This is a genomic window from Micromonospora sp. NPDC049201 (genome assembly GCF_055586805.1).
In genome coordinates, this window is the sequence record NZ_JBVJHM010000018.1 from 57,672 (window position 1) to 105,255 (window position 47,584).

Here is a 47,584-nt window from a genome sequence, read left to right on the forward strand (position 1 = left end):
CCCGGCGCTCGGCGGCCACCCAGTGACTCACCCGCCGCTCCGCGTAGAACGAGACGAACGGCACGGTGCCGGCCAGCATCACCAGCAGCATCCGCTTCAGCGGCCAGTCGGCCCGGCGGGACAGGTCGAACGTCAGCGCCAGATAGAGCATGTAGAGCCAGCCGTGCGCGACACCCACCACGGCCACCACGCTCGGGTTGTCGAAGCCGTACTTCAGCGGCATGCCGATCAGGACCAGCACCACCAGCGCCACGCCCACGATCCAGGCGATCACGCGGTACCGGGTAAGGGCTCCGCCCACCGTCGTCCGTCCTTCCGCACCGGCCTCAGCCGGGATAGTCGCCGGGCCGGGCGCCCGGATTGGCGTTCAACCAGGAAAGGTAGCGGTTGTACGCGGCCAGCTCGCCGTCGTCCGCGCCCTCGGTCGGCGTCGACGGCACCCGGGCGACGCGCACCGGCCGGCGTACCGCCGGGGTCGGCGCGACCGGCTCGCCGCCGGCGGTCGCCGGCGGCGCGTCCTCCGCCGACGGACCGGGCGCGGCCCGTAACGCCTGCCGCACCTCGCGCCACCAGACGAAGACCACGAAGCCGGCGAAGACCGGCCACTCGATCGCGTAACCGAAGCTCAGCGCGTTGCCCCCGGCGGCGCGGGTGACCTGCCACCAGCCCAGCCCGAGGAAACCCACCACCAGCACGACCATGGCCACGTGGCGAGCGATCCACGCCGGTGTCCGGAGCCGCTGCATGCCATCGAGGGTACCGGGGCCGGCGGTCGTCTCCGACGCGGCGTCGTAGGTGGCGTGGGTTTGGTGGCACAGCGGTTGGGCATCCGTCTAGTCGCCAGCCCGAACGAGACGAGGGGGCGACGATGACCGAATCGGTACGCCGGGACACCAGCCCGGAGCAGCGCGTCACCGAGTGGGACGGTGACCACGCCCGCGCCGGGGCCACCGACGGCGACCTGCCCGGCGTGGACCCCGCCGAGCTGAGCGACGAGGACCTGATCCGGGAGGTGCGGAGCCTGCACCGGACCCGGCTGGACACGCTGCGGCACGCCACCGACTCCGCGCTCGCCAACCACCTGCGCCGCACCGCCGAGCTGGAGACCGAGTACCTGGCCCGGCACCCCGGCCGGGAGATCGACCCGCACCGGCTGCGGGACGCCTGATGGCCAGTCACGCCGAGCGCGGCATGTCCGCGCCGCCCGAGGTGGTGTTCAACACCGCCACCGACCCGGACCGGTCCGCCGCCTGGCTGCCCGAGGAGCTGCGCGGCGCCGGCGCCTGCCGGGTGGAGGTGCTCGACGCCGACGACATGCGGGCGCGGTGGAGCAGCGCCGACTGGTCCGCGGAGATCGACGTGGAACCGGCCGACGCCGGCGGCGCCCGCGTCCGGCTGGACCTGGCCGGCCCGGACCACGGCCTGGCCGACGAGATCCTGGCCAACCTCGACCGCGAGGTCGGCGACAACCTGACCGCCGGCTGAGCCCGGCCGTCATGACGACGAGGGAGACCGGGTTGACCGGGAGTGGCCTGAAGCAGAAGGTGGCGCGTCTGCGCCAGGCGTACGCGCCGCACGAGCACCGGCCGCTGGAGGGCTACCTGAAGGCGATGGGCACCTACGCCGGCGTGACCGGCGCGCTGGTCGGGCTGGTCCGGGCCACCGGCCGACCGGTGCCGGAGCGGCCCTCGCCCGCTGACGTGGTGCTGCTCTCGATCGCCACGCACAAGCTGAGCCGGCTGCTGTCCAAGGACGCCATCACCAGTCCGCTGCGGGCGCCGTTCACCCGCTACGACCACCCGATCGGCAGCGGCGAGGTGATGGAGCAGGTCCGGGACGAGGGCAGCCCCACCCGGCACGCGCTCGGCGAGTTGGTGAGCTGCCCGTTCTGCCTGGCGGTGTGGGTGGCCACCGGGCTCACCGGCGGCCTGGTGCTGGCCCCCCGGCTGACCCGGCTGGTGGCCACCGCGCTGACCGCGGTCGCCGCGTCCGACTTCCTCCAGATGGGGTACGCGGTGGCCCAGCGGGCCGCCGAGGGCGGACCCCACGGGGAGTGACCACGACGACGGACGGGGCCGGCGCGTACGCGCCGGCCCCGTCCGTCGTACCGCGTCGATCAGGTAGGGGTGGTGCCGTGGTCCTCGCCGGCCCAGCCGCGCGACGTCTCCGGCTCCCGCTCGTCCTCCCCGGTGACGATGTCCCGGTCCACCGCGGTGCGGTCGTGCTCGTTGGCGAAGTCCGGCTCCGGCAGCGTGTCCACGCCCTCCGGGGGCTGGCCGAGCGCCGCCAGGTGTTCGTGCTCGGGTTCGCGGTCGGTCATGTCGGGTCCTCTCGTCGGCGGGGGCTCAGGCGACCGTGCCGCCCAGCAGGTCCGCCACCTCGTCCACCGCGTACTCGCCCTGGGGGAGCGCGGCGATCCGGGTGAGCAGCTCCGCCGGAAGCTCGGCGGCCACCGCGCGGCGGTAGATGTCGGTCTGACTGATCCGCTCCTGGCCGTGGTAGAGGTCGTCGAGCAGGTCGTCGAGCGGCCTGGTGTCCGGCTGCTCGGTCACGGGCGCGTCATCGGTCACGCCGACCACCTACCCGGCCCCGAACCGGTCAAACGCCGCCCAACGGAGCTCAGGCGGGGGTGGGCAGCGCGGCGCGGCGGGCGCGGACCGCCTGGGCCAGGTGGTCGAGCACCTCGTCGGTGGTGTCCCAGCCGATGCAGGCGTCGGTGATCGACCGGCCGTACTCCAGCTCCCGGGTCGGGTCCAGGTCCTGCCGGCCTTCGTGCAGGAAGCTCTCCAACATGATCCCCACGATGCCGCGCTGCCCGGCGGCGAGCTGCCCGGCCACGTCTGCGGCGACCAGCGGCTGGTTGCGGTGGTCCTTGCCGCTGTTCGCGTGACTGGCGTCGATCACCACGCGTTCGGGCAGCCCGGCGGCGCGCAGCAGGTCCAGCGCCCCGGCCACCGACTCCGCGTCGTAGTTGGGCCGGCCACCACCGCCGCGCAGCACCAGGTGCCCGTCGGCGTTGCCCCGGGTGTGCATGATCGCCGGGATGCCGGAGACGTCGATGCCGGGGAAGACGTGCGGCACGCCGGCCGCCCGGATCGCGTCGACAGCCGTGCCGATGCTGCCGTCGGGGCGGTTCTTCATGCCGATCGGCATGGACAGGCCGGAGGCGAGCTGCCGGTGCACCTGGCTCTCCACGGTCCGGGCGCCGATCGCGCCCCAGGCCACCGTGTCGGCGATGTACTGCGGGGTGATCGGGTCGAGAAACTCGCAGCCCACCGGCAGGCCCAACCGCAGCACGTCGAGCAGGAGCGCCCGCGCGGTCCGCAGACCGGTGTTCACGTCGCCCGAACCGTCCAGCGCCGGGTCGTTGATCAGGCCCTTCCAGCCCACGGTCGAGCGCGGCTTCTCGAAGTAGACCCGCATCACCACGAGCAGGTCGTCGGCGACCCGGTCGGCCGCCTCGCGCAGTCGTCCGGCGTACTCCAGCGCGGCGGCCGGGTCGTGCACCGAGCACGGGCCGACCACCACCAGCAGCCGGTCGTCGGCGCGGTCCAGCACCCGGGCGACCGTGCGCCGGCCGGCTATCACGGCGTCGGCGAGCGGCGCGTCGAGCGGCAGGTGATGGTGGAGCAGGGCCGGGGTGGTCAACGGCACGACGCGGTCGATCCGCTGGTCGATGACCCGGCGGGCGTCCGGAGACGTGGTCACGGTGGGAATCCTTCCGCCGACCGCGCCCCGGGGCCGGCGCCCAGGGTGTCGAGCCGGCTGCTCGCATGCGAAAGGGCAGGGAATCATCCCTGCCCGGCCGGCTCGAAGAGGAGGTGACGTCAGCTCACGGTCGAGTCACCGGCTCCTCCAGCCGGCTGCCTAAACCATCGATACGACCGCGTCACGTCAGCCAGCGTACCCGACGCGCCCGGGAATGCCCGTGCCGTTCCGCCAAGCGGGACGCGGGGTATGGGAGAACCCATGAGCCACCATCAGAGCGACCAGGACCGGATCGAATCCCGCGCGCACCTGCTGCCCGAGGAGGCGGCGGCGGGCAGCGACGACGCGCAGGCCCAGGCCGACGCGATCCTCGCCGAGTCGGATCTCCGGGAGGAGGACCAGAACGCCGCCCCGGACACGGTGCTGGAGCACCGCACGTCCGCCGAGACCGTCACCCCCGTCGAGCCTCCCGACTGAGCGGCGCGCCCCGGCCGCGGCGGGACCCCCGGTAACTGGCGTCCCGCAACCGGGCCAGCGGGCCGGCCAGCCGCAGCCCCGGCGGCACGTTGCCGATCGGGTCGAAGGCCGGCACGGCGTCCTCCGGGTCGCCGTGCCGGCCACCCAGGCGCACCTCGCCGAACGGCCGCCACGGACCCACCGCCGAGGCCACCGCGAGCACCAGCCGGGGCTCGTCGCCGGCCACCGCCGCGGCGGCCTCGGCCAGCGAGCGACCCAGATCGGGTGAGTCCGGGTCGGCCAGCACGGCCAGGAACAGCCGCCGGGCCCCGGCCCGGAACGACATGATCGAGGTGTACGTCCCGGTGAGGCGTCGCCGGGGCAGCGGCAGGTTGCGCAGCACCGGCGCGGCGCCGCTGGAACTGACCAGCAGATCGATCGGCGGTTCCGGGTCCCGGTGCAGCCGGACCGCCACGCCCAGCACGTCCGGCCAGCCGGGCGGCGTCGGCGTGCCCTTGGAGAGCCGGACCGTGGCCGGCCACCGGCCGGGCAGGTCCAGCAGCGGCACCCCGGTCGGCGGTCCCGGCGTACCCCAGATCATCGCCTCGGCGGCGAACACGCGACCGGCGGGGTGCAGCAGCCGGGCGTGCCGGAGCCGGGCCAGCGCGGCGGCGGCCCGCTCGACGGCGGACGGTGCGGGGGTCATGCCGAGCTGATACCCCGTCGCGCGGCGACGACGCGGGCGCGGCTCCCCTTTCCGCCTACCGGATCGGATAGCGTCGTGCCATGCCCGACAGCGGTTTCCCCTGGCCGATCGAGACGACCCGACTGGACAACGGCCTGCGTGTGGTGGTGAGCGAGGACCGCACCGCGCCGGCCGTGGCGGTCAACCTCTGGTACGACGTGGGGTCCCGACACGAACCGGCCGGCCAGACCGGCTTCGCCCACCTCTTCGAGCACCTGATGTTCGAGGGTTCGGTCAACGTCGCGAAGACCGAGCACATGAAGCTGATCCAGGGCGCCGGCGGCTCACTCAACGCGACCACCAACCCGGACCGGACCAACTACTTCGAGACCGTTCCGGCCGAACACCTGGAGCTGGCGCTCTGGCTGGAGGCCGACCGGATGGGCGGCCTGGTGCCGGCGCTCACCCAGGAGACGCTCGACAACCAGCGCGACGTGGTGAAGAACGAACGCCGGCAGCGCTACGAGAACGTCCCCTACGGCGACGCCTGGCTGCGGCTGCTGCCGCTGCTCTACCCGCCCGGCCACCCCTACCACCACGCCACGATCGGGTCGATGGCCGACCTGAACGCCGCCGACCTGGCCACCTTCCAGGCGTTCCACACCACCTACTACGCGCCGAACAACGCGGTGCTCACCGTGGTCGGCGACGCCCCCGCCGCGGAGGTGTTCGCGCTGGCCGACAAGTACTTCGGTGGCCTCGCGCCGCGCCCGGACATCCCGGCCGCCCCGGACGGCCGCACCGTGCCGGCCACCGGCCGGCCGGCGGTGGAGACGGTCACCGCCGACGTGCCCGCCCCCCGCGTCTACCTCGCGCACCGCACCCACCCGTTCGGCGCCACCGGGTACGACGTGACCACGGTCCTCGCCACCGTGCTGGGCAGCGGCCGGGGCAGCCGGCTCTACCAGCGGCTCGCCGACGGGGAACGGATCGCCCAGCCGGACCTGATCGGGGCGTACGGGGTCGACCTGGCGCACGCGCCGGCCCCGCTGATCGCCACCGCCACCGCCCGCCCCGGCGTGACCGCCGAGCGGCTGCGCGACGGGCTGGCCGAGGTCCTCGACGAGCTGGCCACCGTGCCGGTGACCGCCGCCGAGCTGGACCGGGCCAAGGCGCTGCTGAGCACCTCGTGGTGGCGGCAGATGTCCACCGTGGACGGCCGTGCCGACACACTCGGCCGCTACGCCACCCAGTTCGGCGACCCGGCCCGGGCCGCCGACCGGCTGCCCGGCTGGCTCGCCGTCACCGCCGAGCAGATCGCCGAGCAGGCCGCCGAGCTGCTCGGCGCCGCCGACCGGGCGATCCTGACCTATCTGCCCGAGGAGACCTCATGACGCTGATCGCCACCCGTCCCGGCCCGGGCGCCGCCCGCGCCTACCGGTTCCCCCAGGTGGTCCGGCGGACGGTGGCCGGTGGTCAGGTGGTCGCCGCGCACCTGCCCGGGCAGAACCTCGCCGTCGCGTTGCTGCTGCTCGACGGCGGCGCCGGCCGGGAGCCGGTCGGCAAGGAGGGCCTCGGCGCGGTGCTGGCCAAGGCGCTGGAGGAGGGCACCGCACACCGGGACGCCACCGCGTACGCGCTGGCCGTCGAGGCGCTCGGCACCGAGCTGGTGGCCGGGCTCGACTGGGACTCGTTCCAGGTCAGCGTGCAGGTCCCGGTGGAGCGGCTGAGCGCCGCGGTGGAGCTGATGGCCGAGGCGGTCCGCACGCCGCGGCTCGATCCGGCCGACGTGCTGCGGGTCCGCGACGACGAGGCGACCGCGCTGCGGATGGACTGGGCCAACCCGGGCCCGCGCGCCGACGCGGTGCTGCGCGCCGACCTGTTCGGCGAGGCACACCGGTGGGGCCGCCCGCTCTACGGCGACCCGGGCAGCGTGGCCGCGCTGGAGGCGGACGACGTCACGGTCTTCCACTCGGAGTGGTTCATCCGCCCCGGCACGCTGATCGTCGCCGGCGACCTGGAACGGATCGACCTGGACGCGCTCGGCGCGGCGGCGTTCGTCGGCACCGGTGGCGGCCCGGTCGACCGGGGCGGCCCGATCGACGTGCCGCTCGCCGACCGGCGGCGGATCATTCTGGTCGACCGGCCCGGCTCGGTGCAGTCGACGCTGCGGCTGGGCCACCCGTCCCCGCACCGCGGCCACCCCGACCACGTGCCGATGACGCTCGCCGGCACCGTGCTCGGCGGCGCGTTCACCTCCCGCCTCAACCACCTGATCCGTGAGGTGCGCGGCTACACGTACGGGATCCGGGGCGACTTCGCCTCGTCGCGGCGGTTCGGCCGGTTCGCGGTCAGCTCCGGCGTGCAGACCGCGGCGACCGCGCCGGCGCTCGTCGAGTCCGTGGGGGAGGTCTCGCGTACCCGGGAGACCGGAGTGACCGAGGAGGAGCTGGAGGTGGCCCGCTCCTGGCGGGCCGGGCAGCTCTCGGTCGAGTTGCAGAGCCCGCGGGCGATCGCGTCGGCGCTCACCACGCTGGTGGTGCACGACCTGCCGGACGACTACCACGCCACGCTGCGCGAGGCGCTGCTCGCGGCCACCGTCGAGGAGGTCTCCGCGGCCGCCGCGACGCACCTGCACCCGGAGGCGCTGACGCTGGTGGTCGAGGGCGACGCGGCGGTGATCCGGGACGAGCTGGTGGCCGCCGACCTCGGCGAGGTGGTCGACCACGCGTGACCGGTGGGGGCGGCGGGGTGTGTGATTCCCGTCGCCCCGGCCCGCGCGCTGGGAAACGCTTCCCGCCCGCCCGGCCCGGCTGGGTAGCCTCGCGGGCATGAGGATCGGCATTGTGGGTGCCACCGGCCAGGTCGGTGGCGTGATGCGGCAGGTGCTGGCGGAACGCGAGTTCCCGGCGGAGCAGGTGCGGTTGTTCGCCTCGGCGCGGTCGGCCGGGCGCGCGTTGCCCTGGCGCGACGGCGAGGTCACGGTCGAGGACGCGGCCACCGCGGACTACCGCGGCCTGGACATCGTCCTCTTCTCGGCCGGCAAGAGCACCGCGAAGGAGCTGGCGCCCCGGGTCGCCGAGGCCGGTGCCGTGGTGATCGACAACTCGTCGGCGTACCGGATGGATCCGGCGGTGCCGCTGGTGGTCGCCGAGGTCAACCCGCACGCTCTCGCCGACCGGCCCAAGGGCATCGTGGCCAACCCGAACTGCACCACGATGGCCGCCATGCCGGTGCTGCGCCCGCTGCACGCCGAGGCCGGGCTGGTCAGCCTGGTCGTCGCCACCTACCAGGCGGTCTCCGGCGCCGGCCTGGCCGGTGTGGCCGAGCTGGACGACCAGGTCCGCAAGGTGGCCGAGGGCGCGAGCGCGCTCGCCTTCGACGGCACCGCCGTCGAGTTCCCCGCGCCGCGCTCGTTCGCCGCGCCGATCGCGTTCAACGTGCTCCCGCTGGCCGGTTCGATCGTCGACGACGGCTCGTTCGAGACCGACGAGGAGCAGAAGCTGCGCAACGAGAGCCGCAAGATCCTGGAGATCCCCGGGCTGAAGGTCTCCGGCACCTGCGTACGGGTGCCCGTGTTCACCGGTCACTCGTTGCAGATCAACGCCCGGTTCGCCCGGCCGATCGACCCGGCCCGCGCCCGCGAGCTGCTCGACGGCGCGCCCGGGGTGGCGCTGCGTGACGTGCCCACCCCGCTGGCGGCGGCCGGCCAGGACCCGACGTTCGTCGGGCGGATCCGGGTGGACGAGACGGTCGAGCACGGGCTGGCGCTGTTCTGCTCGAACGACAACCTGCGCAAGGGCGCGGCGCTCAACGCCGTACAGCTCGCCGAGCTGGTCGCCGCCGAGCGCTGACCCGCCCGGGACCGCACCGCGGGAGGCGTCCGTGCCGGCACGGACGCCTCCGCAGCGGGTATGCGGGGCCGGTTGCCGGCGACCCGCGCCGGCGGGCGGGGGCACCGATGGCGGCCGGACGCGACACCGGGGACGTCGAGGAGGTCGAGGCCGGGCTGCGCTCGGACCCGGCCCGGGTGATCGGATTCAGCGACGCGGTCTTCGCCATCGTCATCACGCTGCTGGTGCTCGACCTGAGCGTGCCCGAGGTGACGCCGGGCAGGATGCCGTCCGCCCTGCTCGAACAGTGGCCGGTCTACCTGGCCTTCGGCACGTCCTTCCTCTACGTGGCGGTCAACTGGCTGAACCACAAGGGCACGTTCCTCCGGGTCCGGTGCGCCGACCGTGGGCTGGACTGGGCCAACCTCGGGGTGCTGTTCGGCGTGACCCTGCTGCCGTTCGTGACCGCGCTGGTCTCCCGCGCGGTGGAGAAGGGCGACGTGTCCGACGAGCGGGTCGCGATCGGCGCCTACGCGCTGCTCGGCGTCCTCCTCTCGGCCACCTGGTTGTGGTTGTACCACTACCTGCACCGGCGCCCGGAGCTGCGCCAGGCCGGTGTGCCACGCCGGTTCTTCGCCGCCGAGCGGCTCCGCGCGCTGTTCGGCGTGGCCGCGTACGCGATCGCCGGCCTGGTGGGGTGGTGGGTGAGCGTGCCGGTGGCGCTTGTGGTGTTCCTGCTGCTGCCGCTCTTCTACGGGCTGTCCAGCAACGGCTCCTACGAGATCCGCCGGCGGATCCGGCGCCGGGGGTGAACCGCCCGAGTTACCCCGCCTGCGACGGCGGGTAGACCGCGGTGCCGACACCGAGAGGGGAGCACCATGACAACGGTCGGAGAGTTCATGACGACCCGGTTGGTGACGATGGACGGCAACGACACGCTCACCGCGGCGGCGCAGGAGATGCGCGACAGCGCCATCGGCGACGTGGTGGTGACCGACGGCGACAACGTGGTCGGCATCGTCACGGACCGGGACATCACGGTCCGGGGCGTGGCCGAGGACCGTAACCCCGCCACCACCCGGCTCAACGAGATCACCAGCAAGGACGTGGTGACGGTGAGCCAGTACGACGACGCGGTGGCCGCCGCCGACCTGATGCGCACGTACGCGGTCCGCCGGCTCCCGGTCATCGAGGACGGGAAGCTGGTCGGCCTGGTGTCGATGGGTGACCTGGCGGTGGAGCGGGAACCCCAGTCGGTGCTCGCCGACATCAGCGCCGACGACCCCAACAACTGACCTGCCGACGCGGTGACGCCGTCCCCGGTTCGGGGGCGGCGTTCCGCATCTCCGGTCCGGTCGCCTCACCCGATTCGGGCGAGGTTGACCCGGGGGCGCGGCGGGGACCCGTCCATTCGACGAGCAGACCGCCGAGCGCGGGAGGAGTCACCTTCGATGGTGGACACGACCACGAGATTCTTCGAGGACCTGGACCGGCGTGGGTTCGAGCCGCTGCTGGTCAAGACGTCCGGGACGCTCCGGTTCGACCTGCACGAAGGCGCGCGGACCACGCACTGGCTGCTGGAGATCGACCGGGGCAACCTGCGGGTCCGGCAGGAGGACGGCGAGGCGGACACCGTGGTCGGGACCGAGCCCCGGCTCTTCGGGGCGCTCGTCGACGGTGAGGAGAACGCCATCGCGGCGTTGCTGCGCGGCGACATGACGGTCGTCGGCGACCTCCGGCTCGTGTTGCAGATCGAGCGCGTCTTTCCGGGCCCGCCGGACTCCCGCGGGCCGCACCACGCATTCGCCAGGAGGGCCGCCTGATGGCCGGGAACAACACCGTCCGGATCCTGGACGGCAACACATTCGTGGTCTCCGAGGACACCGGGGACATCGAGGCCACGCCGACGGAACCGACCGGGCTGTTCTCCCTCGACACGCGGTACCTGTCGAAGTGGGTGCTCACGGTCGACGGTGAGCGGCTCAACGCGCTCTCCTACGACGACCTCCAGTACTACGAGGCGCGGTTCTTCCTGGTGCCCGGCCAGGCGACGCACTACGTCGACGCGAAGCTGTCGGTCATCCGGGAGCGGGTCGTCGGCGGCAGCTTCCGGGAGACGGTGAGCGTGCTGAACCACGACGAGAACGCGGTCGACCTGGAGATCCGGATCGACGCCGGCGCCGACTTCGCCGACCTCTTCCAGGTCAAGGACGAGATCCTCAACAAGAAGGGCGAACTGTACGCCGAGGCGGAGCCGGACCGGCTGCGGCTGGGTTACCGGCGGGGGAACTTCAAGCGGGAGACGGTCGTCTCCGCGAACCAGCCGGCCCGGTACGACAACCGGGGCGTTTCCTGGAGCATCCACCTGGAACCCAACGAGCAGTGGGACGTCCTCATCGACGTGCGGACGTTCGCCATCGGCCCGGGTGGCCGGGACCTGCGGATCGGGCTGGGGGCGCACGGCACCGAGCGGCTCGCGCTCCAGCACGACCTGGAAGAGTGGATCGACCGGGCCCCGAAGGTCAACAGCGAGCACGACCGGGTCGCCGCGACCTACCGGCGCAGCCTGGTCGATCTCGCCGCGCTGCGCTTCTCCCCGCTGTCGCTCGGCGGGCAGACGCTGCCCGCCGCCGGCCTGCCCTGGTTCATGACCATGTTCGGCCGGGACAGCATCCTCACCTGTCTCCAGGTGCTGCCGTTCGCACCCGAGATGTCGAAGACCACGCTGCGCATCCTGGCCGCGCTCCAGGGCACCCGGTTCGACGACTTCCGGGACGAGGACCCGGGCCGGATCCTGCACGAGATGCGGTACGGCGAGACCGCCGCGTTCGAGGAGCAGCCGCACTCGCCCTACTACGGCTCGGTGGACTCGACCCCGCTGTTCGTGGTGCTGCTCGACGAGTACGAGCGGTGGAGCGGGGACGTGGCGCTGGTGAAGGAGTTGGAACGGGAGTGCCGCGCCGCGCTGAAGTGGATCGACGACTACGCCGACCTGGTCGGCAACGGCTACATCTGGTACGAGCGGCGCAACACCGACACCGGCCTGGAGAACCAGTGCTGGAAGGACTCCTGGGACTCCGTCTCGTACGCCGACGGCACGCTGCCGCCGTTCCCGCGGGCGAGCTGCGAGGTGCAGGGGTACGCGTACGACGCGAAGATGCGCGCCGCCCGCCTGGCCCGGGAGTTCTGGGGCGACCCCGCGTACGCCGATCAGTTGGAACGCGAGGCGGCGGAGCTGAAGGCGCGGTTCAACCGCGACTGGTGGGTCGCCGACGGCGGCTTCTACGCGCTCGCGCTGGACCAGAAGGGGCGGCAGTGCGACGTGCTCAGCTCCAACATCGGCCACCTGCTGTGGAGCGGCATCGTCGACGACGAGCGGGCGCCGCAGGTCGCCGCGCACCTGGTCGGGCCGCGGCTCTGGTCCGGCTGGGGGGTGCGGACGCTGGCCGAGGGCGAGGTCCGCTACAACCCGATCGGCTACCACAACGGCACGATCTGGCCGTTCGACAACTCGTTCGTCGCCTGGGGCCTCCGTCGGTACGGCTTCGCCGAGGAGGCGGCCACGGTGGCCAACGGCATCCTGGACGCGGCCACCTACTTCGACGGCCGGCTGCCGGAGGCATTCGGCGGCTACCAGCGGGAGCTGACCAAGTTCCCGGTGGAGTACCCGACCGCGTGCAGCCCGCAGGCCTGGTCGACCGGAGCGCCGCTGCTGCTGATCCGGACCATGCTGGGGCTGGAGCCGCACGAGGGACACCTGGCGGTGGACCCGCGGCTGCCGGTGGGCATGGGGCGGATCGAGGTGCTGGACATCCCGGGCCGCTGGGGCCGGGTGGACGCGTTCGCCCGGGGCAGGCTGGACCTGCACAACCTGGCCGGTTGACGCCGGGCCGGCTCAGTGGCTGGTTGACGCCGGGCCGGCTCAGTGGCCGGCGGGTGGCCCGTCGGCGTGCGCCTCGTTCGGCGGCAGCAGGCAGAACTCGTTGCCCTCCGGGTCGGCCAGCACGGTCCACCGGGGCAGCTCGCGGACCACCGTCGCGCCGGCCTCCAGCACGGCGGCGCGTTCCTCGGCGTCGCCGACCAGGTCGAGGTGGATCCGGCCGGGCGCGGGCAGCTCACCGGCCGGGCTGATCCACAGGTCCGGCCGCCGCCCGTGCGGGTCACGCAGCAGCACCGCCTCGGCCGGCCCGAGCGTCCGGTCGGCGAGCTTCGCCCGGTCCGCCTCCGCCACGGGCAGCCCGCTGACCGCGCTCCAGAACGGGGCGAGCAGGTACGGATCGCGGCAGTGGATGACGATCGCGGCGAGATCGGGCATACCACCGAACCTAGTCGGCCCGGGCCGCCGGCAGGACGTTGTCCAGGAACGCGGCGGTGACCGCGCGCAGGTCGGGGCGGGCCAGGTCGAGCGCGTGACCACCATGGGTGAGCCAGAGGTGAGTCGGGTGGCCGGCGGCGAGCAGCCGGCCGGCCAGCTCGACCGCCTGCGCGGCCGGCACCGGCACGTCGTCCCGGCCCTGCACCAGCAGCACCGGCACGCCGGCACCGAGATGACTGGCGACGGTGGCGTCGGCGGTGGCCGGATCGCCGGCGGCCGGCGGATGCCCGAGCAGGTCGGCCCACGGGTCGTCGCCCGGGGGCCGGCGGCGCCGCTGCTCGTCGTCGAGCGGGTCGACAGGCGCCCAGTACGCCAGTGCGGCCGTCACGTCGCCCGGTCGGTCCACCCCGCGCAGGGCCAGGTGCAGGGCGAGCATCCCGCCGGCCGAGTCGCCGCCGACCAGCAGCGGCCGGCCGCCCGCGGCGGCCCGGGCCGCCCGCGCGGCGGCGCGTACGTCGTCGAGCTGGGCCGGCCAGCGGGCCTCGTGCGAGAAGCGGTAGTCGGCGGCGACCACCCGGAGGCCGAGAGACGCCAGCGCGGCGCCGTCCTCCGAGGAGCGGGCCCGCCAGCCGCCGCCGTGGATCCAGAGCAGCACGCCGCGTTCGGTCATCTCCCCATCGTGGTCGTGGCCGGACCGCTCCGCGACCCGGCTCTGCCCAGGGCAGAGTGGCGCTACGGTCGGGTAACCTACGCGCGGTAAAGTTGGCGGATGCCGGAACTCGTGTACCCGCCCGTGATCACCGCCGCCAAGACGATGTTCCGCGCTCTCGACCTGCGCCTGGACGTGATCGGCAGCCACCACGTGCCGCGTACCGGCGGGGCGGTGCTCGCGTCCAACCACGTGAGCTACCTCGACTTCATCTTCTGCGGCTACGGCGCGCACGAGTCCCGCCGGCTGGTCCGCTTCATGGCCAAGGAGAGCGTCTTCCGGCACCGGGTCTCCGGCCCGCTGATGCGCGGCATGAAGCACATCCCGGTCAACCGCGCCGCCGGCGCCGGGTCGTACGCCAGCGCGGTCGGCGCGCTGCGCCGGGGCGAGGTGGTCGGGGTCTTCCCGGAGGCGACGATCAGCCGGTCCTTCACCGTCAAGGACCTCAAGAACGGCGCGGCCCGGATGGCGCAGGAGGCCGACGTGCCGCTGCTGCCGGTCGCGCTCTGGGGCACCCAGCGGCTCTGGACCAAGGGGCGTCCGCGCACCCTGACCCGCCGGCACACCCCGATCACCATCCTGGTCGGGGAGCCGATGGACCCGGCCGCCTACCCGGACGCCACCGCCCTCACCGCGGACCTGCGCACCCGGCTGTCGGCGCTCGTCGACCGCGCCCAGCGGGACTACCCGGACCAGCCGGCCGGCCCGGACGACGCCTGGTGGCAGCCGGCCCACCTGGGCGGCGGCGCGCCCACCCCGGAGCAGGCCGTCGAGCTGGACCGCTCCGACCGTCGCTCCCGCAGCGCTTCCTGACCGTGCCGCGCGGGTCGGGCCATGCCTTGCCGCGCGGGCGGGGAGAGCAAGCCCGGCAGCCTACGAACTTGATGGCGAGAATGGGTCACGGCCCGCGGAGTGCGGTGGGGCGAAAGCACGGCGGGCCGGACGGCGAGGGTCAGCAGGCGGAGCCGGGTCGGTCGCGGGCCAGGAAGTCGAACCGCGGCCAGGGCGACTCCTCCGCCACCGGCTGACGGTAGTAGTCGTCGCGGGACAGGAACTCCACCGGCAGCGAACCGGGCAGGGTCACCACCCCCACCGTCGGGCCGGGGGAGGCGGCGACCCGGGTGGCGAGCGCGTCCCGCTCCGGCGGGGACAGGTCGACCAGATCGGAGTGGGCCAGCCGGAACCCGGCCACCGCGCGGCGTACCTGTCGGGCCAGCGCGGTGACCAGGGCGACCGGGCCGGTGAGTGCCAGCGCCGGCTGCCGGATGGTGCGCAGCGCGTCGCAGACCACCCGCAGCTCCGCCGTGTCGTCGTCGATCTCGACCAGCTCCAGCCGGGACGGCCACTGCCAGCGGATCTGACCGCTGACCAGGCGGGACAGCCGGACCGCGCGCCGGTGCCGGGCGCCGGTCGGGCTGTCCCGCCCGGGGACCAGGGACAGCTCGGAGCCGGTGCACAGGTACGCCAGCCGCCGGTCGGTCACGGTGACCGACGCCGCGTCGGGCAGCGCCCAGCAGCGGACGTCCTCGGTGGGGCCGAGCAGGTGACCGGTGACCGGCAGCCGGTGCTGGGCGAGCAGCCGCTCACCGGGGTCGAGCACCAGCGCGTAGCGCCGGTCGAGCAGGGGACGGCTGGGGTCGTCGTCGGCGTCGAAGCGGTGTGGTCCGATGAAGAAGGGTGCGGCGTCCTCCGGCACGGTACGACCTCCCGGGACGGTTGGCGGTACCGGTGAGCCTGACCGATCACCGGGGCGGCTGTCATGACACCCGTTAGGGGGTCGGCCGGTCGGCCGACGCCTGTGACCGGTAGATGCCAATCTCTTCCGGTCGGACGAGGCCGTCCTCGATCGCGCGGGCGAGCAGCGCCGCCTTGGTGGCCGCCGGACGCCCGGCCCGGGTGTACTTGATCCGGGCCCGGTCCACGTACTGCTTCACGGTGTGCTCGCTGATCTGCATCCGACGCGCCACCGACGCCTTCGACATCGACTGGAACCACAGCAGCAGCGCCTCACGTTCCTTGTCCGACAGGGACGGCCGGTCCGGCCGGGCGTCGCCGACCATCGCGCCGGCCAGTGCCGGCGGCACGTACGGGCGGTCGCTCGCCGCCGCCAGCACGGTGGCCACGCAGTGTTCCCGGCCCTCGTGCTTGGCGAGGAACGCGACCGCGCCCGCGTCCAGCGCGGCCAGCATGGTCTGCGGGTCGGTGTGCTCGGAGTAGACCACCACCCGCCGCCCGGCGGCGCTCAGCTCGGCCAGCTTGTCGAGCACCATCCGCCCGTGCAGCCGCAGGTCGAGCAGCACCACCTCGGCCTCCGGCGCGGCCCGCAGCACCGTGTCGGGATCGTCGCCGGTCGCCAGCACCCGCAACCGCGGCTCGGAGGAGAGCCAGGCGCGCACTCCGTCGATCACCACGGGATGGTCGTCGACGATCGCCACCCCGACCGGCTGCCCGGCGTTCACGCCTGCCGCCAGCGGGTCTGCGTCCATCTGATCTCCCCGTCCCGCTCGTGCAGGTACGCCACCGGCCCGTCCCCCTCGGGCGGCGGCAGCGGATCGTCCGGGCCGTCGTGATCCGGTGTCACCAGGCTGACCACCACCTCGTCCGGGCCGGCGACCACCGTCAGCCGGGCCCCGCCGCGGGCGCCGGCGAGCGCCGCCGTGAGCGGGTCGGCCAGGGCCCGCCGCACGTCGACCGGCAGTTCGGGCGGCGTGCCGACCGCCACCAGCTCGATCGGCAGACCGTTCCGCTCGGCCAGGTCGGCGGCGGCCCGCAACTCGTGCAGTAGCGGGTCGGGCACGTCGTCGGACTCGGCGATCAGCCGGCGCAGCCGGGCCGCGGCCAGCACCGCGCGGCGGCGTACCGCCGGGTCGGCCGGGTCGGCGTCGCCGGTCGCCAGCGCCGCCAGCACCTCCTCGGCGGTGCCGCTGACCAGGGCGAGCCGGGCCTGCCGTTCGCTCCGGGCCCGCTCGGCGGCCTCCCGTTCGGCGGCCACGGCCAGCGTCGCCGCGGCGGCGCCGGCCCGGTCCCGGGCCAGCGCGGTGAGCGCCGCCGCGCCGGCGAAGACCGCCACCGGCAACGTGGAGGTGCCGTAGACGTACATCGCGTACCGGCTCAGGTCGGCCGGCGCGGTCGTGCCGTGCAGCACCACCGCCACCAGCGCGATCGTCGCGTGCGCGGCGAGCAGCGCCAGCAGCCAGCGCACCGGCCGTTGCCAGAGCACCAGCAGGAAGAACCAGGCCAGCCCGCCCCACACCCAGTTGGCGGTGGTGAACAGGAACCGCTCACCGGCCGCCGCGAAGACCGCCGCGTCGACCGCCAGCAGCACCGCGGCCAGCCGCCGGGCCGGGGGCAACCCGCCACCCAGCAGGCGTACGCCGGTGGCGACGCCGACCAGCGCGGTCACCAGCCAGCCGGCCGCCACCACCGCCGGGGCGGCCATGCCGGGCCCCGCCGCCAGCACCGCCGGCAGGCTGACCGCCAGGTGCCAGGCCAACGCGATGGCGACCGCCACGAGCCGGGCGCCCCGGTCCGACGCGTCCGCCACGGCGTGCGCCTGGGGCGCCGCCCCGGCCGTTCCGGCGCGTGCCACCGGACGGAACCGGGGCGCCGCGCCCACCGCCGGGCCGGTGCGCACCGCGGTGCCGCCGGTCAGCGTCGTCCCCGACTCAGTCGCCATCGGACCACTCCAGCCGGACCCGGGTGCCGGCGCCAGGGGCGGAAGTCACCACCGCCCGGCCGTCCACGGTGGTCATCCGCCCGTGGATCGACTCACGCAGCCCGTACCGGTGGGCCGGGACCGTGGTCGGGTCGAAGCCGGGACCGTCGTCGGCCACCTCGACCGCCACGGTGCCGCCGGCGCGGACCAGGCGCAGCGTGGTGGCCGCGCCCGGCGCGTGTCGGGCCACGTTGGCCAACGCGGCGGCGGCGCTGTCGGCGAGCGCCGCGGCGACCTCCGCCGGCACCCGGCACGGCGGCAGCGTCGCGGTCACCGCCAGCTCCGGCAGCCCGGCCAGCACCGTGCGCAGCCGCTCGTCGAGGTCCACCTCGCCGGCCGCCGTCGCGGTCCGCGCCCCGGCCAGGGCGCTGAGCGTACGCAGATCCGCCGCGCACCGCTCGCGCAGCGCCACGGAACTACCTCCGACCGCGCCCAGCCCGACCATGGTCAGCGTGCCGAGCACGGTGTCGTGCAGGTCCCGGTTGTGCCGCCGTTCCGCCTCGCGGGCGGCGCGCGCCACCACCGCCTCGCGGGACAGCCGCTGGTAGTCGGCGAACGCGGCGTCGGCCCGGCCGAGCCAGCCGCGCATCACCGCGGTCATCACCGCCGCGCAGCCGGTCTGCACCAGCAGCGTGCCGGTGTGCGCGCGGGCCTCGACCGGGTTCCCGGCCAGCATGGCGCCGGTCGCGTAGGCGGCGGTGACGAGCAGGCCGGCCGGCACCGACCAGCGGGCCGGCGCGGTGGCCTGCGCGTTGATCACGGTGGTGCTGGCCAGCACCGCCACCCAGCTCGCCTCGCCGGGCAGCACCTCCGGCGCGACCAGCCACGGCGCGGCCAGCGCGGTGGCGGTGGTCAGCGCCACGTCGCCGGCCACCAACGCGCCGCCGACGCCGTGCCGGAACGCGCGGACCGCGTACCAGCCGGACCACGCGGTGAGCGCGACGACGGCCGGGACCAGCAGCGCCACCCGCACCGGCGCCGTCCGCACCGACAGGGCGACCACCGCGCCGACCAGCCCGCAGGTGAGCCGGAGCAGCGCCGGCAGCGTGGTGAAGATCAGCGTGAACGCGCCGCCGGCCGGACGGTCCAACGGGGACCGTGGCAGGGTCGTGGCGGCAGCCACCGGCATCGGGGAGGTGTCCTTCCGGCAGCGACCCGTCCGGGTCCGCGCGGCAAAGATTGACGCCGGAGAATAACACGCTTTGTCAGAAACCGTCACCCTCGGTACGCGGCGCGTCGCTACCCGGCCGGCGAAAGCGGAGCTGAACCGTCCGGTTTTCGGGTCAGTCGTGCCGGCGCAGCCACTCCAGGGCCGCCCCGGCGTGCCGGAGCACGGAGATGTGCCCGTCCTCGGGGAAACGGCGCAACTCGGCCGACGGGCAACGGCCGGCCAGCCACTCGGCGTGCGCCACCGGCGCGATGCCGTCGCGGTCGCCGTGCAGCAGCAGCACCGGCTGCGCGACGTCAGCCGGATCGAAACCCCACGGCCGCACGTACGCCAGATCGTCGTCGATCAGCCCGCCCGGGCCGGACGCGACCGCCGGGCCGACCACGCTGTCGAACCAGGACCACTCGGCGCGCAGCGCGGCCAGGTCGGTGTCGGTGAACCCGAAATCGTACGACTCGTCGGCGGCCTCGTGCGCCTCCTTGGCGGCCCGTCCCGCGGCGGCGGCCCGCAGCGACGCCGCCCCGGACGGCGCCATGCCGGCGAACCAGTCCAGCCCGGCCGCGCCGTACGGCGCCAGCCCGGCGCCGGCCACCACCGCGACCACCCGCTCCGGCAGCAGCGCGCCGCAGGCCAGCGCGTGCGGGCCACCGCCGGAGTGACCCATCACGGCGAACCGGCCGAGGCCCAACGCGTCGGCCACCGCGGCCACGTCGGACGCCACCGACGCGACGTCGCGATCCGGCAGCGGGGTGGAGCCGCCGTAGCCGGGCCGGTCGTGCGACACCCAGCGCAGCCCGAGGCGGTCGGCGGCGGCGAACAGTGGGGCCGGCGGGGCGCCGACGTTCGGCGTGCCGTGGTGCCAGAACACGGGCAGCCGGCCCGCCCCGCCGGTGTCGTAGACGTGCAGGACGCGGCCGTCGGGCCGGCGGAGATGCGTCTCGGTCACCATGGACGGACCCTAGCGGCGACCGCCGACACTCCCACCCGCGCGGATGCGGATGTGGTGAACTTCCCGGATGGCCCCACCGCCGGCACCTCTTCCGTCCGACGTCGACGCGCGACTCGCCCACGAGCGCAACGTCTGGCTGTGCACGCTGCGCCCGGACGGCTCCCCGCACCTGACGCCGGTCTGGTTCGTCCACGCCGACGACGTCTGGTGGGTCGGCTGCGAGGCCGGCAGCGTCAAGGCCCGGAACGTGGCGGCGGACCCGCGCGTCTCCCTGGCGCTGGAGGGTGGCGACCACCCGGTCGTCGCGGAAGGCGCCGCCCGGCTGCACCACGGCGACTTCCCACCCGCCGTCGTCGCCGCCTTCGCCGACAAGTACGCGGGCTGGGACATCCGGAAACCCGTCACGCCGGACGGGGCCCGGGTCCTGCTGGAGATCCCGGTCCGGCGGTGGCTGCTCGCCGGCACGGCACGCTAGCGCCTCAGACCCGCCAGGGCGTCGTGTCCAGGTGCGGGTAACGCTGGGCCACGCCGGCGACGGTCTCGGCGGTCCAGTAGGGGTGACCCGGCGGCGGGAAGCCGAACAACGCGAGCTGCGCCGGGGTCGCCCGGCTCACGAAGCCGTACCAGCCGGGCTCGTGACTCCGCCCGGCCCAGGCGTGCCGGTCGCCCCACCCGACGGCGGCCGGCCGGAAGCAGAGATGCATGGTGTAGCGCGCCCCGCGTGGCGTGGTCATGGCGGTGCCCCGATGGAACGTGCCGGTCCGGAACGCGACCACCGTGCCCGCCGGACCGGCGCCGGACACCTCCGCCTCGTAGAGATGCGGGCTGCCGGTCGGCGCGACGAAGTCGCCGAACCTTCCGCCCACGTCCGTCCGGGGATACCAGTTCGGCTTGGCCGGCAGGTCCCGGGTGTGCCGCGTGGACAACAGGTGCGGCGGGCCGAGGCCCTCGGGCACGTCGACGAGGTAGACGAACATCTCCACCTGCCGGTACCCGGGAGCGTCCGTCGGCACCAGCAGGGTGTGGTTCAGGTAGTCGCGGTGCAGTTCCTGGTCGTAGTCGGCCGCTCCGGTGAACTTCGCCCACGCCTCGGCCGAGGAGACCCGGAGATCGTCGGTACGCAGCAACGTCCGCGCCAGTCGCACCAGGCGGTCACCGGTCGCCAGCAGGCTGAGCGCCACGCTGTCGAACGGAAACCCCTGGATGCCGGCGAACTCGTCGCCGAGGTAGCGGGAGCGACGCGGATCCGTCCCGTCGTGGAAGCCCGCCGGCGACGGGAACATGCTCTCCAGCTCGCCGAGCGCCGGCGCCAGTTCGGCTGCCGGAAGGAAACCGGGCAGGACGACGAAACCGTCTGCCTCCCACGCGTCCCGGAGGGCGTCATCGTCCATCGGGGCAGTATTCCGACGGATCAACGCGCGTGCATCTGATTTGCGCGCCGGTCGTGGTAGACCGGTACGAGGGCCTGGACGGGGGAGGATCACAGTGGAACAGCGTGCCTTCTGGCTCGACGAGAACGTCGATCGGGAACGCGGTGCCGACGGGCGCGGTCGCTTCGAGAACGAGGTGCTTCGGCGTACCGACGAATTCGCCACCACGTGGGGTGACATCGCGCCGGTCGCCTTCGCCGCGACGGCCTGGCGACTCGCCACCGGGCTGACACCCGGCTACGTCCGCTGGCACCGGCGGATCATGTCGGCGACCTGCGCGCCGAGCCCGTGGGACGGCAGCCTGATCGGTGCCGTGTCGGTGGTCTCCCGATGGCCGGCCGAACTCACCTGGACCCGGCAGTGGCAACGCGACCGGGGATGGCGGGACTGGCCGCAGATGTTCGGCCAGTACACGACGCCGACCGACCAGGACCTGACGCGCAGCCCGCACCTGCGCGCCATGGTGCAGGTGGAGGCGCCGATCCCGCTCGGGGACCTGCCGCCCGCTCCGGACGGCCCGGAGGATTCCGTGGCGTCCGCGGCCCGGCGGGCGGTCGTCGTGCTGACGCGGGAACTCAACGAACTGCTCGGCCCGGTGATCGGTCAACTGGAGGCCGGGGTGCCGGCGAAGGGTGCCTGACCGTCCTGAAACGGGGCCGACCGTCGGTCAGTCCGGCTTGGGGGCGAACGGATTGCTGCGGGGTTGCCGCAGCTCACGGTCCGCCGGGCAGAGGTGGTCCCAGGCGGCCCCCGTTACCGACGCCAGGTCCGGCAACGCGCTGCCCCACCTCGGCGTGTGGTCACTGACGTGATCGAGGTAGCGCTGGTAGACCACCATCTCGCGGTACCGTCGGTCGTGCCGCCAGAGCGCGTACGGCTGCTCGCGCAGCCACCCGCAGGCCGCATCGCCTTCGGCGATGAGATCGGCGGTCGGCGGCAGCGTTCGAAGCGGCTCGCCGCTCTGCCGGTCGCCGTACTGCCGGAGGCGGGCCAGGTAGCCGTCCTCGTCCCGAGGATGGGTGACATGGACGCCGAGGACGGTGAGCGGTACGGCGAGCACGCCGGCCACCGCGAGTCCCAGCACCGTTCGCAGGCGCCTGCGTGTGCGGCTCCGCATGCGGCGATGATAGGTCGGGACGATCGCGCCCGCGGACCCCGAGGATCCTGTGTGTCGACCGAACCGGAGCCGGGCCTCGCGCCCGAGCACGTGGGACCCCGCCATTCTTCGACTGGCTCAGCGGGCCGCACGACTACGGCTTCACCAGTTCCGCTCCGGCACTGTCGGCGCGGCCCCGGTCGAGATTTCAGCGGGAGGTCAGGCAAAATGCTCCGATGACCGCCGCAATCATCGCTGCGAGCACGAGCATTGTCGTCGCAGTGCTTGCCTCCATCCTGAATCAGTATGGGCAGGCTCGGCAGGAGCGGCGACAGGCTCGCCTGGCCCGCGTCAACAGTCAGCTCCGAGATCTTTACGGACCGCTGAACGCCATAGTGGATGCGAACGAACGGATCTGGGTGGCGTTGCGTGAGACTGAGCTGCCGGGAGCGGCCGACCGAGGCCCGCACAGCGGCACTGCGGGCTGGCGCCGGTGGCGGGACGAAGTGCTGCAGCCGGCCAACCGCCGCATGCGTGACCTCGTCTTCGCTCATGCCGACCTAGTGGTGGAGGTCGAAGTCCCGCAGCCCTTGCGAGACTTCTGCGCTCATGTGGCAGCTCAGGAGATCGTGCGCGCTGCAGAAGACGAAGGCGCTCGTGAGCGTGCCCTCGTCGGCCACCCGGGAGATGCCTTCGTCACCTACGTCCGCCTGACGTTCCTCGCCCTCAAAGAGGAGCAGGCACGTCTCCTACGTCTGACCGCCGCATAACTCTCCCCTTGGTGGCGCGCGCCTTGTTGCGGGGAGTGCCGTGTCTACCGAACATCAAGTATGCAACCTGCGGCTTCAAGGGTTGCCGCTGCGCGTGTCATTTCTTCACGGCTGAGGTTCTCCAGAATGGTCACCGGAGCTGATTCAACCATATCTTTAGCCTCTTTGAGGCCGGTGCCGGTCACTTCGCGGACGGCTTTGATTGCCTGAATGATGCCGTTCTTTCCGTAGCTCTTCAAGATAATCGAATAGGTGCCCTGGGGGCGGAATCTCAGTAGTTCTCGCACTCCTTCGAGCACTTCGCGCAGCACGTCATCAGTGTCGCGCACCTCCGGAGTGGCGCTCGATTCCGGGCTTTTGGGTATTGCGCTGACGGCACCCGAAAAGTCGGTCCAGCTTCGGTGGAATGCCTTCTGGAGTCGACTGGCGCTGAGTGGGGCAGCGCATGTCTCGTTTATGGATGAGACAAGTCTGAACATGTCCTCGCTGTCTGTCGCCACCGTGGCCTGGAACTGGGCGATAGGTCCGGTTACATCAGCCGGTTCGACATTGAGGAGCACTGGGCGGACCCGAGCTTCGGTGAGAGATTTGGCCAGTGCGCCCGCCTCGAAATTCAGCCAGGGAGAGGATATGTTCTCGGCGGTGACGCAAATTATCCCTTGGCTCCCCTTTTGCAGCCTGGCTCCAACTTCGGCGAGCCAACGCTGACCTTTGGCGATGTCTTCGGTGGACATCCAGGGAGTCACCTGTTGGATAACTTCCGGCAGCCAGTCACGAAGAGCCCGAGCCAGCTCGTTGCTCCTCGATCCCGACCAGCTGATAAAAACTTCCATTAGTGTCCCCGGGTGCGTTCGCGAAGTCCCCACAATATCGCTGGGTAACGATAGTCGGCTGGTGCCGGCGGAGCAACACCCTTCGGATCAGCCGAGGGCACCCGGCCAACAGGCAGAGGGGCGAACGGCTCCACATCTCGGAACATGACTGCGGACCGGGTCAATGCATGGCAGGCGAGCGACGGTTGGGAACTGGTCTGGCCGTCCTTGTACTCATCTACCCGGCTCGTCGCCACCGGTGAACGTCAGTTCGTGCCTGGCGGCTTGAGGCGCCCCGCGCTTCCGAGATGCCCGACTGGTGGGCGCCGGCCCCGAGGTCGGGTCGTGATCGGGAGTCGCCAGCTGTCATTCCTGGCCGGTCCCCGGCTTCCCCGGCTTCGCTTCCTGGCTGCGCAAACTCCCTTTACCGGCCCCTGGACGCCCGGCGGCTGGTGGGATGCTCACCCTTTTATCCGGCCGGGGATCGCCCCGGCCGGATGTCCAAAGGAATGATTAGTCGCGCACCCGTACGACGCAGTACGTGGTGTCGGGAGTCGCCGGTACGGACAACCGCGCGTTGACCGCGTACAGGCTTGAGCCGAAGGAAACCACAGCCGACGGCTCGTCGAGGTCGCAGTCACGGATCACGTCGACCGGCGTGGCCCGGGTGAGCTGCTCGTTGAGACGGAACTTGGCGATCACGTTGTTCCGGTTGCGCACCACGTACAGCGTGCGCCCCCGGAGCAGGAGACCGTCGCCGTTGGCGACCGACACACCGCCCGTGCTGATCCGGGCGGCCATGCCCGCGCGGGGATCGAAGCAGTAGAGCCGGCCGGTCCTGGCCTGCACCACGATGAGCTTGCCCGCCCAGGCGGCGACGATGCCGGTGTTGCAGGCGTCGGGGTCACCGAGCCCGGCCGGCAACGGCAGCGCGCGTACGCCCGACTGCCCGGGCAGCGACCCGTGGCGGCCGAACTCGACGCAGTAGACCTTGGCCTTCTCCGAGTCGGTGAAGAACACGGCCTTGTCCGTGGCGGCCACGCCGTCGATGAACCCGCCGCCGAAGTCGTACGTCGCCAGGCATTCGCCTGTCGACTCGCGGTAGACGGCCGCGCCGCCCATGTTGCCGCAGGCCGCCCAGATCCGGCCCCGTTCGACGGCCAATCCCGTCGCCTGGGTGCCGGCCCCCGGCGGCACGAGGAGCATCCCGTGGCCGGTGCGCAGGTCGGCGCACCAGATACAACCGTCGGCCATGGAGCTGACGTAGATCTTCGTGCCGGTGCCGCGGGCGATGCCCTCCGGGCAGAACCCGTTCGGCAGGTTGATCACCGAGGGATATCGGCCGTTCCGATGGTGGGCCGAGGCCGGCGCCGCGCCGATGGCGACCCCGACGGGCGCGGCAACGGCCGCGGCCAAGAGCGTTCGTCTGTGCACTGTCGTGCTCCTTCGCTAGGCGAGCGAACACATATATGGATACCTGTGGACCAAATGCCGGAGCTACCTCGTCATTGCTCGACAGGTGGCCGCACGGAGTCCCGCATGTCGAACTCGCCGATCGGCCGCGAAGCATCTGCGCAGAGATTCGCACATACCGGCGACTTTCCACGCGTCGCCAAAACGGGATTGCCATCGGGTCGACGATCGCTCTGCGGCATTCTCAACCTGGCTCATCCACCCGCTGGTGTCGGTGGCACCGCAGGAGCGGCCGGGGGCAAGCATCAGCCGAGCGTGCAGGCGGGATCGAACCCCGCACCCTTGCCCCTTGCGCAAGGGTGCTCCGTCTGTTGAGCTACCAGCGTCATTGCCGCACGCATGCCGCCGGCACCGTGGCATGCGTAGTCAGAACGTCAGGCCGTTTCTCCGTAGCCGGACTGCTCGATCGGTTCGGAGTGGCGCGCATGGGGACCGATCTCGTCGGAGTGAACGAGGCCATCCTCAATGGCTCGTGCCAACAGTGCTGCCTTGGTCGCAGCGGGTCGGCCGGTCCGGGTGTACTTGATCCGGGCTCGATCGATATATTGCTTGACGGTGTGTTCGCTGATTCCCATCCGGCGTGCCACCGATGCCTTTGACATTGACTGGAACCAGAGCAGAAGTGCCTCGCGTTCCTTGGGGGATAGAACCGGCCGGTCGGCGCTCTGGTCGGCAACGATCGCGCCAGCGAGGACGGGCGGCACGTAGGGCTGATCGCTGGCCGCTGCAAGTAGGGCTTGGACAAAGTGCTCGCGCAACTCATGCTTGCCAAGAAAAGCGATTGCGCCTGCCTCCAACAGCGACATGGCAGTGTCGGGGCTCGTGTCTTCTGAGTAGACCACCACTCGCCTACCTGCCCTACTAAGCTCGGCGACTTTGTCGATCACCAATCGACCGCCCGACTGCAAGTCGAGTAGGATCACGTCGACTGGTGACTGTTCATCGGCGAGCAAAGTCTCTAGGTCTGCGCCGGTCGAGCGCAGCGCCAGCCGAGGTTCGGCGGCAAGCCACGAGCGAGCGCCTTCGATTACCATCGGATGCTGATCAACGATTGCCACGCTGATGCGGGATTGTGGCGGTGCTTCCTCATCGCCGGGCGGCACTGTTGACTGTTCGGTCGGTCCGGTTGCCTCCCGTGGAGGATCGGCCGGCTTTGTGCGCTGCGGCGATGCCAGCGTATGCGTAGCCGACTTGCTGCGATAGTTTGCAATGAGCCTGACCGGTTCGGGCGTTTCTCGGCCGAGCTTTTGATCCAGTACGAGGCGCAGTCGGGCGGCTGCCACATGCTCTGCGGTTATGTCACGCTGCTGGGTCATAGCGATGGCCGCCCTCACTGTTGCCCGAGAGATCGCTCAAGAGTTCGTCGAGCACACGACCTTGGAACACATCGATCAGCAGGCACTCATCGCGCTTCGCCAAGTCGGACTGGGCGAGCTTGGTCAGCAGCTTGAGTCCTGTGACCCGCTTTACCGGAGCATCATCTAGTGCGAGTTCTGCCGCCCAGGTGAAGCGCCTCCACCATTCCTCACGACGCCCTGCCAGCTCCCGCTGTTCGGTCGCCCGATCAGACCCGTGCACGGACAGCCGGACTCCGATCAAGGCACCGGCCGCAGTCATCAAACCGACCACGACCGCCATACCGGCCTGCAACCAGGTATTCACCATCTCGTCCCGGGCTGTTGAGGTTTGGAGATAGATGCTACTGCCATAGGCGATGGACTGATATCCCACGAGGGGCGTGGCTGCCGCAACGATCGTGCGGGTGGTCGGCGACCGTCGTGGCATGGCGATCGCTGCCGCGCCGGCTTCGCCGACTTGCCTTCAGGAGAGATGTTCCAGGCACCCGGCAAACAGCCATCACCGAGGAAGTGCTGCGGCTGGGCACGGGTGACGCGGTGGGCTCCGAGTGGGGCGGGACCCCGTCACCCAACAGTGCCGGCCAACGTTTCCGCAGCTAAGAAGGTGTGCGCCCGGCAGGATTCGAACCTGCGGCCTTGGGATTAGAAGTCCCCTGCTCTATCCGCTGAGCTACGGGCGCGCGCCGACGATCGTCGCGCCAAGAGGGTACCGCCGGCCCTGGCCCGCCCGGGGGTACGGGTCGGCGCGTCCACGTCGCCGCCCAGCGTGCCACGCCGGTGCCCGGACCGGCATCCCCGTTCCGGCGGGTCCCGGCCCGGCGACCGCATCTCGATCCGTACCCTCGGCGGATGCTGCTCGACCAGGACACCGAAAACGAGATCATCTTCGCGCTGTGCCAGCACCTCGGACGGGCCATCCTGCCCGTCTCCGGGGCGACAGGACCGGGGGCTCCGGCCGGCACGGTCGGTACCGCGTTCTTCTACAGCGAGCTGGTCGGCGCGACAGACGACGGGGAGATCGCGCACGAGTGGCTGCTCACCGCCGACGCACTCACCGACCGGGCGTACGGGGAGATCGGGTTGCGGCCCAGCGTCACCGATCCGGCCGAGGGCGCGGACGAGCCGATCGAGTTGGCCGGCTTCGCCGACCACTGGCTGCACCTGCCGGAGCTGGGGCTGGCCGCGATGCCCACCGGTGGGCTGCACGGCTACGCCGACGACCGGGGCTGGCGCTGGCGTACCCAACAGGTGACCGAGGCGGTCGCCGCGCCGGCCGACGCGGTGGCCCGGGTCGGCGCGACGCCCGGCTCGGCGTTCGTGCTGGCCCTGGGCGTCGCCGAGGACGGGTCACGGCCGTTGGAGGCGGTGGCCGAGCGGGTCGCCCGGCACGACGACGCGGTGCGGGTGACCACCGAGCTGCCGGCCGGTTACGTGGGCGCGCCCGTCTTCGCGGTCGAGGCCGGGCCGGACGGCGAGCCGGTGCCGCACTGCCTGGGCGTGCTGCTGCCGGCCCGCGACGGCGGGCACCCGGTCGCCACGTTCGACCGGATCCGGTCCGCGCTCGTCGAGGTCGTCGACGGCTGACCGGTCGGGGCCGGCCCGCGCCGAGCCGGCGACGGGAGGGGGCGGGTCGGCCGCCGGTTCAGCCTTCGGCGGTGGCTCCGGCCGGTTCGTCGGCCGGCCGGCGCGGTGCCGGTGGCGCGGCCTCCGGCTCGGTCGGGCCCACCCGGAGGAAACCCTCCGCCCAGCGCCCGACTTCCGCGAAGACCTTTTCGCGTACGGCGGGACTGGACAACGTGAGGTCGTGCAACCCACCGTCGAAGCGGGCCAGGGTGACGTGCCGGCCGAGCCGGGGCGCCCAGCGGACCATGTGCTCCACGTCGAGCACCGCGTCGGCGCCGGTGGCGCTGTCGTGCCACTTCGTACCCCGGAAGGTGCGGGTGGAGCAGGCCAGCAGCACCGGCACGGGGATGTCCAGCCCGGCGCGTAGCCGGCGCTGGCCGGTGCGGATCGCGTTGAGCCAGCCGGCCCGGACCGGGAACCCGGCGAGCGGCTTCCACTCCAGGTCGTAGCGCCACTCGCCACGGTGGTCGGCGTGCAGGCTCTCGCCGTACACGGTGCCGAGCCCGAACGGCAGGATGCGCTGCGGCGCCCGACGGCCCAGGCGGGAGACGGCGGCGGCGAGGGGTCGACGGACCACCCAGGGGGCGTTGATGTCGAAGAAGGGACTGTTCAGCACGATGCCGTCGACCAGGCCGGCGTCGCGGCGGGCGTCCGCCCAGAGCGAGATGATCAGCCCGCCGGTGGAGTGGCCCATGGCGAGCAGGGTCTCGTGCCCCTCCTCGGCGCGGATGATCTCCGCGGCGGCGTCCAGCTCGGGGAAGTAGTCGCTCAGGTCGCGGCAGAAGTTCGGGGTCTGGTGCGGCAGCAGGCTGCGACCGTATTTCCGTAGGTCGAGGGCGTAGAAGTCCCAGCCGCGCTCGGCGAAGAAGTCAGCCACGTGGGTCTGGAAGAAGTAGTCGACGAAGCCGTGCACGTAGAGCACGGCGCGGCCGGTCGGCCGGTCGGCCCGCCGGCGGACCAGGGTCGCGACCACCGGCCCCTCGTCGTCGGTGCCCAACTCGATGGTGCGCCGCTCGTAGGGCGCCCCCAGCACGTCCGGTTCCACGACCGCGACGGTACGCCGCCGAGCTACCCGGCGGTAGGGGTGTAAGGAGGGGCCCGGCTTAACGCATTCGGTAGAGGCGGGGGCCCCGCTTGACAGCGACCTGTCGAGCGGAGCCCCCGCCTGACCGGAAACGGTGGCGGCCCGCCCGCCGGCACCGTGCGGGCGGGCGTACCGGAATCAGGCGGTCTCGGCGTCCTCGCGCTCGCCCACCTGGAGCGGGACGGCCGCGGGCTGCTCCGTCGGGCGCAGGTGCTTGTTGCTGCGCGGCTCCTGGCGGGTCTTCGCGTCGTTGAGCTTGCGGCGCAGATCGTCCCGGACGTCGTTGAGCGCGGCGTGCAGGTCCTCCTCGGTCGAGGTGGTCACGATCTTCTGCCGGCCGGCGACCCAGCACTCCAGCGTCACCTTCTGGCCCCGGGCCTCGCGGTCCTTGACCGACACCTCCAGCTCGGTGGCGTCGGCGTGGAAGCTGGCGAGTCGGGCGTCAAGCGTCCCGAACTGCTCGGCGATCCAGTTGCGGTCACCCTGGGAGAACCCGGCGCCGACCCGGAGGCACTCGGCCACGGTCGCGGGGTTCGCCACGGCGCTCATCGCGCTGCCTCGCGGACGTCTCGGAGAAGCATCGGCGCTCCCTTTCTCTCGGTTGATCATTACTTACCCAGCCGGCGTGTTTCCGGAACGCCTCGCGCCGGTCACTTTCCGACCATGTGTCCCCGCAGGTCGACGCCGTAGAGGCCATCGGCCTAGCAGATCGGGACCTTGATCAGGCGGTTGTCCACAAGGCGGTCCGTCATCCACAGGCGGGAGCCGACGGGTGGCCCGGGCGGGTTGTCCCGGCCCACGCTCTCCCGGACAAGCCGATCCCTGGGAGGGGCGATGTTCGACACCCACGTAACGATCGTCGGTAACATTTTGACCGCGCCGGAGTGGCGGCGGACCACGCAGAGCGGAACGCTGGTGGCCAACTTCAAGGTCGCCTCGACCGCCCGCCGGCTCGACCGGGACAGCGGTCGCTGGGTCGACGGCAACAGCCTGCGGGTTCGCGTCAACTGCTGGCGACGCCTGGCTGAGGGGGTGGCCGCCTCGGTGGCGGTGGGTGATCCGGTGATCGTCGCCGGCCGCCTCTACACCCGGGACTGGACCGACGAGGCCGGTAACCACCGCACGCTCTACGAGCTGGAGGCGGTCGCGGTCGGGCACGACCTGTCCCGGGGCCGGTCGCGCTTCCTGCGCAACCAGCCGCGCGCGGCCACCAGCTCGGTCGAGGACGCCGAGGCGGAGCAGCGGGTGCACGGCGAGGCGACCGAGCCGGTGCCCGACGAGCAGGTGCCGGCCAGGTTCGACGACCGGCCGCTCGACGACGACTTTCCGCCGCCGGAGTTCGGGCCGGCACGGGTCGGCCTCACCGGCGCGCTGGACCGGGTGATCGAACTCGATCCGTTCGACGACCGGCCCGCCGGTCCGGGGACCGGCGGCGGGACGCGGCCGGGCGGCGGCCCGACCGGCGGCCGGGACACCCGGCTCGGTGGACCGGGGGTGGGCGAGGACGACGAGTTGGCCGCCGAGGAGGGGGACGGGCCGGCCCCGCCCGAGGACGACGAGTTGGCCGAGATCGAGTTGCCGACCGAGGACGGGTCGAGCGGTGCGGGGTCGGCCGGCGTGGCGTCCGGCGGCGGGGCTGCCCCGGGCCGTCGCGGCCGACGGCGTACGCCGGTGCCTGCCTGAGCAGCCGGCGGCGTACGCGGGCGCCTGCCTGAGCGGTCGGCCGGGCAACGGGGGTGCGGGGTGGCGGCGTCGGCGCTGCCACCCCGCGGCACGGCCCCCTCCGGACCGCCGGTACGGCTAGGCTGGCCGGCCGGAGGTGGTGACGGGTGCGGCAGGCGACCGCGATGGCGAACGCGACCGGGTTGGTGGCGGGCTACGCGCTCGACGCGCTGCTCGGCGACCCGCGCCGGTGGCATCCGGTGGCCGGCTTCGGCCGCGCCGCCGGTGCGCTGGAGCGGCGGGTCTACCGCCCGGACCGCGCGGCCGGCGTCGTGTTCACCGCGCTCGCGGTGGGTGCGCCGGTGCTGCTCGGGGCCGCCGCCGGGCGCGTCACCCGACGGCATCCGGTGGCACGGGCCGCGCTGGTGGCCGCCGGCACCTGGACGGTGCTCGGCGGGCGGACGCTGCGGCACGAGTCCCGGGTGATGGCGCGGGCGCTGCGCCGGGCCGACCTGCCCGCCGCGCGGGCCCGCCTCGGTCATCTCTGCGGACGGGACCCGTCGACGCTCGACGAACCGGAGCTGGCCCGGGCCACCGTCGAGTCGGTCGCCGAGAACACCTCCGACGCGGTGGTCGCGCCGCTGGTCTGGGGCGCGGTCGCGGGGCTTCCCGGCCTGCTCGGTTACCGGGCGGCGAACACGCTCGACGCCATGGTCGGCCACCGCTCGCCCCGGTACGCCCGGTTCGGCACCCCGGCCGCCCGGCTGGACGATCTGCTCAATCTGGTGCCGTCCCGGCTGACCGGGCTGCTCACCGTGGCCGTCGCGCCGGTGGTGCACGGGAACCGCGCCAGCGCGTGGCACGTGTGGCGGCGGGACCGGGCCGACCATCCGAGCCCGAACGCCGGGCAGTGCGAGGCGGCGATGGCCGGCGCGCTCGGCGTCCGGCTGGGCGGGCGCAACGTGTACTTCGGTCGCTCGGAGACGCGGCCGTTCCTCGGTGACGGGCCTCGACCGGAGGCGCGGCACCTGAAGCGGGCCGCCCGGGTCTCCGGCGCGGTGGGGTTGGCCGCGCTCGGTCTGGCCGCGCTCTACCCGGTGACGGTGGGCCGGCTGGCCGGCGCCGCCGGCCGGGCCGCGCTGCGCACGGCGGCCGGCTGTTGGGCGGTGGCCGGCTGGTCGGCGGCGGCCGGGGCTTCGCCGGCGGGATCGGTCGCCAACCGGGGGAGCGGGCGGTGAGCGGCGGGCTGCTGGTCGCCGGCACCACCTCCGACGCCGGCAAGAGCGTGCTCACCGCCGGCATCTGTCGCTGGCTGCGCCGCCGGGGTGTCCGGGTCGCCCCGTTCAAGGCGCAGAACATGTCCAACAACTCGGCGGTGGTGGTCGGCCCGGACGGTCGGGGCGGCGAGCTGGGCCGGGCGCAGGCGATGCAGGCCGCCGCCGCCGGGCTCGCCCCCGACCTGCGTTTCAACCCGGTGCTGCTCAAGCCGGGCAGCGACCTCGCCAGTCAGGTGGTGCTGCTCGGCGAGGCGGTCGACACGGTCACCGCCGGCAACTACCACGCGTTGCGCCCCCGGCTCGCCGCCACCGCGTACGCGGCGCTGGCCGAGCTGCGCACCGAGTACGACGTGGTGATCTGCGAGGGCGCGGGCAGCCCGGCGGAGATCAACCTGCGGGCCGGCGACTACGTCAACATGGGGCTGGCCCGGCAGGCCGGCCTGCCGGCGATCGTGGTGGGCGACATCGACCGGGGCGGCGTGTTCGCCTCGATGTTCGGCACCGTGGCGCTGCTGGACGCCGCCGACCAGGCGCTCGTCGCCGGCTTCGTGATCAACAAGTTCCGGGGCGATCTGGGGCTGCTCCGCCCCGGGCTGGACATGCTGCACCGGGTCACCGGCCGTCCCACGTACGGGGTGCTGCCCTGGGCGCTGGACCTGTGGCTGGACGCGGAGGACTCGCTCGCGTACGGGCGGGTGCTCGGGCGGCCGGCGGGCCCGCGCGGCACCGAGTGGCTCGACGTGGCAGTGGTCCGGCTGCCCCGGGTCAGCAACGCCACCGACGTGGAGGCGCTCGCCACCGAGCCCGGGGTCCGGGTGCGGCTGACCGTCGAACCGGCCGAGTTGGCCGCCGCGGACCTGGTGGTGCTGCCCGGCTCGAAGTCGACGGTCGCCGACCTGGCCTGGCTGCGGGAGACCGGCCTGGCCGACGCGGTCCTCGGGCACGCCGCCGCCGGCCGTCCGCTGCTCGGCATCTGCGGCGGGTTCCAGATGCTCGGCCGGGCGATCCACGACCCGGTGGAGAGTCGTCGGGGCAGCGTCCCCGGCCTCGGTCTGCTGCCGGTCGAGGTGACGTTCGACAGGCGCAAGACGGTCCGCCGGGCCGAGGGCACGGCGGCCGGCGACACGGACGTGCCGGTGGACGGGTACGAGATCCACCACGGTCGGGTCTCCGCCGCCGACCCGGGCCTGCCGCCGCTGCTGCGCTACGCCGACGGCACCGGCGAGGGCGCCCGGCTCGGCGCGGTGTACGGCACGCACTGGCACGGCGCGTTCGAGTCCGACGCGTTCCGCCGCCGGTTCCTCGCCGAGGTCGCGGGCGTGTCCGGCCGGACCGGCTTCAAGGTCGCGCCGGACACGTCGTTCGCGGCGGCCCGGGAACGGACCCTGGACCTGCTCGGCGACCTGGTGGAGGAGCACCTGGACACCGGCGCGCTGTGGCGACTGATCGAGTCCGGCCCGCCGTCGGGCCTGCCGTTCGTGCCACCGGGCGCACCCGACTGAACCGCCGCGTCGGGCCGCCGGCACCGGCCGCCGCGAACGGGCGACCGCGACGGCAGCCGGCCGCCGCGACCGGGCGGCGGGTGGCTCAGACGCGTACGTCGGCCGGGCGGTCGGACATCGGCAGCCCGGCCTCCCGCCAGCCCTGCACACCGCCGATCATGTCGGTCGCCTGACGCAGCCCGAGCGTCTGGAGGCTGGCGGCGGCCAGGCTGGAGCTGTAGCCCTGGCGGCACACGACCACGATCTCGCGGTCGTAGCCGGTGGCCTCCGGGATGCGCCACGCGCTGGCCGGGTCGAGCCGCCATTCCAGCACCGTGCGGTCGATGACGATCGCGCCGGGCAGCTCGCCCTCCTCACGACGTTGCGTCTCGGTGCGGGTGTCGATCAGCAGCGCCCCGTTGCGGACCGCCTCGACGGTCTCGTGCGGGGTGAGCCGGCGGAGACCGGCGCGGGCCTGTTCCAGGAGGGCGTCGACGCCCGGACACATCACGTCATGGAGCACCCCCAGATCATGCCCACCGGGCCGCCGCGCCGCCCGGTGAAACGGCCCGCCGGGTCGCAGGATCCAGCGGACGGGGGAACGTTAGCGTCGGTCGGGTGAACGTCGAGGTGGTCGAGGCGTACGCCGGGTTGGCCCGCCGGGTGCTGGCCGGGCCGGCGCGGTTGGGGCGTACCCGGCTGGTGGCGGTCGACGGGCCGAGCGGCGCGGGCAAGAGCGTGTTCGCGACGCGCCTCGCGGACGCGCTCGCGGCGGTTCCGGGCGGCGTCCGGCCGCCGCTGGTCCGCACCGACGACCTGCTCGACGGATGGGACGACCAGCTCACGTTCTGGACCCGCCTGGAGGAGTGGGTGCTCGGCCCGGTACGGGCCGGGCGGGCGGGCGGCCACCGCCGGTACAGCTGGGTCCGCCGTCGCTTCCTGGACCGGGTGGTGCCGGTGCCGGCCGGGCCGGTGCTGATCGTCGAGGGGGTGAGCGCGGCGCGTGCCGCGGTGCGCCCCGAGCTGACGCTGTCGGTGCTGGTGACCGCGCCGCCCGATTTGCGGCTGGCCCGGGCGCTGGCCCGCGACGGCGTCCAGGTGCTGCCGGAGCTGCGTCGCTGGCACGCCGGGGAGCGGGCGCACTTCACCGCGGACGGCACCGCGGCAGCGGTGGACCTGGTGGTGAACGGTGCGCCCGACCTGCCGCACGACGCGGACCGCTACTTCGTGCGCTTCGGCCGGCGACCGGGCTGGGAGGGCGTGCCCGGGTAAGGCCGGCATACGATTCCGGTCATGACCACTCCGATCATCTCCGAGTCCGAGGTGCGGGCCGCCGTCGAGCGGGAACTGCCCGGTGTCCGTGCCGACCTGGACCGACTCGTCCGCATTCCGGGCATCGCCTTCGAGGGCTTCGACCACTCGCACGTCGAGCGCTCCGCCGAGGCGGTGGCGGAGCTGCTGCGCGGCTGCGGCCTCGACACCCGGATCGTCCGCTCCGGCGGCCAGCCGGCGGTGATCGGGACGAAGGCGGCCCCGCCCGGCGCACCCACCGTGCTGCTCTACGCCCACCACGACGTGCAGCCGGTCGGGGACCTGTCGCTGTGGGAGTCCGACCCGTTCGAGCCGGTGGAGCGCGACGGCCGCCTCTACGGTCGGGGCGCCGCCGACGACAAGGCCGGGATCATGGCGCACGTGGCCGCGCTGCGCGCGTTCGGCGACCGGCTCCCGGTGGGCGTGGTGCTGTTCGTCGAGGGCGAGGAGGAGTACGGCTCGGACTCGCTGGAGCGGCTGCTCGCCGAGCACCGGGACGACCTCGCCTCGGACGTCATCGTGATCGCCGACTCCACCAACTGGGACGTCGGTGTGCCGGCGCTGACCACCTCGCTGCGCGGCATCGTCAACTGCTTCGTGGAGGTGCGCACGCTCGACCACGCGGTGCACAGCGGCATGTTCGGCGGCGCGGTGCCGGACGCGCTGACCGCGCTGGTGAAGCTGCTGGGCACGCTGCACGACGACGCCGGCGACGTCGCGGTGGACGGCCTGGCCGGTCGCGAGGGGGCCGTCGTCGACTACCCGGAGGACCGGTTCCGCGCGGAGGTCGGCCTGGTCGACGGCGCGCGGTTGTTCGGCACCGGCCGGATCACCGACCGGCTCTGGACCAAGCCGGCGCTGGCGATCCTCGGCATCGACGCGCCGGCCACCGGCGAGGCACCGAACGCGCTGGTCCCGGCCGCGAAGGCGAAGCTGAGCGTACGGCTGGCGCCGGGCGACAACCCGAAGAAGGCGTACGCCGCGCTGACCGCGCACCTGGAGCGGAACGCGCCGTGGGGCGCGCAGGTGACGGTGACGTTCGAGCACGACGGCGCGCCGTGCGTGATCGACGCCAGCGGGCCGATGTTCGACGCGGCGCGGGCCGCGTTCCGGGGCGCCTGGGACGGCACCGACCCGGTCGACATCGGGGTGGGTGGCTCGATCCCGTTCATCGCCACGTTCCAGGAGATGTTTCCGCGGGCGGCGATCCTGGTGACCGGCGTGGAGGACCCGCACGCCCGGGCGCACGGCCCGAACGAGAGCCTCCACCTGGGCGAGTTCGCCCGGGTCTGCCTGGCCGAGGCGCTGCTGCTGGCCAAGGTGGCCGAGGCGGGCCGCGCCTGACCGCGGCCGTCGCCACGGTGGCCGGTGTCGGCTCGGTGGCCGATGTCGTCGGGGTGCCCGGCTCGGTCACGGTGCCCGGCTGACTTATGACGCCCGGCTCCGTCACGGTGGGTGACGGGAGGGCGAGGCGATGCGGTCGGAAGCGATATGCCTGACGGTCATAATTATGCCTCTGCGGTATATCGCCTCCGACCCACCTCATTGCCCGGTCGCGCCGCGCCCGGTGTCGAAACCGTAACTTCGGGATGGATGTCGGAGTTTGCGGTGTGTCGGCGGGCTGGGTGTTATAGCCTTTCGAACATGCGTACGAACGAAGAGATGGCGCGGCTCCAAGCCGCCGTCCGTGCTCTGGGGGACGTCGACGTCTCCGCGTGGCCCGAGGCCACGCTCAAGGAACAGCTCGGTGAGCTCTCCGCCACGCTGGTCACGCTCGACGCGCTGCTCACCCGGGTCGCCGACGGCGTGCGCGGGCGCGGCCTGCGCGTGGAGGAGCCGGTCTCGGCCTGACGCTCCCGTCCGGCCGCGCGATCCGCCCGCGTGGCGCGATCCGCCCGCGTGGCGCGATCCGCCCGCGTGGCGCGATCCGCCCGCGTGGCGCGATCCGCCCGCGTGGCGCGATCCGCGCGATCCGGCCGACCGTGCGATTCGGCCGCGCGATCGGCTCGGCGGGGCGATTCGGCCGGCCCGGCGCACCCGATGCGGTGGGCCGGGCCGCCGGAAGCGCCCCGCTGTCACAGGTGACTGGCAGGATGTGGGCGTGCGTTTCGCGGAGCTGGCGGCCACCTCGGCCGCGGTCGGTGCCACCGGTGGTCGGCGGGCCAAGGTGGAGCTGCTGGCCGCCGCGCTGCGCGGGCTCGACCCGGCCGAGATCGCGGCCGGCGCCGGCTATCTCGCCGGTGAGCTGCGCCAACGGCAGACCGGCGTCGGTTGGGCGGGGCTGCGTGACCTGCCACCACCGGCCGCCGCGCCGACGCTGACCGTGTCCGGCGTCGACGCGGCGGTCGAGGAGATCTCCCGGGTCGGCGGCACCGGCTCCCAGGCCCGGCGGCGGGAGCTTGTCGGCCGGCTCTTCGCCGCCGCGACCGCCGACGAGCAACGCCTGCTGGTCGGGCTGTTCCGGGGGGAGCTGCGGCAGGGCGCCCAGGCCGGCCTGCTCGCCGAGGCGGTGGCCCGGGCCGCCGAGGTGCCGGCCACTGTCGTCCGCCGGGCCCTGCTGCTCGCCGGCGACCTGCGGGCGGTGGCGGTCGCGGCGCTCACCGGCGGCGCCGCCGCGCTGGCCGGGTTCGGGCTCCAGGTGGGCCGCCCGCTCGCGCCGATGCTGGCCCAGAGCGCGCCCTCGGTCGACGAGGCGCTCACCGCCACCGGCACGCCGGCGGTGGTGGACGTCAAGCTCGACGGCATCCGCATCCAGGTGCACCGTTCCGGTCAGGACATCGCGGTGTTCACCCGCAGCCTCGACGAGATCACCGGTCGGCTGCCCGAGGTGGTGGCCGCCGTCCGCGCGCTGCCCGCCCGGGAGCTGGTGCTCGACGGCGAGGCGATCGGGCTCGACGCGGCCGGCCGGCCGCTGCCGTTCCAGCAGACGTCGAGCCACGCGGCCCGGCGCACCACGCCCAGCACCACCGGCCGCACCCCGGTCGCGCCGGCCGTGCTCGCCGCCGCCGAGCGTGCCGGCGAGCCGGTGCTCACGCCGTACTTCTTCGATCTGCTGCACCTCGACGGCGCCGACCTGATCGACCTGCCCGGGCGGGAGCGGTGGGCGACGCTGGCCCGCGCGGTCGACCCGGCGCTGCTGGTCGGCCGGGTGGAGGTGGACGACGCGGCGCAGGCCGCGGCGGCGTTCGCCGCGGCGGTCGACGCCGGTCAGGAGGGTGTGGTGGTCAAGGACCCGGCCGCGCCCTACGACGCCGGCCGGCGCGGCGCGGCCTGGGTCAAGGTCAAGCCCCGGCACACGCTCGACCTGGTGGTGCTGGCGGTGGAGTGGGGCAGCGGCCGGCGCCAGGGCTGGCTGTCCAACCTGCACCTCGGCGCCCGCGACCCGGGCACCGGCGAGTTCGTCATGCTCGGCAAGACGTTCAAGGGGTTGACCGACGAGCTGCTGCGCTGGCAGACCGAGCGGTTCCTGGCGCTGGCCGTGGAGAAGGGCGACTGGGTGGTCCGGGTGCGGCCGGAGCAGGTGGTCGAGATCGCCTTCGACGGGGTGCAGACCAGCAGCCGCTACCCGGGCGGGATGGCGCTGCGCTTCGCCCGCGTGGTGCGCTACCGGGACGACAAGACCGCCGCCGAGGCGGACACGATCGACGCGGTCCGGGCGATCCACGCCGGCCGGGTCAGCGGCTGAGCCGGCCGGCCCGGTCTCAGGGGGCGGTGGGTCAGGGGGCGGCGGGTCCGGCGGCTGCCGGTTCGGCGGCCCGGTCCACCGGCACACGCGGGCCGTCCAGGCCGGCCCGCCGGCGGGCCTCCCGGCGCGCCACCCAGCCGTAGCCGACCAGGCTCATCACCGCGAAGATCCACCACTGCCACACGTAGCCGAAGTTCTGCCAGTTGTTGGTGTGCCCGATCGGCACCGCCTGGAACGCCGGGTCGGCGGCCGGCGTCTGGCCGTCCAGCAGCACGTAACCGCCGGTCACCGGGTAGGGCAGTTGCTTCGCCAGGCGGGAGATGTCGATGCGGCGGGCCTCCAGCTTGCCGTCGCGGCGGGCCACCCCACCGCCGCCGCTCTCGCTGCCGACCACCCGGCCGGTGACGGTCACCTCGCCGGCCGGCGCCACCGGCACCGAGGGCTGGACGGTCGCGCCGGCGCCCGGGACGGGTGGGATCCAGCCGCGGTCGACGAGCACCGCGGTGCCGTCGGCGAGCACCAGCGGGGTGAGCACCTCGAAGCCGACCGTGTTGTCGACGGTCCGGCCGCGGATCAGAACGACGTTGGCATTGTCGTAGCGGCCGGTGGCGGTGACCCGGCTCCAGGTGAGGCGCCCCGCCGGGGCCGGGCCCACGCTGCCCGGGCCACCGGTCGGCGCGGGCAGTGCGTTCCGCAGCGGCGCGGGCGTCATGGTGGCGCCGGCGTCGATCCGCTCGTTGACCGCCGTCCGCCCGTGGTAGCGGTCCAGCTGCCAGTTGCCCAGGAACACCATCACCGCGGCGGCCACCAGGGTCAGCGCCAGGTAGCCCAGCCAGCGCGGGGTCAGCAGGAACCGGTACACGGTGGTCAAGGCTACCCGTATGAGCGGGGCCACTCGCGGTTGCCGGCGGTGATCGGGGCGGCGGGCGGCCGTCGTGGAGCGGACCGGACGGGTATGGTCACGCGGGCGGAAATCACCCGGAGGATCCAGGAGTCGAGAATGACCGACGTGCCGCGGGTCGTGCTGAGCGCGCCCTCCTCGGGGCACGGCACCGGTGCCCTCTCCCTCGGCCTGCTCGCGGCCCTCGCCGACCGAGGGCTTGCGGTGGCCGGGTTCAAGGTCGGCCCGGACCAGGTGGACGCGGCGTACCTCGGGCTGGCCGCCGGCCGGCCGGGGCGCACGCTGGACCCGCGGCTGGTCGGTCCGGAGCGGGTCGGTCCGCTCTTCGCACACGGTGCGGCCGGGGCCGGGCTCGCGCTGGTGCAGGGCACCATGGGGCTGTACGACTCGGTGGCCGGCCGGCCGGAGAGCGAGTCCACCGCCGCGGTCGCCACCGCGCTGCGCAGCCCGGTGGTGCTGGTGGTGGACGTGGCCGCGATGGGCCAGTCGGTGGCCGCGCTGGTGCACGGCTTCCGGGCGTACGACGAGCAGCTCTGGTTGGGCGGCGTGATCCTCAACCGGGTGGCCTCGCCCCGGCACGAGACGCTGCTGCGGGAGGCGCTGGACGACGTCGGGGTGCCGGTCTACGGCGCGTTGCGCCGGCACGAGCTGCCCCCGGTGCTGCCCGCCCGCCGGCACGGCGCCGCGCCGGTGGTGCGCGGCGACGCCGAGGCCGAGCGCGGGGTGCGCCGGCTCGGCGAGGCGGTGGCCGCCACCGTCGACCTCGACCGGCTGCTCACGCTGGCCCGCTCCGCCCCCGCGCTGACCGTCGAGCCCTGGTCGCCCGACCCGGCGGACGGGCCGTCGGACGCCGCGGAGCGGCCGGTGGTCGCGCTGGCCGGTGGCCCGGCCGGCAGCTACAGCCATCCGGAGGCCGTCGAGCTGCTGTGCGCCGCCGGCGCCGAGGTGGTCACGCTCGATCCGCTGCGCGACGAGGCGCTGCCCGCCGGGGCCCGCGCGCTGGTCGTCGGCGGCGCGCTCCCGGAGACGTACGCGGAGCAGCTCTCCGCCAATCGGCGGCTCTGCATCGCGGTGGCCGAGCTGGCCCGCTCCGGACGGCCGGTGGTCGCCGAGGGGGCCGGCCTGCTCTGGCTGGCCCGAGAGCTGGACGGTCTGCCCATGTGCGGGGTGCTCGACGCGGTCGGCACGGTCCGGGACGGCCTGGTGGTCGGCTACCGGGAGGCCACCGCGGTCACCGGCAGCGTGGTGGCGTCGGCCGGCGTGACGGTGACCGGGCACAAGCAGCACGCGGCGGTGCTCACCCCGCGGGCCGGTGACCGGCCGGCCTGGCAGTGGGGCGGGGGCACGCCGGAGGGCTTCGTCCGCCACGGGGTGCACGCCTCGCAGCTCGTGCCGCACTGGGCCGCGATTCCCGGTGTCGCCGAGCGGCTGGTGGCCGCCGCCCGGGCGTCCGTGGCGGCTCCGGCGTGATCGGTCAGGTGGCGGTACGCCGGTTCCCGGCGCTGACCGTCTCCACCCCGCGGATCGAGGTGCGCCGGCTGGTCGCGGCGGACGCGGAGGCGGTGGACGAGGTGTTCGCCGACCGGCAGACCCAGCGTTGGCTGCCGCTGGCCGAGGCGGCCGGGCAGATCGACGGGCGGGCCTGGTGCACCGAGCTGGCCCGGCAGCGGCGGGACAGCGGCGACGGTGACCACTGGGCGGTGGTGCGGCGGGAGGACCAGCGGGTGGTCGGCTGCCTCTGGACCCGGCGCACCGACTGGGGCGCCCGGCTCACCGAGGTGTCGTACGCGCTCGCGCCGCACGCCCGGGGCTTCGGCCTGGCGGTGGAGGCGGTGGACGCGGTGGCGATCGCGTTGATCCTGGAGCACGGCTTCCAGCGGGTGGAGCTGCGGGTGGCGCCGGGCAACGTCGCCTCCCGGCGGGTCGCCGAGAAGGCCGGCTTCAGCTACGAGGGCCTGCTCCGCAACGCGGGTTTCGTCCGTGGCGCCCGCGTCGACCTGGAACTGTGGTCCTTCGTAGCCGCCGACCTCCACTGAACCCCCACCCCACCCCCGCACGCCCGACCCCCGCACGCCCGACGTCGATCAAGGAGTTCGCGTCGGGGATCAGGCGATCCCGGGCGCAAACTCCTTGATCAACTAACCCGGGCGCACCCCCGGGCGGTCGGTGGGGCGGTCAGCCGACGATCTGGTCGGAGGGCGGGGTGAACTGGCGCGTCGGTTGGCCCTTCAGGGCGTCGCGCAGCGTCTCGGCGACCGCGTTCACCGGGATCTGGGACTGCCCGTCACCCACCGCGTTGAACGGGTTGTCCGGATCGGCGATGAAACTCGCCGCGGCCAGCTCCGGGGTGTAGCCGACGAACCACGCCGACCGGGTGCTGTCCGTGGTGCCGGTCTTGCCGGCGACCGGCCGGCCGACCGTCTTCCGTACGCTGTCCGCCGTCGACCAGCCACCGCAGGTCCCCTTGGCCGGGGTGTCGCCGGTCGGGCAGCGGGCCGCGTCGGTGGCGGCCCGGGCCGCGTCCGCGTTGACCACCTGGCGGCACCGGGGCTTGGCCACCTCGCGCTGCACCCCGCCCGGCGTGGACCAGGTGGTCGGCGTGCCGTCCCGGTTCATGATCGCGTTGACCGGGATCGCCTCGCAGTAGCGTCCGTCGGCGGCGACGGCCGCGTACGCGTTCGCCATCTCCAGCGGGGTGGCGTCGGAGACGCCGAGCGTGAATGCGCCCCACTTCCTCGCCTTGGCCGGCGACGCCTGATCCTTGTCCACGTCGGTACGCCAGCGCAGCCCGAGCTGTTCGGCCAGGCGCACCCCGGCGTCCGCGCCGACCTTCTCCTCCAGCTGCACGAAGTAGGTGTTCACTGACTTGCCGAAGCCGGACCACATGGTCTGCCGGCCGGTCATCGCGCCGCTGGCGTTGGACGGCGCCCAGCCGTCGTAGACCGCCGACTGGTACCGGTAGGGCGAGTCGTACGCGGTGGACAGCGGCATCCCGGCGTTGAGCGCGGCGAGCATCGGGAACATCTTGAACGTGGAGCCGGCCTGGTAGCCGGGGAGTGTCCCGCCGCCGAGCAGCGGCGCCACCGTGTTCGGGTAGTTCGCCTTGACCTTCGGGCCGGCCTCCGGGTTCGAGCTGTTCGGGTTCTCGGCCAGGTCGAGCGAGTAGTTCCGGTTCACCGCCATCGCCTTGATCCGCCCGGTGCCGGGTTCGGCGACCACGACGCCGTTGGCGAACGGGCTGCCGGTGTTGTCCTTGGCGCCGACGTTCTTCTCGGCCGCCGCCTGCGTCTTCGGGTCGAGCGCGAGCACGATCCGGTAGCCGCCCCGGCGCAGCTTGTCCATCCGTTCGAGGCGGTTCTCGCCGAACGCGGGCTGCGCGCTCCACCAGTTCTTCAGGTAGTCGCAGTAGAAGCCCCAGGCGCGGTGCGCGCCGTCGATCGCGGCGCAGTCGTTCGGCGGGTCGGTCAGCTTCAGCGTGATCGGCTGGGCCTTGGCCGTGGCGGCGGCGTCCGGCGACAGGTAACCGAGGCGGGCCATGTTGTCCAGCACGTAGTTGCGTCGGCCGGTGGCGTCCTTCTGGTCGGAGGTGATCGGGTCGTACTCGGAGGGGGACTTCACCAGCCCCGCGAGCGTGGCCGCCTCGACCGGGGTGAGCGTGGCCGGCGTCTTGGAGAAGAAGATCTGCGAGGCGGCGTAGATGCCGTACGCCCGGTGGCCGAAGTAGGCCGAGTTGAGGTAGCGCTCGAGGATCTGCTCCTTGCTCAGGTGCTTCTCGATGTCGAGCGCCATGCGCATCTCCTTGACCTTGCGCAGGCTGGTCTGCTGGGTGGCCTCCTGGACCTCCTTGGGCGTGCTCGCGCTGTCCCGCAGCGCCATCCGGACGTACTGCATGGTGAGCGTCGAGGCGCCCTGGGAGACGCCGCCGGAGCGGGCGTTGGAGACGAAGGCGCGCGCCACGCCCTTCGGGTCGACGCCGTGGTGCTGGTAGAAGCGGTTGTCCTCGGCGGCGACGATCGCCTGCTGGATGTTCGGCGACATGTCCTCGATCTTGGTGTACTGCCGGTACTCCTCGTAGAACATGGTCAGCACGGTCCTGCCGTCGGGCGCGTAGAGGTACGAGGTCTCGGCCGGCAGCGCGGTCTTGAGGATGTTCGTCTTCTGCTCCACGGCGTGCGCGGTGGCCTTCGCGCCGATGCCGGTGACGGCGGCCATCGGGTACAACGCGGCGGCGACGACGATGCCGGCGATCAGCCCGGCACGGAGTAGGGGCACGGCACGACCGGCGGACGCAAGGGGTCGGTTGCTCACGGGGTCAAGCTATGACATTTCCGATTCGGAAATGAGAAGAATTCATAAACGGGCGGGCGTGACGCGACCCACGCCGGGATGCGCTGTCCCGGGACGCGGCTTCCCGGCAGGATCGCGGTCATGTCCGCACCACCGCCCGCCGCCGCGCCCGCCGAACCCGACCTGGCACACCACGGGGACGCCGAGGCCACGCCCGGCCTGGTGGACCTGGCGGTCAACGTGCGCCGCGCCCCGATGCCCGACTGGCTGGCCGACCCGGTCACCGCCGCGCTTGGCGAGCTGGCCGCGTACCCGGACCCGGCCCCCGCCCGCGCCGCCGTCGGTCACCGGCACGGGCGACCCCCGGACGAGGTACTCCTCACCGCCGGCGCCGCCGAAGGCTTCGTGCTGATCGCCCGCGCGCTGCGTGACGCCCGCCACCCGGTGGTGGTGCACCCGCAGTTCACCGAGCCGGAGGCCGCGCTGCGGGCCGCCGGCCACCGGGTGGACCGGGTGCTGCTCGACCCGGCCGACGGCTTCCGGCTCGATCCGGCCCGGGTGCCGGCCGACGCCGACCTGGTCATGGTCGGCAACCCCACCAACCCGACCTCGGTGCTGCACCCGGCGGACACGATCGCCGCGCTGGCCCGTCCCGGCCGGGTGCTGGTGGTCGACGAGGCGTTCGCCGACACCACCGTCGCGCCCGGCGTCGACGGCGAGCCGGAATCCCTCGCCGCCCGCCGCGACCTGCCCGGCCTCGTGGTGGTCCGCAGCCTCACCAAGACCTGGGGGCTGGCCGGGCTGCGGATCGGCTACCTGCTCGGCGACGCCGACCTGCTGGCCCGGTTCGCCGCCGCCCAGCCGCTCTGGGCCGTCTCCACCCCGGCGCTCGCCGCCGCCACCGCCTGCGCCGGGCCGGTCGCGGTCGCGGCCGAGCGCGCGATCGCCGCCGGGCTCGCCGCCGACCGCGAGCACCTGGTGGCCCGCCTGTCCGACCTGCCCGGGGTACGCGTGGCGGGGCAGCCGGCCAGCGCGTTCGTCCTGATCCACACCCCCGGCGCCGCCGCGCTGCGGGAGCGGCTGCGCGAGCACGGCTGGGCGGTACGCCGGGGCGACACGTTCCCCGGGCTCGGCCCGGACTGGCTCCGGATCGCGGTCCGCGACCGGGCCACCACCGACGCGTTCATCGAGACACTGGCACGGATCCTGGAGGCATGATGCTGGAGTCCACCGTCGCGGCGATCCGCCCGCTCGACGAGTCGGCCATGGCGGCGGCGCGCGAGCTGCATGGCCGGCTGACCAAGCCCGCCGGCTCGCTCGGCGCCCTGGAGCCGCTCTCGGTACGCCTCACCGGCCTGGCCGGGACCTGCCCGCCGCCGCTGCCCGATCCGGCCACGGTGGTGATCTTCGCGGGTGACCACGGGGTGCACGCCCAGGGGGTGACCCCGTGGCCGCAGGAGGTCACCGCCCAGATGATCGGCAACTTCCTGGCCGGCGGCGCGGTGGTCAACGCGTTCGCCCGGCAGGCCGGCGCCTCGGTCACCGTGGTCGACGTCGGCGTCGCCACCCCGCTCCCGATCGGCCCGCCCGCCGACCCGGCCGTGCTCGCCGCCGCCTCGGACGATCCGCTCGCCGACCCGGCCGCCTCGGACGGCCCGCCGACCGCCCCGGCGGTGCTCTCCGCCAGCCTGGTCGCGACGCCCGCCGACCCGGCCGGGCCGCGTCTGGTGGCGGCGAACGTGCGGGCCGGCACCCGGGACATGACGGTCACCGCGGCACTCACCCGGGACGAGGCCCGGGCAGCGGTGGAGACCGGCATCCGGATCGCCGGCGAGCTGGTCGACGCCGGCGCCGGCATCCTGCTCACCGGCGACATGGGCATCGGCAACACCACGCCGGCCGCCGCGCTTGTCGCCGCGTTCACCGGCGTCGACGCGGCGGCGGCGACCGGCCGGGGCACCGGCGTGGACGACGAGACGTACGCCCGCAAGGTCGGCGTGGTGCGGGCCGCGCTGGAGCGGCACACGCCGGACCCGGCCGACCCGCTGGGCGTCCTCGCCACCGTCGGCGGGCTGGAGCACGCCGCGCTGGCCGGGTTGATCCTCGGCGCCGCCGCGCGTCGGGTGCCGGTGCTCCTGGACGGCGTGATCGCGGTCAGCGCCGCGCTGGCCGCCGCCGCGTTCGCGCCGGACGCGGTGGGCGCCATGGTCGCCGGGCACCGCAGCGCCGAGCCGGGCGCCACGGTGGCGCTGCGGCACCTCGGGCTGGAACCGCTTGTCGACCTGGGGCTCCGGCTCGGCGAGGGCACCGGCGCGCTGCTCGCCTTGCCGGTCGTCACCGGCGCGGTCCGGGTGCTGCACGAGGTGGCCACGTTCGACTCGGCAGGGGTGGCCGAGAAGTGAGCGGGCCGGCCCCGGAGGCGTCGCCCAGCCCGTACCCCCTGGGGTTGCGGCTGGCCGGTCGGCGCGTGGTCGTGGTGGGCGGCGGAGCGGTGGCCACCCGGCGGGTGCCCGCGCTGCTCGACGCCGGCGCGGACGTCCTGCTGGTCGCGCCGGAGCTGACGCCGGCGCTGCGTGCCTACGCCGACGCCGGGCGGCTGCACTGGGAGCCGCGTCGCTTCGCCGTCGGTGACCTGGACGGCGCCTGGCTGGCGCACGTCGCGGTGGACGACCGGGCCGCCGCCGCGGCGGTGAGCGCCGCCGCGGCCGAGCGGCGGATCTTCTGCGTCCGGGCCGACGACCGGGTTGCGGCCAGCGCGTGGACGCCCGCGGTGACCCGGCACGGCCCGGTGACGGTGGCCGTGCTCGGCGGTGGCGACCCGCACCGCGCGAGGGCGGTCCGCGACGCCGTCCGCACCCTCCTGAGCGCAAGGAGGGGCCCCCTGTTAACGGATTCGGTAGAGGGGCGGGACCCGCTTGACGCCAGCATCGCCAGCACGGCCGGCACCGCCAGCACAGCTAGCACCGCCGACGCCTCCGGTGCCGGCCACGGTGGGCGTGTGGCACTGGTCGGGGCCGGGCCCGGCGATCCGGAGCTGATCACGGTGAAGGGCTGGCGGCTGCTCACCGAGGCCGAGGTGGTGGTCGCCGACCGGCTCGTCCCCGGGCTGCTCCTGGACGAGTTGCGGCCGGACGTCGAGCTGGTCGACGCGTCGAAGATCCCGTACGGGCCGTCGCGCGCCCAGGAGGAGATCAACCGGATCCTGGTGGACCGGGCCCGGGCCGGCAAGGTGGTGGTCCGGCTCAAGGGCGGCGACCCGTACGTCTTCGGGCGCGGCGGCGAGGAGTTGCTGGCCTGCGCCGAGGCGGGGGTGCCGGTGACCGTGGTGCCGGGGGTGACCAGCGCGATCGCGGTGCCCGGGGTGGCCGGGGTGCCGGTGACCCACCGGGCGGTGGCGCACGAGTTCACCGTGGTGTCCGGGCACGTCGCGCCGGACTCGCCGGCCTCGCTGGTGAGCTGGGAGTCGCTGGCCGGTCTGCGGGGCACGTTGGTGATCCTGATGGGCCTGAAGAACCTGGCGGCGATCGCGGCGACGCTGACCGCGCACGGCAGACCGCCGACCACCCCGGCGGCGGTGATCCAGGAGGGCACCACCGCCACCCAGCGCACTCTCCGCTCGACCCTCGGCGCGGTGGCCGCCGACGTCACCGCCGCCGGCCTCCGCCCACCCGCCATCGTGGTCATCGGCGACGTCGTCAACGCCCTGACCCCCTGACAGTGATGATGTGGGAGCGGGTCACCCGGCCGGTCTGACTCACCCTCTGACTGACCGTGGTGTCTTCTAGGGGATTCGTCG

The 47,584-nt window shown here is 73.7% G+C and carries 52 protein-coding genes and 1 tRNA gene (1 of these 53 running past the window's edge); 28 read left to right on the forward strand and 25 right to left on the reverse strand.

Annotated features, from left to right (window positions below; translation table 11 throughout):
* Window positions 1–301 carry the 5' portion of a DUF3817 domain-containing protein gene (locus ACZ6O5_RS29535; RefSeq protein WP_343445474.1) on the reverse strand. Its footprint begins 29 nt before the window's first position, so only the first 301 of its 330 coding nucleotides appear in the window; it begins with the start codon at window positions 299–301; the stop codon falls past the left edge of the window.
* 25 nt (window positions 302–326) lie between these two features.
* Window positions 327–746 (reverse strand): hypothetical protein, encoded by a 420-nt coding sequence (locus ACZ6O5_RS29540; RefSeq protein WP_465981387.1) that lies wholly within the window; start codon window positions 744–746, stop codon window positions 327–329.
* A 122-nt stretch (window positions 747–868) separates the two neighbouring features.
* On the opposite strand from ACZ6O5_RS29540, the gene ACZ6O5_RS29545 reads away from it, so the two are divergent.
* From ACZ6O5_RS29545 to ACZ6O5_RS29555, 3 genes are read left to right on the forward strand one after another with little or no spacing between them, the layout of a single operon-like run.
* Entirely contained in the window at window positions 869–1,168 is a 300-nt protein-coding gene (locus ACZ6O5_RS29545; RefSeq protein ID WP_405090926.1) for a DUF6158 family protein, read from the forward strand.
* Window positions 1,168–1,485, forward strand: a complete 318-nt coding sequence (locus ACZ6O5_RS29550; protein ID WP_465981389.1) for an SRPBCC family protein — start codon at window positions 1,168–1,170, stop codon at window positions 1,483–1,485. The genes ACZ6O5_RS29545 and ACZ6O5_RS29550 overlap by 1 nt, the downstream gene beginning before the upstream one ends.
* A gap of 11 nt (window positions 1,486–1,496) precedes the next feature.
* Window positions 1,497–2,057: a DUF1360 domain-containing protein gene (locus tag ACZ6O5_RS29555; protein ID WP_465981391.1), complete on the forward strand. Its 561-nt coding sequence runs from the start codon at window positions 1,497–1,499 to the stop codon at window positions 2,055–2,057.
* Window positions 2,058–2,116: 59 nt separating this feature from the next.
* On the opposite strand, the gene ACZ6O5_RS29560 is transcribed toward ACZ6O5_RS29555, so the two are convergent.
* Genes ACZ6O5_RS29560 through ACZ6O5_RS29570 form a run of 3 tightly spaced genes read right to left on the reverse strand, consistent with a single transcriptional unit; the run spans window position 2,117 to window position 3,717 of the window.
* On the reverse strand, window positions 2,117–2,320 hold the full coding sequence (locus ACZ6O5_RS29560) for a hypothetical protein (RefSeq protein WP_107157081.1): 204 nt from the start codon (window positions 2,318–2,320) through the stop codon (window positions 2,117–2,119).
* Window positions 2,321–2,345: 25 nt separating this feature from the next.
* Window positions 2,346–2,579 (reverse strand): hypothetical protein, encoded by a 234-nt coding sequence (locus ACZ6O5_RS29565; RefSeq protein WP_374709203.1) that lies wholly within the window; start codon window positions 2,577–2,579, stop codon window positions 2,346–2,348.
* Window positions 2,580–2,619: 40 nt separating this feature from the next.
* Window positions 2,620–3,717: a 3-deoxy-7-phosphoheptulonate synthase gene (locus ACZ6O5_RS29570; protein WP_465981467.1), complete on the reverse strand. Its 1,098-nt coding sequence runs from the start codon at window positions 3,715–3,717 to the stop codon at window positions 2,620–2,622.
* A 252-nt stretch (window positions 3,718–3,969) separates the two neighbouring features.
* Between ACZ6O5_RS29570 and ACZ6O5_RS29575 the strand changes: the two genes are divergently transcribed.
* Window positions 3,970–4,185 (forward strand): hypothetical protein, encoded by a 216-nt coding sequence (locus tag ACZ6O5_RS29575; RefSeq protein ID WP_281937453.1) that lies wholly within the window; start codon window positions 3,970–3,972, stop codon window positions 4,183–4,185.
* Here the strand turns inward: ACZ6O5_RS29575 and ACZ6O5_RS29580 are convergent.
* Window positions 4,160–4,870, reverse strand: coding sequence for a phosphodiesterase (locus tag ACZ6O5_RS29580; RefSeq protein WP_465981394.1), 711 nt, complete (start codon window positions 4,868–4,870; stop codon window positions 4,160–4,162). The two genes, ACZ6O5_RS29575 and ACZ6O5_RS29580, sit on opposite strands and share 26 nt — an antisense overlap.
* Before the next feature lie 80 nt (window positions 4,871–4,950).
* Here ACZ6O5_RS29580 and ACZ6O5_RS29585 point away from each other — a divergent pair, with 80 nt between their 5' ends.
* The 7 genes from ACZ6O5_RS29585 (at window position 4,951) to ACZ6O5_RS29615 (ending at window position 12,565) form a co-directional block, all read left to right on the forward strand.
* The gene (locus ACZ6O5_RS29585) at window positions 4,951–6,243 is read left to right on the forward strand and encodes a M16 family metallopeptidase (RefSeq protein WP_465981396.1); all 1,293 of its coding nucleotides are present in this window, start codon (window positions 4,951–4,953) and stop codon (window positions 6,241–6,243) included.
* Window positions 6,240–7,583, forward strand: a complete 1,344-nt coding sequence (locus ACZ6O5_RS29590) for a M16 family metallopeptidase (protein WP_465981398.1) — start codon at window positions 6,240–6,242, stop codon at window positions 7,581–7,583. Before ACZ6O5_RS29585 ends, ACZ6O5_RS29590 begins: the two co-directional genes overlap by 4 nt.
* Window positions 7,584–7,680: 97 nt before the next feature.
* Window positions 7,681–8,703 (forward strand): aspartate-semialdehyde dehydrogenase, encoded by a 1,023-nt coding sequence (locus tag ACZ6O5_RS29595; RefSeq protein ID WP_465981400.1) that lies wholly within the window; start codon window positions 7,681–7,683, stop codon window positions 8,701–8,703.
* Between the two features lie 107 nt (window positions 8,704–8,810).
* Complete coding sequence (locus ACZ6O5_RS29600; RefSeq protein ID WP_465981402.1) at window positions 8,811–9,494, forward strand: TMEM175 family protein; 684 nt, start codon at window positions 8,811–8,813, stop codon at window positions 9,492–9,494.
* Between the two features lie 66 nt (window positions 9,495–9,560).
* Window positions 9,561–9,977, forward strand: a complete 417-nt coding sequence (locus ACZ6O5_RS29605; RefSeq protein ID WP_107157087.1) for a CBS domain-containing protein — start codon at window positions 9,561–9,563, stop codon at window positions 9,975–9,977.
* A gap of 156 nt (window positions 9,978–10,133) precedes the next feature.
* Complete coding sequence (locus tag ACZ6O5_RS29610; RefSeq protein WP_465981404.1) at window positions 10,134–10,505, forward strand: SCP2 sterol-binding domain-containing protein; 372 nt, start codon at window positions 10,134–10,136, stop codon at window positions 10,503–10,505.
* Window positions 10,505–12,565 (forward strand): amylo-alpha-1,6-glucosidase, encoded by a 2,061-nt coding sequence (locus tag ACZ6O5_RS29615; RefSeq protein WP_465981405.1) that lies wholly within the window; start codon window positions 10,505–10,507, stop codon window positions 12,563–12,565. Before ACZ6O5_RS29610 ends, ACZ6O5_RS29615 begins: the two co-directional genes overlap by 1 nt.
* A gap of 39 nt (window positions 12,566–12,604) precedes the next feature.
* On the opposite strand, the gene ACZ6O5_RS29620 is transcribed toward ACZ6O5_RS29615, so the two are convergent.
* Window positions 12,605–12,997, reverse strand: coding sequence for a VOC family protein (locus tag ACZ6O5_RS29620; protein ID WP_465981406.1), 393 nt, complete (start codon window positions 12,995–12,997; stop codon window positions 12,605–12,607).
* Window positions 12,998–13,007: 10 nt separating this feature from the next.
* Window positions 13,008–13,667 (reverse strand): alpha/beta hydrolase, encoded by a 660-nt coding sequence (locus ACZ6O5_RS29625; protein WP_465981407.1) that lies wholly within the window; start codon window positions 13,665–13,667, stop codon window positions 13,008–13,010.
* 99 nt (window positions 13,668–13,766) lie between these two features.
* On the opposite strand from ACZ6O5_RS29625, the gene ACZ6O5_RS29630 reads away from it, so the two are divergent.
* The gene (locus ACZ6O5_RS29630) at window positions 13,767–14,519 is read left to right on the forward strand and encodes a lysophospholipid acyltransferase family protein (RefSeq protein WP_465981408.1); all 753 of its coding nucleotides are present in this window, start codon (window positions 13,767–13,769) and stop codon (window positions 14,517–14,519) included.
* 139 nt (window positions 14,520–14,658) lie between these two features.
* Here the strand turns inward: ACZ6O5_RS29630 and ACZ6O5_RS29635 are convergent, their stop codons facing one another.
* From ACZ6O5_RS29635 to ACZ6O5_RS29655, 5 genes are all read right to left on the reverse strand, one after another.
* Window positions 14,659–15,402: a hypothetical protein gene (locus tag ACZ6O5_RS29635; protein ID WP_465981410.1), complete on the reverse strand. Its 744-nt coding sequence runs from the start codon at window positions 15,400–15,402 to the stop codon at window positions 14,659–14,661.
* Window positions 15,403–15,475: 73 nt separating this feature from the next.
* Entirely contained in the window at window positions 15,476–16,192 is a 717-nt protein-coding gene (locus ACZ6O5_RS29640; RefSeq protein ID WP_465981412.1) for a response regulator transcription factor, read from the reverse strand.
* Window positions 16,162–17,382, reverse strand: a complete 1,221-nt coding sequence (locus ACZ6O5_RS29645) for a hypothetical protein (RefSeq protein ID WP_465981414.1) — start codon at window positions 17,380–17,382, stop codon at window positions 16,162–16,164. The genes ACZ6O5_RS29640 and ACZ6O5_RS29645 overlap by 31 nt, the downstream gene beginning before the upstream one ends.
* Window positions 17,372–18,550, reverse strand: a complete 1,179-nt coding sequence (locus ACZ6O5_RS29650; RefSeq protein ID WP_465981416.1) for a sensor histidine kinase — start codon at window positions 18,548–18,550, stop codon at window positions 17,372–17,374. Before ACZ6O5_RS29650 ends, ACZ6O5_RS29645 begins: the two co-directional genes overlap by 11 nt.
* A gap of 154 nt (window positions 18,551–18,704) precedes the next feature.
* The gene (locus ACZ6O5_RS29655; RefSeq protein ID WP_465981418.1) at window positions 18,705–19,538 is read right to left on the reverse strand and encodes an alpha/beta fold hydrolase; all 834 of its coding nucleotides are present in this window, start codon (window positions 19,536–19,538) and stop codon (window positions 18,705–18,707) included.
* Window positions 19,539–19,605: 67 nt separating this feature from the next.
* On the opposite strand from ACZ6O5_RS29655, the gene ACZ6O5_RS29660 reads away from it, so the two are divergent.
* Window positions 19,606–20,013, forward strand: coding sequence for a TIGR03618 family F420-dependent PPOX class oxidoreductase (locus ACZ6O5_RS29660; protein WP_465981420.1), 408 nt, complete (start codon window positions 19,606–19,608; stop codon window positions 20,011–20,013).
* Window positions 20,014–20,017: 4 nt separating this feature from the next.
* Here the strand turns inward: ACZ6O5_RS29660 and ACZ6O5_RS29665 are convergent, their stop codons facing one another.
* On the reverse strand, window positions 20,018–20,929 hold the full coding sequence (locus ACZ6O5_RS29665) for a phytanoyl-CoA dioxygenase family protein (RefSeq protein ID WP_465981422.1): 912 nt from the start codon (window positions 20,927–20,929) through the stop codon (window positions 20,018–20,020).
* Window positions 20,930–21,023: 94 nt separating this feature from the next.
* Between ACZ6O5_RS29665 and ACZ6O5_RS29670 the strand changes: the two genes are divergently transcribed.
* On the forward strand, window positions 21,024–21,608 hold the full coding sequence (locus ACZ6O5_RS29670; protein WP_465981424.1) for a hypothetical protein: 585 nt from the start codon (window positions 21,024–21,026) through the stop codon (window positions 21,606–21,608).
* 27 nt (window positions 21,609–21,635) lie between these two features.
* Here ACZ6O5_RS29670 and ACZ6O5_RS29675 read toward each other — a convergent pair whose 3' ends face one another.
* Complete coding sequence (locus ACZ6O5_RS29675; protein WP_465981426.1) at window positions 21,636–22,085, reverse strand: hypothetical protein; 450 nt, start codon at window positions 22,083–22,085, stop codon at window positions 21,636–21,638.
* Between the two features lie 215 nt (window positions 22,086–22,300).
* Here ACZ6O5_RS29675 and ACZ6O5_RS29680 point away from each other — a divergent pair, with 215 nt between their 5' ends.
* A complete protein-coding gene (locus tag ACZ6O5_RS29680; protein ID WP_465981428.1) occupies window positions 22,301–22,834 on the forward strand; it encodes a hypothetical protein in 534 nt (177 codons plus the stop codon).
* Between the two features lie 44 nt (window positions 22,835–22,878).
* Here the strand turns inward: ACZ6O5_RS29680 and ACZ6O5_RS29685 are convergent, their stop codons facing one another.
* From ACZ6O5_RS29685 to ACZ6O5_RS29705, 5 genes are all read right to left on the reverse strand, one after another.
* Window positions 22,879–23,667, reverse strand: a complete 789-nt coding sequence (locus tag ACZ6O5_RS29685) for a ribosomal protein L7/L12 (protein ID WP_465981430.1) — start codon at window positions 23,665–23,667, stop codon at window positions 22,879–22,881.
* A 492-nt stretch (window positions 23,668–24,159) separates the two neighbouring features.
* Window positions 24,160–24,975 (reverse strand): NHL repeat-containing protein, encoded by an 816-nt coding sequence (locus tag ACZ6O5_RS29690; RefSeq protein ID WP_465981432.1) that lies wholly within the window; start codon window positions 24,973–24,975, stop codon window positions 24,160–24,162.
* Between the two features lie 518 nt (window positions 24,976–25,493).
* Window positions 25,494–26,153 (reverse strand): sigma factor-like helix-turn-helix DNA-binding protein, encoded by a 660-nt coding sequence (locus ACZ6O5_RS29695; RefSeq protein WP_465981469.1) that lies wholly within the window; start codon window positions 26,151–26,153, stop codon window positions 25,494–25,496.
* A 265-nt stretch (window positions 26,154–26,418) separates the two neighbouring features.
* Complete coding sequence (locus ACZ6O5_RS29700) at window positions 26,419–26,850, reverse strand: hypothetical protein (protein WP_465981434.1); 432 nt, start codon at window positions 26,848–26,850, stop codon at window positions 26,419–26,421.
* 234 nt (window positions 26,851–27,084) lie between these two features.
* Window positions 27,085–27,157: transfer RNA gene (locus tag ACZ6O5_RS29705), tRNA-Arg, on the reverse strand.
* Between the two features lie 169 nt (window positions 27,158–27,326).
* Here ACZ6O5_RS29705 and ACZ6O5_RS29710 point away from each other — a divergent pair.
* Window positions 27,327–28,061, forward strand: coding sequence for a hypothetical protein (locus ACZ6O5_RS29710; RefSeq protein ID WP_465981436.1), 735 nt, complete (start codon window positions 27,327–27,329; stop codon window positions 28,059–28,061).
* A gap of 58 nt (window positions 28,062–28,119) precedes the next feature.
* Here ACZ6O5_RS29710 and ACZ6O5_RS29715 read toward each other — a convergent pair whose 3' ends face one another.
* Together ACZ6O5_RS29715 and ACZ6O5_RS29720 are read right to left on the reverse strand one after the other, a co-directional pair.
* Entirely contained in the window at window positions 28,120–29,145 is a 1,026-nt protein-coding gene (locus ACZ6O5_RS29715; RefSeq protein WP_405090905.1) for an alpha/beta hydrolase, read from the reverse strand.
* Between the two features lie 177 nt (window positions 29,146–29,322).
* Entirely contained in the window at window positions 29,323–29,733 is a 411-nt protein-coding gene (locus ACZ6O5_RS29720; RefSeq protein ID WP_107162685.1) for an HPF/RaiA family ribosome-associated protein, read from the reverse strand.
* Window positions 29,734–30,018: 285 nt separating this feature from the next.
* Between ACZ6O5_RS29720 and ssb the strand changes: the two genes are divergently transcribed.
* The 3 genes from ssb to ACZ6O5_RS29735 all read left to right on the forward strand — a co-directional run bounded on the left by ssb (window position 30,019) and on the right by ACZ6O5_RS29735 (window position 33,625).
* Window positions 30,019–30,867, forward strand: a complete 849-nt coding sequence (ssb, locus tag ACZ6O5_RS29725) for a single-stranded DNA-binding protein (protein WP_465981439.1) — start codon at window positions 30,019–30,021, stop codon at window positions 30,865–30,867.
* Window positions 30,868–31,013: 146 nt separating this feature from the next.
* Window positions 31,014–32,084 carry a cobalamin biosynthesis protein gene (locus tag ACZ6O5_RS29730; protein WP_465981441.1) on the forward strand — a complete coding sequence of 357 codons (1,071 nt, stop codon included), beginning with the start codon at window positions 31,014–31,016 and terminating at the stop codon, window positions 32,082–32,084.
* Window positions 32,081–33,625 carry a cobyric acid synthase gene (locus ACZ6O5_RS29735; protein ID WP_465981443.1) on the forward strand — a complete coding sequence of 515 codons (1,545 nt, stop codon included), beginning with the start codon at window positions 32,081–32,083 and terminating at the stop codon, window positions 33,623–33,625. Before ACZ6O5_RS29730 ends, ACZ6O5_RS29735 begins: the two co-directional genes overlap by 4 nt.
* 85 nt (window positions 33,626–33,710) lie before the next feature.
* Here ACZ6O5_RS29735 and ACZ6O5_RS29740 read toward each other — a convergent pair whose 3' ends face one another.
* The gene (locus ACZ6O5_RS29740; RefSeq protein WP_343447654.1) at window positions 33,711–34,112 is read right to left on the reverse strand and encodes a rhodanese-like domain-containing protein; all 402 of its coding nucleotides are present in this window, start codon (window positions 34,110–34,112) and stop codon (window positions 33,711–33,713) included.
* Window positions 34,113–34,222: 110 nt separating this feature from the next.
* Between ACZ6O5_RS29740 and ACZ6O5_RS29745 the strand changes: the two genes are divergently transcribed.
* The 4 genes from ACZ6O5_RS29745 (at window position 34,223) to ACZ6O5_RS29760 (ending at window position 38,600) form a co-directional block, all read left to right on the forward strand.
* Complete coding sequence (locus tag ACZ6O5_RS29745) at window positions 34,223–34,876, forward strand: uridine kinase family protein (RefSeq protein WP_465981445.1); 654 nt, start codon at window positions 34,223–34,225, stop codon at window positions 34,874–34,876.
* A gap of 21 nt (window positions 34,877–34,897) precedes the next feature.
* Window positions 34,898–36,259, forward strand: coding sequence for a M20/M25/M40 family metallo-hydrolase (locus tag ACZ6O5_RS29750; RefSeq protein WP_465981447.1), 1,362 nt, complete (start codon window positions 34,898–34,900; stop codon window positions 36,257–36,259).
* Between the two features lie 300 nt (window positions 36,260–36,559).
* Window positions 36,560–36,766 (forward strand): hypothetical protein, encoded by a 207-nt coding sequence (locus ACZ6O5_RS29755; RefSeq protein WP_107162680.1) that lies wholly within the window; start codon window positions 36,560–36,562, stop codon window positions 36,764–36,766.
* 250 nt (window positions 36,767–37,016) lie between these two features.
* On the forward strand, window positions 37,017–38,600 hold the full coding sequence (locus ACZ6O5_RS29760) for an ATP-dependent DNA ligase (protein ID WP_465981449.1): 1,584 nt from the start codon (window positions 37,017–37,019) through the stop codon (window positions 38,598–38,600).
* Window positions 38,601–38,631: 31 nt separating this feature from the next.
* Here ACZ6O5_RS29760 and ACZ6O5_RS29765 read toward each other — a convergent pair whose 3' ends face one another.
* Window positions 38,632–39,462, reverse strand: a complete 831-nt coding sequence (locus ACZ6O5_RS29765) for an SURF1 family cytochrome oxidase biogenesis protein (protein ID WP_465981471.1) — start codon at window positions 39,460–39,462, stop codon at window positions 38,632–38,634.
* Window positions 39,463–39,600: 138 nt separating this feature from the next.
* Here ACZ6O5_RS29765 and ACZ6O5_RS29770 point away from each other — a divergent pair, with 138 nt between their 5' ends.
* Both ACZ6O5_RS29770 and ACZ6O5_RS29775 read left to right on the forward strand, forming a co-directional pair.
* Window positions 39,601–40,971 carry a cobyrinate a,c-diamide synthase gene (locus ACZ6O5_RS29770; protein ID WP_465981451.1) on the forward strand — a complete coding sequence of 457 codons (1,371 nt, stop codon included), beginning with the start codon at window positions 39,601–39,603 and terminating at the stop codon, window positions 40,969–40,971.
* Entirely contained in the window at window positions 40,968–41,537 is a 570-nt protein-coding gene (locus tag ACZ6O5_RS29775) for a GNAT family N-acetyltransferase (RefSeq protein ID WP_107162677.1), read from the forward strand. Before ACZ6O5_RS29770 ends, ACZ6O5_RS29775 begins: the two co-directional genes overlap by 4 nt.
* A gap of 139 nt (window positions 41,538–41,676) precedes the next feature.
* Here ACZ6O5_RS29775 and ACZ6O5_RS29780 read toward each other — a convergent pair whose 3' ends face one another.
* Window positions 41,677–43,809, reverse strand: coding sequence for a transglycosylase domain-containing protein (locus ACZ6O5_RS29780; RefSeq protein WP_465981453.1), 2,133 nt, complete (start codon window positions 43,807–43,809; stop codon window positions 41,677–41,679).
* A gap of 120 nt (window positions 43,810–43,929) precedes the next feature.
* On the opposite strand from ACZ6O5_RS29780, the gene cobC reads away from it, so the two are divergent.
* The 3 genes from cobC to cobA are packed head-to-tail and all read left to right on the forward strand — an operon-like array spanning window position 43,930 to window position 47,503.
* Window positions 43,930–45,006, forward strand: a complete 1,077-nt coding sequence (cobC, locus tag ACZ6O5_RS29785; protein ID WP_465981455.1) for an Rv2231c family pyridoxal phosphate-dependent protein CobC — start codon at window positions 43,930–43,932, stop codon at window positions 45,004–45,006.
* Window positions 45,006–46,190: a nicotinate-nucleotide--dimethylbenzimidazole phosphoribosyltransferase gene (locus tag ACZ6O5_RS29790; RefSeq protein ID WP_465981473.1), complete on the forward strand. Its 1,185-nt coding sequence runs from the start codon at window positions 45,006–45,008 to the stop codon at window positions 46,188–46,190. Before cobC ends, ACZ6O5_RS29790 begins: the two co-directional genes overlap by 1 nt.
* A complete protein-coding gene (gene cobA, locus ACZ6O5_RS29795; RefSeq protein WP_465981457.1) occupies window positions 46,187–47,503 on the forward strand; it encodes a uroporphyrinogen-III C-methyltransferase in 1,317 nt (438 codons plus the stop codon). Before ACZ6O5_RS29790 ends, cobA begins: the two co-directional genes overlap by 4 nt.
* The last annotated feature ends 81 nt before the right edge of the window (window positions 47,504–47,584 follow it).

What these genes read in the sequence shown, in the direction of transcription:
- ACZ6O5_RS29615 (WP_465981405.1), top strand. Translation starts at nt 10,505, where the DNA reads ATGGCCGGGAACAACACCGTCCGGATCCTGGACGGCAACACATTCGTG.
- ACZ6O5_RS29755 (WP_107162680.1), top strand. Translation starts at nt 36,560, where the DNA reads ATGCGTACGAACGAAGAGATGGCGCGGCTCCAAGCCGCCGTCCGTGCT.
- ACZ6O5_RS29610 (WP_465981404.1), top strand. Translation starts at nt 10,134, where the DNA reads ATGGTGGACACGACCACGAGATTCTTCGAGGACCTGGACCGGCGTGGG.
- ACZ6O5_RS29540 (WP_465981387.1), bottom strand. Translation starts at nt 746, where the DNA reads ATGCAGCGGCTCCGGACACCGGCGTGGATCGCTCGCCACGTGGCCATG.
- ssb (WP_465981439.1), top strand. Translation starts at nt 30,019, where the DNA reads ATGTTCGACACCCACGTAACGATCGTCGGTAACATTTTGACCGCGCCG.
- ACZ6O5_RS29590 (WP_465981398.1), top strand. Translation starts at nt 6,240, where the DNA reads ATGACGCTGATCGCCACCCGTCCCGGCCCGGGCGCCGCCCGCGCCTAC.
- cobC (WP_465981455.1), top strand. Translation starts at nt 43,930, where the DNA reads ATGTCCGCACCACCGCCCGCCGCCGCGCCCGCCGAACCCGACCTGGCA.
- ACZ6O5_RS29640 (WP_465981412.1), bottom strand. Translation starts at nt 16,192, where the DNA reads ATGGACGCAGACCCGCTGGCGGCAGGCGTGAACGCCGGGCAGCCGGTC.
- ACZ6O5_RS29625 (WP_465981407.1), bottom strand. Translation starts at nt 13,667, where the DNA reads ATGACCGAACGCGGCGTGCTGCTCTGGATCCACGGCGGCGGCTGGCGG.
- ACZ6O5_RS29740 (WP_343447654.1), bottom strand. Translation starts at nt 34,112, where the DNA reads ATGTGTCCGGGCGTCGACGCCCTCCTGGAACAGGCCCGCGCCGGTCTC.
- ACZ6O5_RS29770 (WP_465981451.1), top strand. Translation starts at nt 39,601, where the DNA reads ATGACCGACGTGCCGCGGGTCGTGCTGAGCGCGCCCTCCTCGGGGCAC.
- ACZ6O5_RS29575 (WP_281937453.1), top strand. Translation starts at nt 3,970, where the DNA reads ATGAGCCACCATCAGAGCGACCAGGACCGGATCGAATCCCGCGCGCAC.
- ACZ6O5_RS29600 (WP_465981402.1), top strand. Translation starts at nt 8,811, where the DNA reads ATGGCGGCCGGACGCGACACCGGGGACGTCGAGGAGGTCGAGGCCGGG.
- ACZ6O5_RS29630 (WP_465981408.1), top strand. Translation starts at nt 13,767, where the DNA reads ATGCCGGAACTCGTGTACCCGCCCGTGATCACCGCCGCCAAGACGATG.
- ACZ6O5_RS29580 (WP_465981394.1), bottom strand. Translation starts at nt 4,870, where the DNA reads ATGACCCCCGCACCGTCCGCCGTCGAGCGGGCCGCCGCCGCGCTGGCC.
- ACZ6O5_RS29555 (WP_465981391.1), top strand. Translation starts at nt 1,497, where the DNA reads ATGACGACGAGGGAGACCGGGTTGACCGGGAGTGGCCTGAAGCAGAAG.
- ACZ6O5_RS29660 (WP_465981420.1), top strand. Translation starts at nt 19,606, where the DNA reads ATGGCCCCACCGCCGGCACCTCTTCCGTCCGACGTCGACGCGCGACTC.
- ACZ6O5_RS29650 (WP_465981416.1), bottom strand. Translation starts at nt 18,550, where the DNA reads ATGCCGGTGGCTGCCGCCACGACCCTGCCACGGTCCCCGTTGGACCGT.
- ACZ6O5_RS29560 (WP_107157081.1), bottom strand. Translation starts at nt 2,320, where the DNA reads ATGACCGACCGCGAACCCGAGCACGAACACCTGGCGGCGCTCGGCCAG.
- ACZ6O5_RS29750 (WP_465981447.1), top strand. Translation starts at nt 34,898, where the DNA reads ATGACCACTCCGATCATCTCCGAGTCCGAGGTGCGGGCCGCCGTCGAG.
- ACZ6O5_RS29675 (WP_465981426.1), bottom strand. Translation starts at nt 22,085, where the DNA reads ATGCGGAGCCGCACACGCAGGCGCCTGCGAACGGTGCTGGGACTCGCG.
- ACZ6O5_RS29695 (WP_465981469.1), bottom strand. Translation starts at nt 26,153, where the DNA reads ATGGTAATCGAAGGCGCTCGCTCGTGGCTTGCCGCCGAACCTCGGCTG.
- ACZ6O5_RS29720 (WP_107162685.1), bottom strand. Translation starts at nt 29,733, where the DNA reads ATGAGCGCCGTGGCGAACCCCGCGACCGTGGCCGAGTGCCTCCGGGTC.
- ACZ6O5_RS29680 (WP_465981428.1), top strand. Translation starts at nt 22,301, where the DNA reads ATGACCGCCGCAATCATCGCTGCGAGCACGAGCATTGTCGTCGCAGTG.
- ACZ6O5_RS29620 (WP_465981406.1), bottom strand. Translation starts at nt 12,997, where the DNA reads ATGCCCGATCTCGCCGCGATCGTCATCCACTGCCGCGATCCGTACCTG.
- ACZ6O5_RS29685 (WP_465981430.1), bottom strand. Translation starts at nt 23,667, where the DNA reads ATGGAAGTTTTTATCAGCTGGTCGGGATCGAGGAGCAACGAGCTGGCT.
- ACZ6O5_RS29655 (WP_465981418.1), bottom strand. Translation starts at nt 19,538, where the DNA reads ATGGTGACCGAGACGCATCTCCGCCGGCCCGACGGCCGCGTCCTGCAC.
- ACZ6O5_RS29710 (WP_465981436.1), top strand. Translation starts at nt 27,327, where the DNA reads ATGCTGCTCGACCAGGACACCGAAAACGAGATCATCTTCGCGCTGTGC.
- ACZ6O5_RS29585 (WP_465981396.1), top strand. Translation starts at nt 4,951, where the DNA reads ATGCCCGACAGCGGTTTCCCCTGGCCGATCGAGACGACCCGACTGGAC.
- ACZ6O5_RS29790 (WP_465981473.1), top strand. Translation starts at nt 45,006, where the DNA reads ATGCTGGAGTCCACCGTCGCGGCGATCCGCCCGCTCGACGAGTCGGCC.
- ACZ6O5_RS29550 (WP_465981389.1), top strand. Translation starts at nt 1,168, where the DNA reads ATGGCCAGTCACGCCGAGCGCGGCATGTCCGCGCCGCCCGAGGTGGTG.
- ACZ6O5_RS29645 (WP_465981414.1), bottom strand. Translation starts at nt 17,382, where the DNA reads ATGGCGACTGAGTCGGGGACGACGCTGACCGGCGGCACCGCGGTGCGC.
- ACZ6O5_RS29665 (WP_465981422.1), bottom strand. Translation starts at nt 20,929, where the DNA reads ATGGACGATGACGCCCTCCGGGACGCGTGGGAGGCAGACGGTTTCGTC.
- ACZ6O5_RS29545 (WP_405090926.1), top strand. Translation starts at nt 869, where the DNA reads ATGACCGAATCGGTACGCCGGGACACCAGCCCGGAGCAGCGCGTCACC.
- ACZ6O5_RS29595 (WP_465981400.1), top strand. Translation starts at nt 7,681, where the DNA reads ATGAGGATCGGCATTGTGGGTGCCACCGGCCAGGTCGGTGGCGTGATG.
- ACZ6O5_RS29605 (WP_107157087.1), top strand. Translation starts at nt 9,561, where the DNA reads ATGACAACGGTCGGAGAGTTCATGACGACCCGGTTGGTGACGATGGAC.